The sequence below is a fragment of the Bradyrhizobium sp. UFLA05-112 genome, assembly GCF_053572325.1.
In genome coordinates, this window is sequence record NZ_JBANBK010000034.1 from 1 (window position 1) to 55,908 (window position 55,908).

Here is a 55,908-nt window from a genome sequence, read left to right on the forward strand (position 1 = left end):
CCCCGGAACCGCCGATCCTGTTGCGGGAGATCGTCGGCAGCGTCGCCGTGCTGACGCTGAACCGCCCCGCCGCGCGCAACAGCCTGTCGGAGGCGATGATCGGCCAGCTGCATGCGAGCTTCAACGCGATTGCCGAGGACAAGCGCATCCGCGCCGCCGTCATTGCGGCCAACGGCCCGGCCTTTTCCGCCGGCCACGACATGAAGGAATTGACCGCGCGCCGCAGCGATCCCGATCGCGGCCGCGCCTATTTCGCCGAGATGATGAACGCCTGCAGCGCGATGATGCAGGCGATCGTGCGCCTGCCCAAGCCCGTGGTCGCAGCCGTCCAGGGGATCGCGACGGCGGCCGGCTGCCAGCTCGTCGCGAGCTGCGATCTTGCGATCGCTTCGGACGCCGCAAGCTTTGCGACGCCCGGCGTCGACATCGGCCTGTTCTGCTCGACGCCGATGGTGGCGCTGTCGCGCAACGTGCCGCGCAAGCAGGCGATGGAAATGCTGCTCACCGGCGAGCCGATCCCCGCCACACGTGCCCGCGAGATCGGCCTCGTCAACCGTGTGGTCGCGGCCGGCACCGAACGCGATGCCGCGATTGCGCTGGCCGAACAGGTCGCGCTGAAATCTGCCTACACCGTCAAGCTCGGCAAGGAGGCGTTCTACCGCCAGGCCGAAATGAGCCTTGCGGATGCCTATCGCTATGCGGCGGAGGTGATGACCGAGAACATGATGGCGCGCGACGCCGAGGAAGGCATCGGCGCGTTCATCGAAAAGCGCGAGCCGAAATGGGAAGATAGGTAAGCAGCCAACTCCTCATCCTGAGGAGCCGCGGAACGCGGCATCTCGAAGGATGAAGGCCCCGCCGGTGGCCTCATGGTTCGAGACGCACGTTCCGCGCTCCTCGCCATGAGGGGCTAGAGAAAAGAGCAAAATGAATCACGACGCCTATCCCGACAATTACATCCGCGGCATCCTCAACAGCGTGAAGTCGATCGCGATGGTCGGCGCCTCGCCGGTCAATGTTCGGCCGAGTTATTTTGCGTTCAAATATCTGGCGCAGCGCGGTTACGACATGATCCCGGTCAATCCCGGTCATGTCGGCAAGGAGCTCATCGGAAAGCCCTTCGTCGCCTCGCTCGCCGATATCGGCCGTCCGGTCGACATGATCGACATCTTCCGCAACTCCAGCCACATCATGCCCGTGGTCGAGGAGGCGTTGAGGCTCGATCCGCTGCCGAAGGTGATCTGGATGCAGCTGGGGGCACGCGACGACGCGGCCGCGGAGAAGGCCGAGGCCGCTGGTATCAAGGTCGTGATGAACCGCTGTCCCAAGATCGAATATGGCCGGCTATCCTCGGAAATATCCTGGATGGGCGTCAATTCGCGCACGCTCAGCTCCAAACGTCCGCCCGCGCCGACGCAAGGCATGCAATTGTCGCTCAATCGCATGAGCGTCGGCGGCGGCAATACCGCAGCGGCCGATCGCGCGGCCAAGAACAAGACCGAGCAGAGCTGACGCACCCGAAAAAGGTTCAAGTTCTGAGCGCGACATAGCGAAGCACGTTTCGAGCTGACGCGGCTTGACGCCGGGCGCGGCCCCGATCAGCATGCCGCGCGTTTTCAGACGACCCAAGAACAGGACGCCACGAATGAGCGATCGCCTTCCGGGATTTTCGACCCTTGCCGTGCATGCCGGTGCACAGCCCGATCCGACGACCGGTGCGCGCGCAACGCCGATTTATCAGACGACCTCTTTCGTCTTCAACGACGCCGATCATGCCGCCTCGCTGTTTGGCCTCCAGTCGTTCGGCAACATCTATACCCGCATCGGCAATCCCACGAATGCGGTGCTGGAAGAGCGCGTCGCAGCGCTCGAAGGCGGCACCGCCGCGCTTGCGGTGGCCTCGGGCCATGCCGCGCAGGTCGTGGTGATGCAGCAATTGCTCCAGCCCGGCGACGAATTCATCGCCGCGCGAAAGCTCTATGGCGGCTCGATCAACCAGTTCACCCACTCGTTCAAGAGCTTTGGCTGGAACGTGGTGTGGGCCGATCCCGATGACATTGCGAGCTTCGAGCGCGCGGTGACGCCGCGCACCAAGGCGATCTTCGTCGAGTCCATCGCCAATCCCGGCGGCAGCATCACCGACATCGAGGCGATCTCCACGGTTGCCCGCAAGGCCGGCGTGCCGCTGATCGTCGACAATACGCTGGCGACACCCTATCTGATCAAGCCGATCGACCACGGCGCCGACATCGTCGTGCACTCGCTGACGAAATTTCTGGGCGGCCATGGCAACTCGATCGGCGGCGTCATCGTCGATGCCGGCACCTTCGACTGGTCGAAGGACGGCAAATATCCGATGCTGTCCGAGCCGCGCCCCGAATACCATGGCATCAAGCTGCACGAGACCTTTGGCAATTTCGCCTTCGCGATCGCCTGCCGCGTGCTCGGGCTGCGCGACCTCGGTCCTGCTCTGTCGCCCTTCAACGCCTTCCTCATCCTCACCGGCATCGAGACGCTGCCGCTGCGCATGCAGAAGCACTGCGACAATGCCAAGGCGATCGCCGAATTCCTGTCCGGCCACTCCGCCGTGGCGTCGGTGAGCTATGCGGGTCTGGCGAACGACAAGTACAATCAGCTCGCGCGCAAATACGCGCCGAAGGGTGCCGGCGCGGTATTCACCTTCAGCTTGAAGGGCGGTTATGACGCCGGCGTCAGCCTGGTGTCGAAGCTGACGCTGTTCTCGCATCTGGCCAATGTCGGCGACACCCGCTCGCTGGTGATCCACCCCGCCTCGACCACACACAGCCAGCTCGACGATGCCGCCAAAGTAAAGTCCGGCGCCGGCCCCGACGTGGTGCGCTTGTCGATCGGCATCGAGGACAAGGAGGACCTGATCGCGGACCTCGAACAGGCCCTGGGCGCGTAATTTGCTGTCATTCCGGGGCGCCTCGAAGAGGCGAACCCGGAATCTCGCGCCGCAGCTTCTGGATTCCGGGTTCGTCGCTCCGGGCCGCGCTTGCGGTCCCGTCGCGACGCCCCGGAATGACGGGGCTCTCGTTAACGCTCCTCGCGCAATTGGCTGACATACTGGGTCGCCCAGATTGATTCGGAGCCGACCATGCTGCGCTGGATAATGTGCCCTCTGGCCGTGATGCTGATGGTCACCAGCGCGCTCGCGGCCGATCAGGTCGTCGTGCACAAGAAGCGACACGTCGAGCGCTTGCCGCCGGGGCTGCCGCGTCCGCATTACAAATACCGCACCACGATCGCACCGGCGGAGCCGCCGAAGGTCTGGGTCGAGACCGATCCGGACGCGTTGATCTCGCCGGCCTACGGCGTCGGCAGCTACATCCGCAATCTGCCGGGCACCCCGCTCCTGCCGGGCGCGCATACGCTGCCGGGTTATTACGGCCGGCCCTGGGACTATGATTATCAGGGGGCGTATTACGGCGGCCCGCAGGTCGACTATTTCTGGCGCCTGCCCTACGCCTGCGGCGTCTACGGCTATTGCTGATCAGCCAGCCTGGCTCGCGCGGACGACGCGCGAATAGGTCTCCGCGGGCTTTCGCGCCGCGAGCCGCTCGGCCTGCATCACCGCCAGCGTCAGCACGAGGATCGCGACGGCCTGATGTGCGAGCGCAAGGCCGATCGGCACCTGGTTAAGCAGTGTCAGGATGCCGAGCATCGCTTGCAAGCTCACCGCCGCAAACAGCCACACGGCGCCGCCCGCAGCAGAACCTGCGCGCGAGCGCACGGCATCGAACGCGTGTAGTGCCGCCAGCGCGAACAGCGTATAGGCCGTCATGCGGTGCTCGAACTGCACGGTCAGCACGTTGTCGAACAGGTTGCGCCACCACGGCGTCTCGAACCACAGCCGTTCCGCCGACGGGATGAATGCGCCGTCGATCTCGGGCCAGGTATTGTAGGCGCGCCCTGCCCGCAGACCCGCCACCAGCGCGCCGAGATAAAGCTGCACGAAGGTCACGACGACGAGCACCGCGCTCGTGAACTTCAGTCGCGCTGAGGCAACGATCTCCTGCCGCGCGCCGAGCCGCCGCAAGGTCCAGATGATGCCGGCGAAGATCAGCAGCGCCAGAACCAGATGCGTCGCAAGCCGATACTGCGACACTTCGACACGTTCGGAGAGCCCGGAGGCCACCATCCACCAGCCGACCGCGCCTTGCAGCGCGCCGAGGCCGAACAGCAACCACAGCCGCCGCTTCAGTTCGCTCGATAGACCGCCGCGCCACAGGAAGAACAGGAACGGCAACAAATAGGCGACACCGATGAAGCGGCCGAGCAGCCGGTGGCTCCATTCCCACCAGAAGATGGTCTTGAACTCAGACAGGCTCATGCCGGCATTGAGCTCGCGATACTGCGGGATCTTCTTGTAGGCGTCGAAGGCCTCTGTCCACTGAGTCTCGGTGAGCGGCGGCAGCGCGCCCGTTACCGGCTTCCATTCGACGATCGAGAGCCCGGCCTCCGTCAGTCGCGTCGCGCCGCCGACCAGCACCATCAGCGCGATCAGCGCGGCCACGGCAATGAGCCACCAGCGCACGGCGCGATGCGGGTCGGACGAAGCTGATATCGTGGTCATTTCGGCCGGAAAACCAATGCTTGAACCAGGCTGCGCGCCCCTTATAGTCGCCCGCTCCCGCAGCGCAAGTTACGCGAAAGCCGCAATTTCCCCCATGAAAATCCGCACCCGCAAGTTCCTCGGTACAATCGCGCTCCTGGTGCTGGCGGCGACGTGGGCGCTGATCGGCATGGCGCTCGCGCAGATGCCGTGGATCGCGGAATCCGGCTGGCGGCAGGCGATCTATTACGTCGTGGTCGGCATGGGCTGGGTGCTGCCGGCTATGCCGGTCGTGAGCTGGATGCAGCGGCCCGACCCGGCCTAGCCTACGCAAACGCGCTTGCGCGTTTGTCGGCAGCAAGCTCGGGTGTCCGCTCATCCGGCCGGATCGAACTTAACTCAAGACGACGTACTGCCCGTCGGCTTCACCGGCGGAAACGTCACGCCGGAGACAAGCACGCGCAGCATCCGCAGCGAGCGGCGCCGGCCGTCCCACGAAATCCGCGGCAACGCGCGCAGATTGGTCCGCCCCTCGACGTCCACGATGCCAGGAATCGTCGACACCGCACTGGCAAAGCCCGCCTCCTCCGCCATCACCACGTGGCTGCGCCGAAACGAGATGCGGTCGCCGAACGGATAGGCAAAGTGTCCGATCTCGCGGTGGAACGCAGACTCCGCCACGGCCTTGCCCATCGCCATCTCACGCGCGGCGGCAATATCTTTCATGGTGGCGAGTGCGGCATAGTTCACCGTCGCGCTGCCGATCGTCACCAGCGGGTCGGCCGCAAGTTTAGAAAGATCCGACCAATCCATCGACGTCTCGCGCCGGATGGTGGCGAGATCGACCCGATAGCGCTTGCAGAGATCGTTGATCGCAGCCGACAGCTCCGCAGGCGGCAAGGTTCTGAGCCACTCTTCGAGCAGCGTGAACAGCTCCTGCTTCTCCGCGCGCTCCGTGACGACGAAACGCTGCTCCTTCTCGCCCATCATCAGGCTGATGCGGCTCTCGCGCGCGATCACCTGTTCGAGCGCGAGCCACCAGGCTTCGCCGACACCGTCGGGAAAGGCGGTCGGCACGTAGACCGTGAAGGGCACGCCGTGGTGCGACAGCACCGGATAGGCGAATGTGGCGAGATCCTTGTACGCACACTCGAAGGTCAGCGCCACGAAGCGCCGCCGCTCGGGCAGCGTCACCGCGCGCCGGCAGACCTCGTCCATGCTGACGATGTCGAACTTCCACCGCTTCAACGCGTAAAGCACGCGGTCGAGGAATTTTGGCGTGATCTCATTGGCAAGCAGCGGCTGGAACGGCGCGCGCCCGCGCGGCCTGACGCGCTGAAAGCGCAGGATCGCTCCGGCGCCGCCTGCGCTTCGTCCGCGCAGCCGGTGCTGGCCGGTGAACCAGGCCAGTTCCAGCCGCAGCCGTTCCATCCATCGATCGTCGGATGCCAAAATCCCACCCATTACGAACCGGCGAGCGGCCGGTTCCCCTTTCCATTGTCCTTACCCTTTGTTGACATTTCTTTGCAAAGGTCGGCCACAGGCCGAACCACGCTTGTTTTCCATTTTCTCGACAGGTTTTGCGAATGACCATGGCTGCGGCGATGCAAAGCCGGACGGCAGAAGCGCCAGCGCGGTCGGAAACGAGCCGTATCGCTGAGGTCGACATCGTCAGCGATCTCGCCATGGCCGAACCGGTCTGGCGTGCGCTGGAGAAGACCGGCCATTTCGGAACACCCTATCAGCGCTTCGACCTGCTCACCCCCTGGCAGCGTCTCGCCGGCGCGCACGAAGGCGCGACGCCGTTCGTCGTCATTGCGCGCGATGCCGAGCGTCGGCCGCTTGTCGTGCTGCCATTGTGCACGCGGCAAAACCATGGTGTCACCGTCGCCTGCTTCATGGGCGGCAAGCATACGACCTTCAACATGGGCTTGTGGGACGCCGATTTCGTCGGCCAGGCCAACACCGCCGATCTCGACGCGCTGTTCGCGGCCCTGCGCGCGCGCGGCGGCATCGACGTGCTCGCGTTATCGCAGCAGCCGATGCGCTGGCGCGACCAGCAAAACCCGTTCGCGCTTCTGCCGCGCCAAAACTCCATCAACGGCTGCCCACTGCTCGCGATGCCGCCGGGCTGCCCGCCGGCGTCACGCATCAGCAACTCCTTCCGCCGGCGTCTGAAGAGCAAGGAAAAGAAACTTCAGGCGCTCTCCGGCTACCGCTATCACGTCCCCACCACCGACGACGACATCACGCGCCTGCTCGACTGGTTCTTTCGCGTCAAGCCCGCGCGGATGGCGGAGCAGAAGCTGCCGAACGTGTTCGCCGAGCCTGGCGTCGAAGCTTTCATCCGAACGGCCTGCCTGACACCGCGCGGCGAGGCCCGCGTCATCGACATCCATGCGTTGGAATGCGACGAAGAAGTGATCGCGATCTTCGCCGGCGTCGCCGACGGCCGCCGCTTCTCGACGATGTTCAACACCTACACGACGTCGGACCATTCGCGCTTCAGCCCCGGCCTGATCCTGATGCGGAACATCATCGACCGCTACGCGGAAGCCGGCTATGACGCGCTCGATCTCGGCATCGGCTCGGACGACTACAAGCGCCTGTTCTGCAAGGGCGACGAAGAGATTTTTGACAGCTTCGTCCCGCTGACCTCGCGTGGCAGGCTGGCGGCGATGGCAATGTCCTCGCTGAGCCACGGCAAGCGCCTGGTGAAGCAGAACCAGATGCTGTTCGACCTGGCGCGAAAGCTGCGGCGGGCGTTTGGGTAAGGCCTACGGCTCCTCGCACCCGCGAGCTGCCTTGGCTCGGGTTGTGGCAGCCTCAAACACCGCAATAAGCCGATCTAGTTGCCATAGCTCGATGTCGTTGACATCAACCAGCTGCTGCGCACGTTCTCGCGCTTCCTGCTCGTTGGCACATTGCAAATTGGCCACGCTTATAACATGGCGGTGCTGATCCAGAAGGTAAGCTCGGTAGTGCGCCATCCCACACCCCCCAGGCCGAGAAATTACTCCACCGATGCGCGAGGTTATCGCAATCAGTCAGTCCCTCGCCAGCAACGCCGACGTTGGGTTTCCTAATGGCGCAAGTGCTAATTGTAGTCTTGTAACAAGGAACGGGCTGCCACATCCGATTTTTGGTAGCCGAGTGCTCCGCACATCGGTGCGCCCTTACCTAGGCCGCCACCACGCGCGGCACCTCCGCTGCATCCGACGGCTGCACCGGCTTCCTCAGCATCGTCACCTCGCTGAAGCCGACCGCCTTGAGCTGCTCGCACATCGAGGTGCGGGCCTCAGTGGGCATGACGGCGTCCGGCACCACGACGGCGCGGGCATTCGTCGTCAGCAGCTCGGCAGGCAGGTCGGAGGCGCTACCGGCGTCGAGCAGCACGTGGTCGTAGACACGGAGCAAGGCATCGATCGCCAGCGTCACGCGCGGCGATTGCAGAAGGCTGCGGTCGAAGCCAGGGCGACCTGCCGCCACCAGCTGCAGGCGCGAGAGCTTGTCCTTGGTGATGATCTGCGCGAACGAGGCCTCACCCTGCATCAACTCGGCAAGGCCCGGTGCTGCCGGGTCGGCCGAGATGGCCGAAATCGTCGGCGACGATGCGGCGAGGTCGACGACCACGACCCGCGCATCGCGCACCAGATGGCGCGCCAGCGTCAACGCGGTCAGCGTGATGCCCTCGCCCGCCGCGGTGCCGAGCACAGTCACCTTGCGCGCGGCGGCGCCGGCGCTGCGCAGGCCGTCGGCGAGCTGTTCGATCTCGGCGAACTCGGTGATGCCTGCATCGAAAGCCATCTCCGGCTGGAGCGGCGGCGGCTCGCTCACCACCGGCTGGGACTCGGGCTCGGGCTCGACGATTGGTTCACTGGGGGCAGTCGCGCGCGAGGCGGCTGAGGCAGGCGTGAATGCGGCAATTGCGCGCGGCGCGGTCATGCGCAGGAGCTCGCCGGTGACGACGACGCCGGTGCTAAGCAGCAACGTCGCCAGCGTGGCGATGAGCACGATCGGCAGCTTCTTCGGATAGGCGATCGTGTTCGAGACGATGGCACGCGAAATGATGCGACCTTCGGTCGGCGCGGTATCGATGGTCTCCCGGGCATTGGCCTCGCGATATTTGGCGAGATAGGTCTCGAGCAGGTCGCGTTGCGCCTTGGCCTCGCGCTCCAGCGCGCGAAGCTGGACGTCCTGGCCGTTGGTCGAGGTCGCCTGCTTCTTGAGCTGCTCGAGGCCTACGGTGAGGCTGTCGACGCGGCTGCCGGCGATCCGCGCGTCGTTCTCCAGCGAGCGGGAGATCTTGCCCGCCTCGTCACGGATCTGCGTGTCGAGGTCGCCGATCTGCGCCTTCAACTCCTTGATGCGCGGATGATTGCCGAGCAGCGTCGAGGACTGCTCGGCGAGCTGCGCCCGCAGCGTCACCCGCTGCTCGGACAACCGGCGCATCAGCTCGGAATTCAGCACCTCCGATGCCTCGATCGGCTTGCCGCTCTGGAGCATCTCGCGGATCAGCCGCGCCCTGGCTTCGGCATCGGCCCTCATCGCGCGCGCATTGTTGAGCTGGGTGTTGAGCTCGCCCATCTGCTGGTTCGACAGCGTGGTGTTGTTGGTGCCGACGAACAGCGACGATTTGGAGCGAAAATCCTCGGCCTTGGCCTCGGCTTCCGAAACCTTCCTGCGCAGGTTCTCGATCTCGCCCGACAGCCACGCGCTGGCGGACTTGGCCTGCTCCTGGCGCGCGCTCTGTTGCAGCACCAGATAGCCGTCGGCGATCGAATTGGCGACGCGCGCGGCGAGGTCCGGATCGGTCGACTGGAATTCGACGACGATCACGCGCGACTTGTCGACCGCATAGGCGGTCAGGCGGTCGTAATAGGCATCCAGCACCCGCTCTTCCGGCGTCATCGAGAACGGATCGCGGCCGATTCCGAACAATGCCGCCAGCGACTTCAGCGGCGAGATACCGCGCAGGACCGGGTCGAATTCGGGCAGCTCCGCGAGCTTGTTCTTCTTGATGATCTCGCGCGCCAGATCGCGCGACAGCACGAGCTGCACCTGGCTGGTGACGGCCTCGGCGTCGAGCGCCTGCCGCTCCTCGGTGCTGCGGTCGCTGGACGGACGCAGGAAGACGTTCTCGCGCCCGTCGATCAGGATGCGGGCTTCCGACTTGTAGCGCGGCGTCACCAGATTGACGCCGGCGAGCGCGAGCACCAGCGCCAGCACCGTCGGCACGATGATGAAGCCGCGCCTGCGCTTGAGCGCAGCGCCGAGCGCGTGCAGATCGATGTCGCCGGATTCGGCTTGCGCCTGCCGCGCGACACCGGCCGCGAGCATCGGCTCGGGCTTGTGCAAGGCCCGTTCGATCACGGCCTTGTCCTTGCCGTCACGCCAGAACGCAAAACGCATCGCACACTCCCGCAGGGCAACGCCGCCGCCCACCTCAACCGAGGCGATTACACTCCATTATGGTTGCCGCTGGGTTAATCGCGCCGCACGCGTGCAGGGCGCGATGCGCGAATACCGTTTGTTAACCATGAGGCCGCTTAATCGGGATCGATAATTCAGTGGATTGCTCCGTCATCGCTCGCGAGCGCTGGTTCAGATCATGCCCCCCTCTCTCGACCAGCCGCTTCGCATCCTGCACGCCGTGCGTGCCCCGGTCGGTGGCATCTTCCGTCATATCCTCGATCTCGCCAACGGCCAGGTCGATCGCGGACATCATGTCGGCATTCTCGCCGACGATCTCACCGGTGGGGAGCGCGCAGCGAACGCGCTGGCCGAGATCGCGCCACGCCTGAAGCTCGGCGTCTATCGACTCGCGATCCGCCGCGACCCATCGCCCGAAGACTTTCTCGTCTGGCTGCGCATGAGGCGCCTGATCGCCAAGCTCAAGCCGGATGTGATGCATGGCCATGGCGCCAAGGCCGGCGCCTTCGTGCGGCTCAGGCGGCGCTCGAACGACACCATCCGCATCTACACCCCGCACGGCGGCTCGCTGCACTATCCTCTGCACACCTTCAAGGGCGAGTTTTACGCGCGACTTGAACGGACCCTGACCAACAGCACCGACCTGTTCCTGTTCGAAAGCGCCTTTGCCCGCGACACCTATCAGCGCATCGTCGGCAAGCCCAAAGGCGTCGTGCGCTGCGTCTTCAACGGCGTAACGCCTGAAGAATTCGAGCCCGTCGTCATTGCCGACGATGCGACCGACCTCGCCTATGTCGGCGAGTTTCGGCACATCAAGGGCGCTGATCTCCTCGTTGACGCCGTGGCGCGTCTGCACGGTCAGGGTCGGAACGTCACGCTGACACTCGGCGGCGACGGCGAGGAGATGGCGGCGCTGAAGGCGCAGGTCGAAAGGCTCGGCCTGACCAATTCGATCCGCTTCATCGGCCACGTCAAGGCGCGCTACGGCTTCTCCAAGGGGAGGCTGCTGGTTGTTCCTTCGCGCGGCGATTCCATGCCCTATGTCGTGATCGAAGCCGGTGCGGCCGGCATCCCCATGATCGCCGCGAAGGTCGGCGGCATTCCCGAGATCTTTGACGCCGGGAGTTCCGCCCTCTTCGCTCCGAGCAATGCCGAGGCCATGGCGGAGGCCATTGGGGCTGCGCTGGACGATCCTCAAGCGACGAGCCAGCGCGCGGCGAGGTTGCGCGAGCGGATCTCGACGCACTTCTCCCAGCAGGCGATGGTGGACGGCGTGCTTGCCGGCTATCGCGACGCATTTACCGATCATTAACCGCTCTTAAGGCGGTTTTAGAATTTCTTCCGATTTGTCCGATAAGCGAGAGCGAGGGGGACTCCCGCGCTTCGCGCGCCTAAATGCGCGCCCGGCGGGGTGTCAGGAATGGACGTGGACGACTGTGGAACCACTCAACGCACGCTCGATGCTCGACGCCGCCACCAGCGCGGCCGCACCCGCTGACAGGCCCTTTGTGATGTGTATAAGAGACAGGCTATGTCGCGCCGCAGACCGGCTTCCGCTGGGAATATCTCGCCGCGATCTGCGCCGCCGCACTGGCAGCCGTGATCTGCTTCCAGGCCGCCGATATGTATCAGGTGCAGCTCTTCCGCGGTCAGCTCCGCCAGATGACGCGGATGATTTCGTCCTGGTCGTTCGTGTTCCTGCTGTTCATAGGCATGTCGTTCTTCGCCAGGGTCGGCAGTGAAGTCTCGCGGCTGTGGCTCGCCGCCTTCTTCTTCCTTGGCCTCGCCGCGCTCGTCGCCGAGCGCCTGGCGCTGCGAACGCTGGTGCGTACCTGGGCGCGCGAGGGCCGGCTCGACCGCCGCACCATCATCGTCGGCTCCGACAGCAACGGCGAAGAGCTTGTCGAGGCGCTGAAGGCGCAGGAGGACTCCGATATCCACGTGCTTGGCGTGTTCGACGATCGCAACGACAGTCGCGCGCTCGACACCTGCGCCGGCGCGGCGAAGCTCGGCAAGGTCGACGACATCGTCGAGTTCGCTCGCCGCACCCGCGTCGATCTCGTGCTGTTCGCGCTGCCGATCTCGGCGGAGACGCGCATCCTCGAGATGCTGAAGAAGCTCTGGGTGCTGCCGGTCGACATCCGCCTCTCCGCGCACACCAACAAGCTGCGTTTCCGTCCCCGCTCCTATTCCTATCTCGGCGAGGTGCCGACCCTCGACGTGTTCGAGGCGCCGATCACCGACTGGGACCTGGTGATGAAATGGCTGTTCGACCGCATCGTCGGCGGCCTCGCGTTGCTCGCGGCCCTTCCCGTGATGGCGCTGGTGGCGCTGGCGGTGAAGCTCGACAGCCCCGGCCCCGTGCTATTCCGCCAAAAACGCTTCGGCTTCAACAACGAGCGCATCGACGTCTACAAATTCCGTTCGATGTATCACCATCAGGCTGACCCGACAGCCTCGAAGGTCGTCACGAAGAACGATCCGCGCGTCACCCGCGTCGGCCGCTTCATCCGCAAGACCAGCCTCGACGAATTGCCGCAACTCTTCAACGTGATCTTCTCCGGCAATCTCTCCCTCGTCGGCCCGCGCCCGCACGCCGTCCAGGGCAAGCTCCAGAGCCGCCTGTTCGACGAGGCCGTCGACGGCTATTTCGCCCGTCACCGCGTCAAGCCGGGCATCACCGGCTGGGCCCAGATCAACGGCTGGCGCGGCGAGATCGACAACGAAGAGAAGATCCAGAAGCGCGTCGAGTTCGACCTCTACTACATCGAGAACTGGTCGGTGCTGTTCGACCTCTACATCCTCCTGAAGACGCCGATCTCGCTGCTGACCAAGAACGAGAACGCGTATTGATGGTGGATCGCCCAAGCCAAGCTGTCATCGCCCGGCTTGACCGGACGATCCAGTAATCACCGGCAGCGGACGTCACCACTGACGGCGCGGAGTACTGGATGCCCCGCCTTCGCGGGGCATGACTGCGGAAGTTGTGTCGAGAAACTGCGTAACTGCGTGAGCGTATGATGGCGTATGCGGCGACAGCCGGGGGAATGAACGTAGCGCGACCTGCTGCGCCCGGCGTGCTGGCCTTGCAGCGCGCGATGGTGTGGCTGGCCGGCGCCTCCGGCGCGGTCGTCTTCATCGAGCCCAGCCCCTACGAGATCGTGACGCTGCTTGCGACCGTCACCTTCTTCGCCACCGGCCTGCGGCTTCGCCTCGTCTTCATGCCGCTCGTGCTGCTGCTGATCCTGCTCAATGTCGGCTACACCGTGAGCGCCATTCCGCTGCTCGGCCAGTCCGAGGTGGCAAGCTGGATCGCGACCTCCTGGTACATGGCGGTGACGGTGGTGTTCTTCGCCATGGTCACATCGGAGGATACGGCGGCGCGGCTCGACATGCTGCGGCGCGGCCTCGTGGTCGGCGCGATGGTCGCCTCCACCTCGGCAATCGCTGGCTACTTCAATCTCGTTCCCGGCGGCCACGACCTCCTGACGCTCTACGAGCGCGCGCGCGGCACATTCAAGGACCCGAACGTACTCGGCGCGTTCCTGATCCTGCCGGCGCTGTTTTCGTTGCAAAGCGTGGTCTCGGACAGGCTGGCCAAGGCGTTCCGCAACGCGATCGCCTTCGCCATCATGGCGCTCGCGATCCTGCTCGCCTTCTCCCGTGCCGCCTGGGGCGGCCTGATCCTGACCTCCGGCTTCATGCTGGCGCTCATGGTGCTGACCAGCCCGAGCAATGCGCAGCGCTCGCGCATCATCGTCATGGCGCTGGTTGCGGCCGCGCTGGGGCTGGCGCTGGTCGCCATCCTGCTCTCATTCGACTCCATCGCCGAGATGTTCAAGCAGCGCGCGAGCTTCGACCAGAGCTATGACGAAGGCCGCTTCGGCCGCTTCGGTCGCCACATCCTCGGCGCGGAGATGGCGCTCGACCTGCCGTTCGGCATCGGTCCCCTGCAATTCCACCGCTACTTCCCGGAAGATACCCACAACTCCTATCTCAACGCCTTCATGTCGGGAGGCTGGCTCTCCGGCATCTGCTATCCCGCGTTGGTCTTCACCACCGTGATCACAGGCTTTCGCCACGTCTTCGTACGCGTGCCCTGGCAGCGCGCTTATCTAGCGATCTTCTCTGCCTTCGTCGGCACCGTCGGCGAAAGCTTTATCATCGACACCGACCACTGGCGGCATTTCTGGATGATGCTGGGGGCGATGTGGGGCACGATCGCGGCCGCGCAGGCCTATAAGGCGATGCACTCGGACGTTGGCAAGGCTTCGCTGGAGTCCTAGCAAGCGTTTCGCAAAACGCGGCACACGGCCAGCGGGACGCCGCGCCTTGTCTTTTCCTCGTCCTGCTGCGCTGCGTCCAACCATCTCGAATATGTCCAATCCGTGATGCTCAGGCGCAGACATCTCGATTGACAAGCGGAGACCCGACAATTCTAATCGATTGACCTTTCGCGAGAGCCGTTTGCTCGGACGAAATGGGGCTCGAATGCAGGTCGCGACGCAAAGAAGCGCGGTTGCACAATGATGAAAAAGACGAACCAAGTCGTTCGCGAGGAAATCGTCTGCGAAATGGGAGGGGCGCCGCAGTGACAGGCGATGGCCCTCGGCGCAGTGATGACGAGCCGCCCGAGGGCACTCAGTCCAAGGTGCTTCGGATCGATCGTCTGTGCAAGCGCTTCGGCGGTACCCAGGCCCTCAACGAGGTGAGCATGGCCGTGGGCCGCGGCGAGGTCGTCGCTCTTCTTGGCGAGAACGGCGCGGGCAAGTCGACCCTGATCAAAATCCTGGCGGGCGTGTACTCCGCCGACAGCGGAACCATCTCCTATGCAGGCCAGGATATGACGTCCTCGGTCAGGCGCCTGCCCCTATCGTTCATCCATCAGGATCTCGGACTGATCGACTGGATGACGGTTGCCGAAAACATCTGCCTGACCCTCGGCTATCCCCGCCGTTTCGGCGTCATCGACTGGACCAAGGCGCGCAAGCGGGCCGAGCTTGCCCTTGCAAGACTCGGCGCCGACATCGATCCGGACCTCCGTATCCAAAGCCTGACACGAACGGAGAAATCGCTGGTCGCGATCGCCCGTGCGCTCGCGACTGACGCGGAAATCCTGGTGCTTGATGAGCCGACCGCAAGTCTTCCTGCGGACGAGGTATTGCGCCTGTTCACGGCACTCCGCCGCCTGCGCGATCACGGTGTAGGCATGATCTACGTCTCGCATCGGCTCGACGAGGTGTTCGAAGTCGCCGACCGGATGGTCGTATTGCGCGACGGCCGGATGGCCGGCGAGCGCATGATCACGCAGACATCGCCGGATGAAACCATCCTGCTCATTGTCGGACGCGAGCCATCTCAGGTCTTCCGACGGCCCGCCGAGCGCGAAGGCGCAGCTCGCCTCGGGCTCGACCATGCATCGATGACGTCCGTCGGGCCGATCGACTGCCGCATCCACGCCGGCGAAATCGTTGGTCTCGTCGGCTTGCGTGGCGCAGGCCAGGAGGCCCTCGGCCGCGCGCTGTTCGGCATGGAAGCGGTTACCAGCGGACGAATCCTGATCGACGGTGTGCCCGTCGAGATCAATTCTCCGCGGAGTGCGATGGATCTGGGAATCAGCCTCGTCTGCGCGGACCGCGTCGGAGAATCCATCGTCCCGGGCCTGTCGGTGCGGGAGAACTTCTTCCTCAATCCCCTCGCAGCAGGACACGCGGCTTCAACCTGGCTTGCGCCGGCGAAGGAGCGAGCAACGGCCAGGCGGCTCGGCGTGACTGTTGATCTTCGGCCCAATGATCCGAACCTGGCGATCGAGCTATTGTCCGGCGGAAACCAGCAGAAGGTTGCGATCGGGCGCTGGCTCAATCTGAAATCCAAGGTCTATGTCTTCGAGGACCCGACGGCCGGCGTGGACGTCGGCTCGAAAGCAGAGATTTACAAGCTGTTCGATGTGGCGCTTTCCGAAGGCGCCGCCATACTGATCGTGTCGACCGACTTCGAGGAGATCGCGAAGGTCTGCCATCGCGCGCTGGTGTTCAGCCGCGGCCACGTCGTTCGCGAGCTTCATTCCGACGATCTGTCCATCAGCAATCTGTTGTCCGCCGCTTCCGCCAGCGTCGCGGGCAGCTCCGTCGCAGCGTAAGGGGCGGCTCACTGTCCGAGGCCTAAGATGCAATCCATCAAGTCGAATGCCCTGGAGCCTACGCGACCCGAACTCGCAGCGCTGACCAACGGGCAGGCGATCTTGCGATTGCTCCCGGTGTACGGCTTGCCGTTGCTGACGTTGCTCCTGATCATCTTCTTCTCGATCGCGCTGCCGGATACTTTTCCGACCTGGCTCAACGCACGCTCGATCCTTGCGGACAAATCCATCGTCGCGCTGCTGGCGCTCGCTGCGACCCTGCCGATGATGGCCGGCCGCATCGATCTCACGGTCGGCTTCGGCATCGTGATGTGGCACATCCTGGCGATCAGCTTCCAAGTGAAATACGGCATCTCGTGGCCGATCGCGATCCTGCTGGTCGTGGCTTGCGCGGGCTTCGTCGGTCTCGTCAATGGCGTGCTGGTCGAAGTCGCCCAGGTCGATGCCTTCGTCGCGACGCTGGGCACCGGCACGATCCTCTATGCGCTTGCGCTCTGGCACACCGAAGGCCGCCAGATTATCGGCAATCTGCCGCCCGATTTCGTTGCGATTAATTGGGCGTCGGTATTCGGCATACCGATCCCCGCCTTCTACGTGATCGGGCTTGCAATTGTCTTGTGGATCGTCAGCGAGCGCCTGCCGATCGGCCGTTTCATCTACGCGATTGGTGCCAACGAGAAGGCAGCCGCGCTCAACGGCATTCCGGTGCGGGCCTATGTGATCGGCGTGTTCGTGGCTTCCGGCGTCATCACCGGGCTCGCAGGTTGCGTGCTCGGGGCAAAGCTGCGCATCGGCCAGGCGAATGTGGGGCTCGATTTCCTTCTCCCTGCCCTCGTCGGCGCCTTCCTGGGATCGACGACGATCAAGCCCGGCCGCGTCAATGTTTGGGGGAGTGTGTTCGGCATCCTCATTCTCGCCGTCGGCATTTCCGGCATCCAATTGTTCGGCGGCGCCTTCTTCATCGAGCCCCTGTTCAACGGCACGACGCTGGTCGTCGCGATCGCGCTTGCAGCGTTCGCGCAGCGCCGTCGTGCGGTCGCCAAGCCGCCGCCACGCGATCCAAAGGCAATGCCGACCCAATCAAAATCCGCAGAGACGGCCAGGGCCACCTGACGCCGCTGCGTACGCCGCCGGCAAAGCCGGCCTGGCGGCCGCTTCTGGCTGCCAGTTCAATCCGGGGAGAGAAGCAATGATAGCGAGCAAAGTCGTACTGAAAGGGCTTTTGACGTCGGCGAGCGTGCTACTGCTCGGCACGGCCTGGGCGCGCGCCGATGACGACGCGGCCTATATCGAAAAGGCAAAGACCTTTCTTCAAGACGTGGCAGCACCCGTGACCAAATGGGACGGGCCGACCATGGGTCCGAAAGCACAGGGCAAGAAGCTGATCGTCATCGTCTCGACCGATCAGCGCAATGGCGGTGCGCAAGGCGCGGGCGACGGCGCGGCGGAGGCTGCAAAAGCGTTGGGATGGGACGTGCGCCAGCTCGACGGTCAGGGCACCGTGCCCGGACACGCAACCGCGCTGACGCAGGCGATCGCGATGAGGCCCAACGGCATCCTCAACGTCGGCATCGATAGCAAGGAGCAGCAACCTCTGCTCGAGCAGGCTGCTGCCGCCGGTATCAAGATCATCGGCTGGCATGCCGGCCCGACGCCGGGACCGGTCGAGGGTATTCCCGCCGTCTTCACCAACGTGACGACTGATCCGACCGAGGTCGCGAAATCCGCAGGGCTCCAGGCTGTCGTGAAGTCAGATGGCCACGCCGGCGTCATCCTGTTCACGGACTCGATCTATGCCATCGCAACCGCCAAGACCAACGCGGAGCGGGCTGCCGTGGAAGGCTGCAAGGGCTGCAAGGTGCTTGAAGTCGTCGATACGCCGATTGCCGATCTCTCCAACCGGATGGGCCAGCTCACAACGTCGCTGCTTTCCAAATACGGCAAGCAGTGGACCTACTCGATCGCAGTCAACGACCTCTATTACGACTTCTCGGCGCCAGCACTGCGAGCGGCGGGCGTGGATCCTGCCGAAGGATTCCCGCAGCAGATATCAGCGGGAGACGGTTCAGTTCCTGCGTTCAAGCGCATCCGGGAAAAACAATATCAGAACGCAACCGTGGCCGAGCCATTGAATCTTCAGGGCTGGATCATGGTCGATGAGATCAACCGCGCCTTCGCCGGCGAGAAGCCGAGCGGATTCGTTCCCCACGTCCATCTCTTCACCGCCGACAATGTCGAGAAGGACGGCGGCAAGGACAACAAGTTCGATCCCGGCAACGGCTATCGCGACGAATACAAGAAGATCTGGGCCGTGAAGTAGCAGCACCGGAAGCGAGCAACCACAGAGGCGGTCGCACTCGTCGCTGCGGCCGCCTCCCTCCCGAACCCTCGGACGACTTTCCTCCCCTATTGGAATTTGCAGAGGCAGCCGATGAGCAACGATCTTCCCAAACCCGACTACGCCACCGCCAACCTGAAGCTTGTCGGCTACAGCGACCAGGGCGGACGCTGCGACGGCGTGCAGATCATGGTCCACAAGGGCTTTGCCTATGTCGGCCACATCTTCTCCAAGGGCTTTTCCGTCATCGACGTGCGCGATCCCAAGAGCCCAAAGACCGTCAAATACGTCGCCGCTCCGCACAACACCTGGACGCTGCATCTCCAGGCCGCCGAGGACAAGCTCCTCGTGATCCACAACAAGGACATGTTCGCGCAAGCCGAGCTTGCCGACGAAAAGAACTACTACAAGGGCTCCGTCGACCATCACGCCGACGAGAAGCAGGACGAGCGCGACTGGTCGGCCGGCATGGCCGTCTACGATCTCTCCGCGCCTGGCGATCCCAAGCAGATCGGTTTCATGCCGGTCGACGGCACCGGCCTGCATCGCATCTATTGGACCGGCGGCCGGTGGGCCTATGCCTCCGCGCTGCTGGATGGCTTCACCGATTACATCATGATCGTGATCGATCTGGCCGATCCGACGAAACCGCAACTTGTCGGAAAATACTGGTTGCCGGGGATGAACAAGGCTGCCGGCGAGGTGCCGAACTGGCCGACCAAGAACGGCCGTTTCGGCCTGCACCATCCGATCGTCCGTGATGATGTCGCCTATTGCAGCTGGCGCGACGCCTGCCTCGCCGTCGTGGACGTCAAGGACAAGTCCAATCCGAAACTCATCACCCACAAGGTATGGGCCCCACCGTTCGGCGGCGGAACGCACAATGCGCTTCCCCTGCCCAACCGTAACCTGCTCGTCGTCGTCGACGAGACGGTGCTCGACAATCAGGAAGACGGCTTCAAGCCGATCTGGATCTTCGACAACCAGGTGAAGTCCAATCCGATCAGCATCTCGACATTCCCGGCGCCGTCGAACAAGGACTATCTGAAGGTCGGCGGCCATTTCGGCCCGCACAACGTGCACGAAAACCGGCCCGACGCATTCTACAGCGAGGAGGTCATCTTCGCGACCTATCAGAATGCGGGCCTGCGCGTGTACGACATCAAGGATCAGTTTCGCCCGAAGGAGATCGGCGCGTTCGTTCCGCCGCCGCCTGCGAAGTGGATGGACCCACGGCCTAACCGTCCCGTCGTGCTGCACTCGGCCGACGTCTTCGTCGACAAGAACGCGCTCTGTTACGTCACCGATTTCAGTGCCGGCCTCTATGTCGTGGAATACAAGGGCTAGCCGTGTGAACCCGATGGGGAGAGGTGAACCGAAATCCTCGGTTCATGCCGCGATGCTGATTGATCAGCGAGGCGCCTTCGGCGTCTTGAGACTGGCGCGCTTCTCCGGCGGCGTGGCGAGCACGCCGTTCAGCGCCTCCGTCGCCTCGAGCACGCCCTTGTAGGCGTCGGTCGCAAAGCGCAGCAACAGCTTCAGCTCCTCGTCGGAATAGCGGCTCCAGACCTTGTGCATCGCCTGCTGCATTGGCACGTAGAGCTTACCGATCTCGGCCGTGGCCTCCGGCACGATGGTGATGAACACCTTGCGACGGTCGTCCTCGTCGCGCTCGCGGCGCACATAGCCCGCCTTCTCCAGCCGGTCGACGACGCCGGTGATGGCCCCCGTCGTCAGCCCTGTGACCTCGGCAAGCCGCCCCGCGGTCGCGCGTTCCTCCAGTTGCAGAAAGTCCATGCATTCGAGGTCGGAGCCGGAAATTCCAGCAACGTTCGCAACGGCCTGGCCGTACAGCACGCCCTGCGCCGAGGAGCGGCGCATCGCCTCCTCGAGTTCCTGCACCAAACCCGCGCGCGCTTTCCCTCTTGACAAGGCCAGCCTCATATCTTAGCAGATATATATCTTAGCCACTAAGATAATCAGTGGCCGTGATTTTTACTAGCACCGCAGCAGTCCCAGGAGCAAGCCATGTCGTCACGCCCCCGCAAGGCCCTCATCATCGGCGCCGGCATCGCCGGGCCCGTCGCCGGAATCCTGCTCCGCCGCGCCGGCATCGAGGCGCAGATCTTCGAGGCCTGGCCCTATTCCAAGGGGATCGGCGGCGGCTTGCAGCTCGCGCCGAACGGCATGCAGGTGATGGACGAGATCGGGCTCGCGCGCGAAGTGACCAGCCGCGGCTCGATCGCTGAAGCCTTCGACTTCTATTCGCAAAGCGGCCAGAAGCTCGGCTCGATCAACCGCGACATGGAGCGGCGCTTCGGCCAGCCCGCGGTGAATATCTGTCGCGCCACGCTGAACGAGATCCTGATCGACAAGGCCTGGTGCTCCTGCGTCTCGCTCTATTTCGAGAAGCGCCTGATCAAGATCGAGGACCGCGGCGACCAGCCGATCATCGCCTATTTCGCCGACGGCACCACCGCGGAAGGCGACTTCCTGATCGGCGCCGACGGCGTGCATTCGGTGGCGCGCCGCCAGGTCGTGCCGGACGGGCCAAAACCCTTCAACACCGGCCTGATCGGCTTTGGCGGCTTCGTGCCGCGCGCCGTGCTCGCGGGCCATCCGATCGGCCAATGCGTCGAGACCACGTTCGGCCAGAGCGGCTTCTTCGGCTACGGCTTTTGTAGCCCGGATCCAAATGACGGCGTGATGTGGTGGAGCACGCAGCCCGCCCACGGCATGGATGCGGCGATGTTCCGAGCGCAGGATCAGGCGACGCTCAAGCAGCACTTACGCGACTTCCACCGCGGCTGGCACGATCCGATCCCCGCGATCATCGAGGCAGCTGAAAACATCGTGGTCACCGATACGCTTGACGTCGCGACGCTTCCGACCTGGTCGCGCAAGCGCTCGCTGCTGATCGGCGACGCGGCGCACGCGACGAGCCCGCATGCCGGCCAGGGCGCCTCGCTCGCGCTGGAAGACGCGCTTCGCCTCGGCCGCCTAATGGCGGAGGGCCAGGAGTTCAGCGCTACCTTCCAGAATTTCGAAGCCGAGCGTCGCCCTCGCGCGGAAAAGATCGTTGCGATCGCCCGCCGCAACGGCAACAGCAAGCGCGAATTCTCAGCCACCGGCGCCTTCATCCGCGATCAGATGCTGAAATGGCTCTTGCCGCTGAGCTCGAAGGGGATGGATTTCATGTATGCATACGATGCGCGGGCGGCGTAGCGAGCGCTGCCGATGCGCACGCCGTCGTAGGGTGAGCAAAGGCGCAAAGCGCCGTGCCCACCACTTGAACTCGCCGCGCCGGAAGTGGTGGGCACGCTTCGCTTTGCCCACCCTACAATATGCGGCTACTTCTCCACCCTGAACGTCAGACCCGCGTGCTCTTCAAGCCGCTTGATCAGCTTGTGCTGCATCGCTGCGCCCGGCGTCCAGAAACCAGCCGGCACATCCGGCGTGTCACGCAGCATGCAGACCGCGCATTCGGAGATCATCTTCGAGGTCGAGCCGTAACCGGGATCGCGGTCGCCGGTGACGCCGGCGCGGACCTGGCGGCCGTCGGGCGCGATCGCAACATAAAGCAGATTGAAGAGACCGTTCTCCCGCTCCTCCTTCGACGGCCCCTCGCCCGGCTTCGGCGCATTCGGGCCGGTCTTCTCGGCATTGGCAGCCATCACACGCTTCGCATTGGCCTCGCCTTTCTCGCCGGGACCGGTCAGCACCATCTCGTCGTAGACGAACTCGCGGCCGTAGGGGAAGCCCATCAGCATGTTGGAGCGATGGACATTACGCGTGTTGATCAGCGCCATCATGAACGGCGCGGTCCAGGATTGCAGGTCCTCCTCATAGGCCGCCCTGTTGCCCTTCGGCTGCTTCGGTCCGGTGAAGCCGGGCGTCAGCGCGAAGTGATCGTTGAGAATGGCGACAAGGCTGAGGTCCTTGGCGACCGCATCGAAGGTCGCCTTCGCACTTGCCGCGGTGCCGCCCGATAGCGTGCCACGCATATCGCGCACACGCCCCTTCACGCGCGCAGCCGGCGCACCGAGCACACGCTTGGCCTCTTCCTGCACGAAGAACGTACCGAGCTCGAACGGGACGGAATCATAGCCGCACGAGAACACGATGCGCGCGCCGCTCGTCTTGGCTGCCGCCTCATACTTGTCGATCATCTGCCGCATCCAGACCGGCTCGCCGCAGAGATCGAAATAGTCCGTGCCCGCCGCCACGCAAGCGGCGAGCAGCTCTTCACCGTAGAACTGATACGGACCAACGGTCGTGATCACCGACTTCGTCTGCGCGACCATCGCCTTCAGCGACGCCGGATCAGCCGCATCCGCTACGATCAGCGGCGTGTCACTGGGCGCGCCGATTGCCTCGCGCACGGATTTCAGCTTGTCGAGGCTGCGGCCGGCCATCGCCCATTTCAGCGCCTTGTCGTCCTTGTATTGCGCGGCCAGATATTCGGCGACGAGCTGGCCGGTGAACCCGGTCGCGCCATAGACGACGATGTCGAATTTCGCAGAGCTCATGATCGGCAGCCTTTACTTCTTTCCGTAACTCACGCCCATGCCGGCGCGGACGTCGCTTTGAATTCCATAGGGCGGGATCGGATAGCGCAGGCCGTTTTTCGCCAGCGCCTTCATGCCCGTGATCGCCTTGGCAAGATGTGCTGGGCTCATCGCCATCAGCATCTCGTCGTCCGGCACGCCGCCATAGCGCCGTTCGGCATAGCATGGCAAGGACAGGCTGGGCTCGCCGGTTTTTAGCGCCCGCCCCCAGGAGTCCGCGCAGGCGGTCTCGCCGACCACGCCCCATTCGAACTTCCTGTAGCCGGTATATTGCAGCCCGTTGATCAGGATGATCATCTGCCCCGGCGTCGCATAGACTAGACAAATGTCGGGCGGATCGAGCCGGCCGCTCGCCAGCGGGCTCACCGCGAGCGCCCGGTATTGTCCGAACGGTACCACGTCGAGCGCCTCCTGGCGCTTGCGCGCGTCCTCGGCCGTGCCATGCCACACGCCAACGTAATTCTCGCCCGCAAGCCATTGCTCGTCCTGTGGCGAGAGGCCAATCACGGCGCGACACTGCGCGCCAACGAGATCATCCGCGGTGATGCCGACGGTCCAGCCGAGACGTGAAGCCATGCTCACGATCTGGTCGGTGGTGTGAACCGCATTCGGCCGGCGGATCTTCGGGATCGCCTCCATGTCCTCGGCGCGTGCAAACAGCTTCATGCCGATCACCGTCGTCTTCAGTCGGAGCAGCGTGTTGAGGTCGGCCACGATGCCGGCGAGATCGATCGGTTCGGCGTTCGCTGGCTGCATGGCGTCCTCCCGGCGGCGCGATGATTTTCGTATCCCCGTTTCTAGTCCCTGGCTGGCCCCGGAAGCAACTCGCCGGTTCGGCCCATCAGGCGGTAGGCCACGAGCCCGATCCACTCGCGCACCGCGATATCGGTTTGTAGAAGCCCGTCGCGGCCCATATCGTTGAAGGTGAGGAGATCCTCGCGCCCACCCATTCGCCAATCTACGGGATAGGCCTCGACGTCGAAACCGGCCTTGCGGAAGATCCCGACCGAGCGCGGCATGTGGAATGCCGAGGTCACCAGCAGCCAGCGCTCGCCGAGTTTCGGCGAGACCAATTGCTTTGTGAACGTCGCGTTCTCGTAGGTATTGCGCGAGTTGCGCTCCACGATCAGGCGTTCCTTAGGGATGCCTACACTCTCTAGGATCGGCGCCGAGTAGTCGGCCTCCCTCGCCTCGTTCGAGATCAGGTTGGCACTGCCTCCGGTGAAGACGATGCGCGCATTCGGATAGCGTCGTGCGAGCGCAGCGGGCGCCAACATGCGATCGGCGGCACGGGCGACGACTGGCGTTTGATGCGCCGCCGACAAGTCGGTGTCGACGGAGCCGCCGAGCACGATGATGCCGTCGGGCGCGCCGCGCGAGGCATCCCACGGCGGAAAGCGCGACTCCAGGGGATAGAGCAGGAGCTTGCCGAGCGGCGAGAATGCGGTGAGCGCCAGCAGGACCAGCACGGCCACCGCAAGCCTGCGGCCTGTTCGCGCGAAGCGCGTCGCCATCAGGACGAGCGAGAGGATGCCGAGTTCGACCAGGAAGTTGATCGGTAAGAGCGCGACGCCGAGCGTCTTGGACAGGACGAAAAACAGGGGAGCCTCGCTTTGGGATCATCGAGCCTATCGATGGGCGGACCTTGACGGGCCGATCCTTCTTCAGAAATGTTCTTGAAAGAGGACCGATTGCCGGGTCAAGCCCGATCATGACGAGTCCCAACGAAAACAACCGGACACGCCCTATGACCCACCATCACCTGCAGTCCAGCCCCGAAACCTGCCATTGGGGCTTCTTCGAGGCGAAGCTGAAGCCGGTCCTCACGATCGAGAGCGGCGACGAGGTGACGGTCGACACCATCAGCGGCGGGCCGGACGTGCTGCCCGACCGTAACCAGTTTCATATTCCACCGGAGCTGTTCGAGGTTCATGCGAAGAGCGAGCGCATGCTGCCCGGCCACATTCTCACCGGCCCGATCGCGGTGAATGGTGCCGAGCCCGGCGACGTGCTCGAGGTCCATATTCTCGACGTCACGCCGCGGCAGGATTGGGGCTACAATCTGATCAGGCCGCTCTCGGGCACCCTGCCCGACGATTTCCACGAGACGCGCATTCTCAACATCCCGCTTGATCTGACGCGGATGGTCGGCCGCATGCCCTGGGGCCTCGACCTGCCGCTCAAACCGTTCTTCGGCGTGATGGGCGTCGCGCCGCCGCCCGCCTGGGGCCGCATCTCCTCCCTGGTTCCGCGCGCGATAGGCGGCAATCTCGACAACAAGGAGCTTGGTGCGGGCGCCACGCTCTATCTGCCGGTGTTCGTGCCGGGCGCACTGTTCTCCTGCGGCGACGGCCATGGCGTGCAGGGCGACGGCGAGGTCTGCGTCACTGCGATCGAGACCGCGCTGCAAGGCCGCTTCCGCCTCACGCTGCGCAAGGACATGAAGCTCGCCTACCCACGCGCAGAGACGGTCTCGCACTACATGACCATGGCGATGGACCCGGACCTCGACCAATGCGTGGTGCGCGCGCTGCGCGACATGATCGCGCTCCTGGGCGAGAAACGAAACCTGTCGCGCGAGGACGCCTATACGCTGTGCAGCCTTGCCGCGGATCTGCGGGTGACGCAGACCGTCAACGGCTCAAAAGGCATCCATTGCATGATCGAGAAATCGCTCGTGCACGGCTAGCTCGCCCCGCCGCCCCTCCCCCACAATCCAACAGCCGCCGCCGGTGAAAATCGCGCGGCGCGCCGGCACGCGGAATTTCTCCAGCGATTCCAATGGTCTCGGACACCGGTTCGATCCGGATTTGACTCCTCCCCGTTTCTAAATAGAGTCTTAAACGTTACTTTTCTGTACCCGCGTAAGAGGCTAGCGTTTGTGTCATGGCCACCGAAAAAGCCGAGACTGACCGCATTCCCGTAACCTTGGCGCTCTCGACCATCACGTATCTCGAAAAACTGGTGAGACAGGGCACCCACGGCACCAGCGTTCCCGGCGTCGCACGGACCTTGATCGAAGAAGGCATCCGTCTCGCCATCAAAGACGGACTCTTGTCGATTCGCGACAATGGCAGGACGTGAGGCTCAAGGAGCGCGCAACGCGGACGGTTTTGGACGGGGTGGTCGATTTGCAACCTGGGACCGTCACAACATGCCTGCTGTTTCACCGACCTCGCCAACGTCCGCTGCAACCTGGACCGTTGAGCGCATCGAACTTCTGAAAAGCCATTTTCACGCCGGCCTATCCTGCCGCGAGATCGCCGCTGATATCGGCGTCAGCCGCAACGCCGTTATCGGCAAGCTCAGCCGCCTCAACCTGACGCGCGGTCCGAGGCGGGAGGAGCGGAGCGCGGAGAAGAGTACCGCGCGGGCCCTGCGGACCCTCCGCAGGCTGCAATATGAAATGCTCGCCACGATCCATGACGAGGCCGAAACGCCGCTAGCGCTCGCGCCGATCGATGAGACCAACCGCTGCTCGCTGCTCGAATTGACCCAGAACCGCTGCCGCTGGCCGATCTCGACACCCGGCGCGGATGACTTCTGCTTCTGCGGCAACGCCTCGCCCGACGGCCAGTCATATTGCACGGGCCACGCGCGCCTCGCCTACCGGCCAAACTCGCGCGGGCGCCTCGTGCGTAGCTGACTGCTGCTCGCAGCCACCACAAAGTAAAAACCTCCGGCAGGGCACTGCCGGAGGTTTTGGAGGCCTAGCATGAAGCCAGGAGCCGTCAGTTCAACTTGTCGGCTGGAGGAATATAGCTGAGTAAATCAGCTAAGTAAATAAATTTGAGAGCGAACGAATTGCATGGCACGCCTTCGTTTCACGTAAGGCCTGCTCTGCCAGAGCCGGGCGGCGATAAAGCAGCCAACAAAATCTGCGAAGAAAAACGGCCAAGAAAAACGGCCAAGAAAAAACCCCGGCGGTTGCCCGCCGGGGTTCTCTGATCGGTCGAGAGATCGATCTTAGAAGTTGCGCTGGGCGCGCAGGAGCATGCTGACCGAGTTCTGGTCCTTCAGCTCATACACGGCGGCCGGCTTGGCAGCGGAAGTGATGCCCGGGCTGTTGATCGCGCCGGTATACTTCTGGTCCAGATGCGTCCAGTTCACGTCCGCGGTGAACGCCAGGTTCTTGACCGGGGTCCACACGGTGTTGACACCGATGACCGCGAAGTTGAAGTCCGGATTACAGGTCGAACCGGCCACGGCGATCGCAGCGAAGTTGGTGCAGATCAGGGCCTTGCCCGTAGTGCCGTACTTCAGCTGAGCATAGCCACCGTAGATGGCGCTCGCCCAGTTCGGGCTCCAGTTGTGGGTGTAGCCACCGCGGAAGCCCCAGGTCTTGACGGTGTCGATGCCGGTGCCGGTGCCGAAGACGCCGTCAGCAATGCCAGCGAAACCAGTGCTCTGGTAGGCGCCAGTCAAGCCGGTGCCGCTGAAGATGAAGAAGCTCTGCGGGAACAGGCTCTGGAAGTTGTAGCGGCTCGCACCATCCGTGTAGACGGCCTGCAGGTTGATGTTGTCGCCAGGTCCCGTCGGGATGTTCTTGATCGACAACGAACCCTGAACCGCCCAGCCCCACTTGTCAGCCGGGTGACCGGAGACTTCCGTGGTGCCGTAGTAAGCGGAATGGATGTCATGCGCGGCAACCGAGATCTGGGCCAGACCCCAGGCCTGGTCGACGCGAACAGCACCGACGATGTCGGGAGAACGCGTGCCACCCCAATCGTTGGCACCGTAGACGCCCGTCACGAACTGAGCGGCCGTACCCGAGGACACGTTCCAGAGGTTCGACTGGCCGTTTGTCGCCGTCGTCATATCCTGCAAGGCCACCGAACCGGTGATGCCCTGGCCGAAGTCAGCCGTATAGGCAACCTGGTTGATGCCGTTGACGTTGTTCGAACCGCCCGGAATGGTGTCGGGACCGCCGGCCGGATAGCTCTGCCACGGAGCGTCGAAGATCGAGACCGTGCGGCCGAAGGTGAAGCCGGCGAACTGGATGAACGCATGGTAAAGGCCAAGCTGGGCGCTACCGTCCGAGGCCCCTTGCGCCGACGGGTTGCTGCCGGTCAAGGTGTTGCTCGTCCAGGTGAACACCATGTCCGCGTAGGTGCGCACAACGCCGTACTCGGTCGCCGTGCGGGTGTCGACGGTGAAGTCCATACGAGCGCGGCTGTACCAGTAGTTGGTCAGACGGTTGTTCGAACCCTGGTTCGCGCCCTGCTGGAAGGAATAGTCGCCCGCGCCAACCGTCGCGTCGGCACGCAGGTAGCCGCCGAACTTGATGCAGGTGTCAGTGCCCGGCATGTAGTAGAATCCGGCACCGTACAGGGAGCAGATCTTCACGTATTCGACCGCCTTGGCCTTCACGGGGAGATCGGCTGCCTGTGCTCCGCCCACGGCGATCAGACCCGCCGCTGAGCCGAGCAAAAGGCTCTTCACCAATTTCATATTCAACCTCCAAGTTGCTCATTCATGGCGAGGCGGGCCATCAGCCCCCAGATCCCCGCCTTTTGAAAACCGCTCGGCCGCTTTTCGCCTTCGGAGGCGCGCGCCTTCGCGCGGGCAACCTGTGCGAACCACCTGCAACGGGACGGCCGAAGAATCCCCTTGAACCGTCGGGCGCGAATATGCATGCGTCACTTTGCTAATCAAAATAGTTTATTAGATCAGCTATATGATTGCGGCCGCGCTGTGACCCGGGCGCAACACCGACCGGCCGCAGCCAAGGCTGACCAGGTCATCTGTGTAATATGCGTGACATAATTACCTTGCTCTGGCACGTTGCCTCAGAGCAAACTTGCATCGACAATGGGTGCCGATAGCGTCGGTGACAAGGATCAAACGAGGAGGGAAGCCGTGTCCGCGACGAGGAAGGACGGAGCGCGTCATCGCTCCGTCGGACATCTGGACATCATCAAGTGCTTCACCTGGGAGATCTCCTCGATCAACAACTATCTCGAGGAGCTTCGACAGTTCTGGGCCCGCACGCTCGGCATCTCCGGGCCACAATGGATGATCCTGATGGCGATCTCCGACCTCGACAAGGACGACGGCGTTCCCGTCAACGTCGTGTCCAAGCTACTCCACGTCGATCCGTCCTTCATCACCACCCAGTCGAAGCTTTTGGAGAAGAAGGGCCTGCTGCGCCGCAAGCCCTCGCCGACCGACGCGCGAGTGGTTCGGCTGTCGCTCACCGACAAGACGCAGAAGCATCTCGCAAGCCTCACCGAGCAGTACAAGGCGATTCGGGAATATGTGTTCGAGGAGTTCGACCAGGACGAGTTGACCGCGTTCACCGAGAAGCTCGCCTCCGTCAAGAACCGCCTCGAGAAGGCCTGCGTAAGGGTCGCGCTGGATTTCTGAGATTCTTTAAGCCGGCAACTGACCAAGCCGCGACGCCAGCCAGTCGAAGATGTACTCGTTGGCAAGGGTCGGGTTGTCGGCATGCGACTGCGCCGCGGCGGTCTCCTCGGCGGTGAACACCCGAAGCGTCACATCCGACCGCGTGGAGCGCACCTGCTGCACCATCTGCCGCGCGCGGTCCGGCTTCAGCCAGCCGTCGTCACCGAGCGTGATCAGCACCGGACAATCGATGTCGCGGGCGATCAGGGTGGCCTCGGGTCCGGGGACGAGGCTGGCATCGCGCAGCATGATGCGGTTGGCGAGAAAGGCGCGCTCGTGCAGATCCCACAGACCGCCGTCACACACCGCCGCCGCGAGCCGCGGCTCGTGCACGATCGCGCGGGCCACGAATGAGGAGCCCCAGCCGTCCGCGAGGATGGCGACGCGGCCGAAGTCGACGTCGGCACGCGACGACAGATAGTCCATGATCGCGGTGATCGAGGTCTCGAGATCGCGCCGGCGCAGGATCCTGTCGAGGTCATCGTCGCTGCGCTCGCCCAGAAGATCGATCGCCAGCATCGACAGGCCGCGCTCGCGCGCGAACGGCGCGAGCTTGATCAAGAACTCCTCCTTGCGATGCCCGGGCTCGCCAATGCAGACCACCGTCGCCCGCGGCCAGCCCGTCGGCTGCGCCGGCAGGAAGTAGCCCTGCAGCGAATGACCGTTCAGCCACGGCATCGTGACGACCTCGCCTGCGGGACTGCTCACCTTGAGGAAGCTGCGCGCGCAACCCTGCATCGCCAAAACCGCCTCAGTGCGCCGCGGGTCCGCAGGCTCGAGCGGAAGTGCTGCGGCATTGTAGTAGCTGATGGCGCGAAGCCAGTTGCGCTGGGCGGTGGCGATATGGCCGCCGGCGAACGCCGCGTCGCCGCGCTCGCGATTGGTCTGCGCAAGCGCCAGCCATTCGCGATGCCAGGAGAGCTCGTCGCCGCGCCTGATCCGTCGCGCGATCAGGAGGCACTCGGCGATCGTCGCCCCGCCCTCCTGGGCGGCCGCGAGCAATCGCATGAATTCGGCGGAGAGGTCTTCCCGCTCCGGCCAGAAAGCCCAATCGTCGGGAAGGCAGGCGGGGATCATGCGAAACGAAGCTTCATTTGCTATCTTCAACAATTGACCGAATAACTTATTTTGGTCCAGCTACCAAGGTACCGGCGGCCGAAACGAGCCCGCAACGGCCCGCCTGGCGATCAAGATCGCTTGAGTGACTTCGTGATATCGCGTGGGCGACATCCCGTTGCTTCGCGATCGCGACCGCCGCAGCAAAATTTCTGCGTCAACTCGCTGCGACGGCTGCTCTTTGGCCCGCAACCGAGTCGCAATGCTCCCGAGACCGAGCGACCCGCAGCGAAGCGCAATCCGGGATCATCGCCTCAGCGCGCGCACAACTTCGGATGCGCTTCGCCTGACGAGGTTGTTGAAGCCTTCGCCCCACTCTCGCTGTCATCGCCCGCGAAAAGCGGGCGATCCAGTATTCCAGAGACAGTGACGTATATGGAGAGGCCGCGGCGTACTGGGTGCCCGCTTTCGCCTTTCGCGGGGCATGACGGCTACAACGTGGACACACGACACTCCTGCAAAAATGGCATGGCTTCGCAGGGACGACATCGAATTGGCAATACCGCCCCTCGCCTCACCCCAGCCGCCAACCGACCTCCCGGGCAAAGCCCTCGTAGAAGGCGCGCTCATAGGCCTCTTCGGGCGTGGCGCGCACGCGCTGATCGAGGCGCACGGCGTCCTCGCCGACCAGGATGCGCCACCGCTCGGCCTTGACGCCGTCGAGGATGATCTTCGCGGCCTGCGCGGCCGTGGTCGGTGCATCCTCGCGAAAGCTGCGAGCACGCTCGGCGAACGCCGCCTGGACGTCCTCGTCCGACATCTTGTCGGCATCCGGCACGCCGGCCGCGACCATGCGCTTTCGGGTCAGCGCGACCTCGTCGGCATTGAGGCGCTCTGAGCCGTCGCCGCTCTGCACCTTGCGCGAGTTGGAGACGATCGATGTGCCGATGTGACCGGGCATCACCACCGAGCATTTGACGTGCGGCGCGTGCAGGCGGAGATCGTTGATCAGCGCCTCCGTAAACCCCTTCACCGCGAATTTGGCCGAGCTGTAGGCGGTGTGCGCCTGCCCCATGCCGATCGAGGCCCAGAAGCCGTTGACGCTCGCGGTGTTGATGATGTGCGCCTCGTCGGCCGCAACCAGCATCGGCAGGAAGGTGCGCACGCCGAGATAGACGCCGCCCCAGCAGATGTTGAAGGTGCGCTCCCACTGCTCGCGCGTGTTGGTGAACAGGCTGCCACCGCCGCCGATGCCGGCATTGTTGAACAACAGATGGATCCTGTCGGTCTTCTGCTGCTCGGCAAGCTCGTCACGAAAGCGCTTGAGATGATCCTCGATCGCGACGTCGGCGACATGGGTTGTGACGCGCAGGCCCTGCGGCAGCTTCTCGACCTCGCACAGCCGCCTGGTCTCGGCCATCGCGGCTTCCGAGACATCGCACATCGCGACGTTGCAGCCCTCGGCGACGAGCTGGCGCGCGAGCTCGCGCCCCATCCCCGTTCCCCCGCCGGTGATGACGGCGATCTTTCCGGAAAAGTCCTTCATGGGCTCGGCCCCTCGCTATTGGTCTGGTTGTTGGTCTTGTTGGCCTTCGCGGGCAATGCATGGGCCGCTGCAAAGTGTAGCAGCGCCGCGCCTGCGGTAAAGCAGGCCGGCGCTGCGGCACGACGACGGCAAAAGTCGGCGGACGAATTATTCCGCCGCATGGACATCGCATGGCGCATTGCAGGCGGGAAGATTGTCGGCGGTGATCGCATTCCACAGCGTGAGCAGCTTCTCCCGCAGCTCGAGCGCACGACCACGATTGCGGCCTTCACCGCGTTCAAACCTACCGGCTGCAACCACAGCGATGAAGCGGGCGAGCGGCGACGCCGCCTTTACGATGGTTCATAGCAGCCGGTTCCCCGTATTTGTCCGGCTTCGGATTGAGGGGATTTTTTTTACAATCCGAATCATCAAATGGGGCGAAAAGCTGAGGTGAGTCTTCAAGCCATCGTGTCGCGATCGACACAGGGCGTGGCACTCCACTTGCATCTCCTCATGGCGAGTAACAACCAAAGAGGTGAAATGCATGTTTATTACCGTCGTGGCCGTGCTCTGCCGGCTTGGCGCAGCAGCCTCAGGCGGTTGCGTCGAGGAAATCGTCACCGACAGCAACATGACGCCCGAAATCTCGCTCATGCAGTGTGCGGTCGGCGCGCAGGCCGAACTCGCAAAATGGATGGGTGAGCACCCGATTTATCACGTCAACTGGCGCATCGAACGCTACAAGTGTGTGCCAGGTCACTACGAGATCAAGGGCCACGCCTAAGGCCCTACCCCGAAAGGGGAGGAAACGCCCGGAGGACCGGTTTCTGCCGACCTCTTGCAAAACGTGCTGAAAACAGTCGGAGCGAGAGGATCTAAACCTCGGCCCCAGCCTTCCGAAGCGGAGGCAAGCATTTGATTATTGTAGATTTCCTAAGAAACAGCCGGATTGGCGTCTCCCGGAATGGCCTGCAATACAAAGCCTAGCGACTTGGCACGGCGTCGAAGGTTAGCAAGGACGCGGCTGCGGTATTGTTGCTCATAGTGGTCGGCGCCTGGATCCCTGTAGCTCATGCCGTGCCGAAGAGTGTTGTAAAATAGAACTGCTATCTTCCGAGCGGTCGCTGTCACCGCTTTTGACTTACCCACACGTGAGGATAGCCGGCGATAGAATGCGCCGAGCGCCGTATCGCTACGTCCGACGGTCGTTGCTGCCAACCGCAACAGTGCGGCTGCCCGACTGGAGGATCTCCGTGTCCGCGACGAAAGCACCTTGCCGCCGGAGATTTTGTTGCCGGGTGCAAGGCAGAGCCAGGAAGTGAAGTGCTTAGCACTCGGCCAGGCCCTCAGATCGGTGCCACACTCGCCGACAAGCTTCAATGCCAGCGATGGTCCCAACCCATGGATCTCGGTCAGATCGACGCCGAGCACTCGGTAGAGTGCGGTTCTGACGTCGAAGGTGGGCGTGTTGACTTGCTTAGTCTTGATGCGTGGCTTGGATAGCTTCCCGGCCGGCTTTGCGCCCTTACTGTTCAGTGTAGCGATCAGGACCTCGAGCTTGCGATCGCAGTCGAGTATCTTCGCTTGGTAGACGTCGTAAAGTTCCAGCGATTGGGTCAACGCGAAGACATGTTCGTGTCGATTGTTGCCTACCAGTGCTGCGCGGATCGTCTCGATGGATGAATGGCACCGCACGTCCCGATAGGTTGCCAAGACGTCAGGATTCCGCTCACCTGCGGCAATGGCTCGGATGATCCGCATGCCGGTTACGCCCGTGATATCCGTGACCACATGATGGAGCTGCAGATTCATCTCCATTAGAGCCTTCTGCATATGCTGTATATGGGCGGCGGCATATTCGACCAGTCGCTCCCGTTGACGCAGATACGCGCGCAGGGTTGCGATCTCAGCATCAGGTCGGAAGCTGCCGCGTAACAGGCCATAGGAATGAAGCTCGCGCAGCCACGCAGCGTCGCTGACGTCGGTCTTGCGTCCAGGAACGTTCTTGGCGTAGCGCGCATTGACCAAAATCACATCAAACCCGCGCTGCTCCAGAATCTCGTAGACGGGGATCCAATAGATCCCGGTAGATTCCATCGCGACACTCGTCACGCCGCAGGCTTTGAACCAATCTGCCAGATCATGCAGGTTTTGGGTGAATGTGCCAAAAGCACGCACAGGTGGGTCGTTAGAAGCGGCGGGGTTAACCGCAGCCATATGCATCCTTGATCCGATGTCGATGGCGGCGGCCCCGACGTTGATCAGCTTCAGTTCCGGTCGGGCTCCGGTCGTCCTCTTGGGCATGGCAATCCTCCAATCAATGATGAGTAGGAGGGTCTGGGCTATGCCAATCGTCATCTTCCTAATCGGGGTCGCTGTCGAAGCAGCGTCACCACTCTCAAGTCCGCATGCACCCATGGACCATGTTTTTTGACGGGGATTGAGCCTCCAATAATCAAACGGCCGCTACCCTCCCAGCCGCAGAGGATACACAAGGCTGTTTCTAAGCCGCACAGGCGCGCCGCTGTGCTAGACGGTTTTTGAAAATTGAACTATCATCCGGCGATTGAGATCAGACACGTTCGTCCGCCCGAAAATGACCGCGATGCTGTGGCCAAGCTGCCACTCGCACTGTGTTCCGACAGGAAGCGTCGGATACCGAACCGTTTGTAGGCTCGCGTCGCGAATACGATACTTGCACCGAGGCTGAGATCAGCCGCTTGATATTGGACTCGGTGGCCGCCCGATATTTTGCGGGTGGACGTTTCCTTTTCTTTTCCTGACGCTGCGATTTGGGTTCTGCCATGAACCGCAATCAATACTTCGAAAGGCCACGCTGCACCCCGTGCGACCAGCCGCGCACATTCGTCCGAAGCGAACCGGCCGCCGGGCGGTACGAAATTCGATCGTATGAATGTCCGGCCTGCAAGAGCGTGCTGCGGATCGTCGAGCGCACCGAGCCGAGCATGTTTCCGCACTGATCAGGAACCTCGTCGGTGCAAGCGACTTGGTTAGACGCTTTCCGAATGGGCTTACCGATGGCGATCGAGGCTTTCAGATCCACAACGCCGCTGTTTCTTCCCGAGCGATTTTTCGTCGGACGGCTCGAAGGCTGGGCCGTATTGGAGAGCCTGGTTGGCGGATTACTGAAGCGCGCAACGATAGAAGGCCACGGCGAACTGGATGCGGACACTGATACTGTGGTGTTCATCGAGACCTATACGTTCGATGATGGACACACGGACACGCTGCATTGGACGATACGAAAAGGCGACGGAGGCAAGTACACCGGGTTGGAAAATCGCCTTGAAGGCGAGGCCATAGGCGAGCAAGCCGGCTGCGCATTCCATTGGAAGTACACCCGCGACACGCCGCAAGCCGGCGGCAAATCCTTCAAGCTGAATTTCGACGATTGGTTCTACGCGATCGACGAGCGAGCCTGCATCGTGCGAGGTAGCGCCGGGCGAGCCGGCATCCCGTTCGCGACGGGGCATGTCACCTATCGGAAGGTCTGACGGTTCGGGCGGCGACCAGCCTCGCGCAAAATGGCCCGAGCGCACGACGCAGACGCCGCACGATTGGCAGCCGGATTGCGATCGGGTGAGGAGCGGAGGCAGTGGTTTGGTTAGACGCGCGCCTTCGTGTCACGCCTCACGATTTTCACGAGGGTTTCATCAATTCGGCTTTGCCACCGTGGCCCTCCGCGCTTGAAGTGCTCAACGACTTCAGGACTCAATCGGAGAGAAACGGCTTTCTTTGTCGGCGCCTTGTTGGGGCCGCGCCCCTTGCGCATGCCCGGGAAAACTTCGTCGAACGGGCGGGCCTTTGCGAAGTCGTCCTTCGTCCATTCCGGATTGTCACTCACTGCGCGCATATCGCTCGCTGTGTAGCGCTTCTTTGACGTCTTTTTCTTAGCGGCGGTTTTCTTCATATGCCTTCCTCTCATCCTTGCTTGCAGGGCGCATGCTGATGATGCTGATGGCCTCCTTGCCGTAAACGGCAAAGACGACACAAATCACTCCGCGAATATTCACGCCGATTGCACGATAGCGCTTTCCTCGCGCCGGCAACACGAATGCCCGATCGAAGAATCTCTCATTGAGATCGGCGAAATTCATCCCGTGCTTGTCAAGATTCGCGAGGCGCTTCGGTTCGTCCCATATGATTTTCACCGGATTATTTTGTAGATACAAAATGGTTTTGGGTCAAGGTAGTGAGATGGTTCGGCTTCAGAAGCTATCCACGCCGCGTGCGCCAATGTCCCTTATGCGCCGCGAACCAGATAGAAGCTCGACGCCGGAGCCTGTTCGGCTTGCCCGACGTGAGGACGACGACCATGGGTCAGATCGTGCGCGCCAGCGCCGGGTCCCGGGTCTTACAGGGGGCCCCGCGCCAGGATGGCGTCAGTCCGCCGATTTACCTCGACGTCTCAATGATTTCGCAAAATCCGCTGCGCCTGGCGCCACCCGTCGGCGGCTACTATGCATGGGGTTGTTTTCGCCGTTTTGCCGGGACGACCGCCAACGGGGCGATCCGCTGGCGCCGACCGCCCGAAACCTGATCTGACATTGTTGAGAATTTTGGTCGGAGCGAGAGGATTTGAACCTCCGACCCCTAGTCTCCCAGACTAGTGCGCTAACCGGGCTGCGCCACGCTCCGAATGCCGTTCCCATAGCTAGGATCGCGGCTTTGCGCAAGGCGCCTGAACCGCCCGGAAAACCGGGAACATCCCCTTGAAGTCGCAGGATGCCCCTGCTCAGCCGACCTTGAGCGCCTCGTCGAGCAGTTCGCGGCAGGCGACGAGGTCCTGGAGCACCCGCTCCAGCCGCTCCCGGTCGGCCGGGCTCGGGCCAGCGCGTTCGCTTGCGCCCTTGCGGAAGGTGGTGAGGATTTCCTCGTCGTCGATCTCGGCGAAGCGGAAATCGATGCCTTCCTCCTCCTCGCCCTGGTAGTCGTCATCGTCGGTATCGGCGACGCCGCGGATCTCGGGCTCCTCCTCGGGCTCCATCAGGCTCTGGCCGATCGCGTCCTCGATCGCGCCGAACGAGACCGCGGCCGACGAATCGGCGAGCCCCTGGACCGACTTGATGCCGTGCTCCTTGAGGATCCGCTGCACGCCGCGGATGGTATAGCCCTCGCCATAGAGCAGCCGGCGGATGCCCTTGAGCAGGTCGACGTCGTCGGGGCGGTAGTAGCGGCGGCCGCCGCTGCGCTTCATCGGCTTGATCTGGGAGAAGCGGGTCTCCCAGAACCGCAGGACGTGCTGCGGGATGTCGAGGTCCTGCGCTACTTCGCTGATGGTGCGGAACGCATCCGGCGCCTTGTCCAAATGCGGCTCTCCTATGGGAGGCGATTATGCCTCGGCTTGAGTCTTGCTGCCGTCGCCATTGGCCTTGTGTTGCGAATTGATCCGCTGCTTCAGGATGGCGGACGGCTTGAACACCATCACCCGGCGCGGCGAAATCGGCACCTCGGTACCGGTCTTCGGATTGCGGCCGATACGCTGGCCCTTCTTACGCACCATGAAGGAACCGAACGAGGACAGCTTCACCGTCTCGCCCCGCTCGAGGCAATCGGTGATCTCCTTCAACACGAGTTCCACGAAGGCAGACGATTCCGTCCGCGACAGGCCGACCTTTTGGTAGACGGCCTCGCAGAGATCAACACGCGTTACGGTTTTACTAGTCTCGGTCATCGCCCTGCCCCACATCACGGCGAACAATTGTCGTCTAAAATTATGAGGTTACGAGACGACGGTCAACCCGCTCATCCCTGCTTTGAGTCGCCAAAGTGGCCCGCAATCTCGGCAAAATTTTATCGAACGCGCTCTACTACCAGCGGACGAGTGCGGAACCCCAGGTGAAACCGCCGCCCATGGCTTCGAACAGCAGCAGGTCGCCCTTCTTCACCCGACCGTCCTTCACTGCGACCGAGAGCGCCAGCGGAATGGAGGCCGCCGAGGTGTTGCCGTGCTTGTCGACGGTCAGCACCACCTTCTGCGGCGCAATATGCAGCTTGTGGGCGGACGCATCGATGATTCGCTTGTTGGCCTGGTGCGGGATGAACCAGTTGATGTCCTCGGCGGTCATGCCGGTGGCGTTGAAGGCATCGACGATCACGTCGGTGATCATGCCGACGGCGTGCTTGAACACCTCCTTGCCTTCCATGCGCAAATGGCCGACCGTCCTGGTCGAGCCGGGGCCCCCATCGACGAACAGCTTGGCCTTGTGGCGACCGTCCGAACGCAGATGCGTGGTCAGCACGCCGCTGTCGGAGGTCTTGCCGGCCTGCGTCTGCGCTTCCAGCACGATCGCGCCCGCGCCGTCGCCGAACAGCACGCAGGTGCCGCGGTCGTTCCAGTCGAGGATACGCGAGAAGGTTTCCGCGCCGATCACCAGCGCGCGCTTGTAGGCGCCCGTGCGCAGGAAGTTGTCGGCAGTGGCGAGCGCGAACACGAAGCCGGAGCAGACCGCCTGCAGGTCGAACGCCGCGCCATGGTTGATGCCGAGTCCGTGCTGAACGGCGACTGCGGTCGCCGGAAACGTGTTGTCGGGCGTTGAGGTCGCGAGCACGATCAGGTCGATCGCCTGCGGGTCGAGCCGGGCATGCGCGAGCGCGGCGCGCGCCGCCCTGATCGCAAGGTGCGAGGTAAACTCGTCGTCGGCCGCGATGTGACGCTCACGAATGCCCGTTCGTTGCACGATCCACTCGTCCGACGTGTCGATGCGGGCTGCCAACTCGGCATTGGTCACGACACGCTCCGGCAAATAGCTGCCGCAGCCGAGCACGACCGATCGAATTTGAGTCACGAAACAGCCTCCTGCGCGGTCGGCACGGAACTAAACGCGCCACCGTCGCGGTTGAGCATCTGATTGATCTTGGTCAGGAGATCGTAGTGGACCATCTCATAGCCAACATCGATCGCATAGGCAAAGCCTTCGGCGCTGATTCCGCCATGGCTCTTGACCACGAGTCCCCTCAATCCGAGGAACACACCGCCATTGGACTTGTTCGGGTCCATCTTGTCGCGCAGGGCCTGGAAAGCGCCGCGCGCGAAGAGGTAGCCGAGCTTGGACATCCAGCTCCGCTGCATCTCATTGCGGAGCAGTTCCGCCATCTGCCGCGCGGTTCCCTCGGCTGCCTTTAGCGCGATGTTACCGCTGAAGCCCTCGGTGACGATCACGTCGGCCAGCCCCTTGCCGATGCCGTCGCCCTCGACGAAGCCGAGATAGTCGAGCTCCGGCAGATTCATCGCGCGCAGTGTTTCGCCGGCCTCGCGGATCTCCTCGTGGCCCTTGATCTCCTCGGTTCCGATATTGAGCAGACCAACCGAGGGGCGCGGCTTGTCGAACAGCACGCTCGCCATCGCTGCGCCCATGACGGCCAGCGACACCAGGTGGTGCGCATCGCCGCCAATGGTGGCGCCGAGGTCGAGCACGACAGACTCGCCACGCTTGGTCGGCCACATCCCGGCGATGGCCGGGCGGTCGATGCCGGGCAGCGTGCGCAGGTGGAAGCGCGACATCGCCATCAGTGCACCGGTATTGCCGGCGGAGACCGCAACATCCGCCTCGCCTTTCTTGACCGCATCGATGGCGAGCCACATCGAGGAGGTCTTGCGGCCGCGCCGCAGCGCCTGGCTCGGCTTGTCCTCCATGCTGACGGCGACGTCGGTATGGATCACCTTCGCGGCGGCCTTCAGCGAGGCGTGCTTCTGAAGCTCCGGCTCGATCTTGGCGCGGTCGCCGACCAGCAGGAATTCGATATCCGAATGCCGGGCAAGCGAGATGGCCGCGCCGGGAATGACGACGGGCGCGCCGACATCGCCTCCCATGGCGTCAAGCGCGATTCGAACCTTGCTTGGCATGAACGTCCCGGAAACCTGATCTCGTGCGGTCTAAGAACTCGAGGGGCCGCGAAATGGGTTCGCCATCATCAACAGCGATCGGCCAGGCGCCACACCGCACCCGGACCGGGCCGCGACAATAGCGTTTTGTCACCCCGAAACAACCTCTTGCCCCCAGTCTTTTGGATTCCGGACGATCACGAATCGGGCCCATCCCGGCGAGAAAAACATCGTGAAATCAAACGGATGAAACAATCTTTGGACCTGACGAGGCAAACCATTCATGCACAACGCAAAGCAAGCCCGCCACAGACCCACTGGGATTTGCCCTCATTTGCGTTTGGGCTTGTCCTGAAGCGCCTTCAACACGGCAAAGGGGTGATCCCCGGGATCGGGCGCCGTCACCTGCGCCTCGAACACCACCCCCGGCTTGCGCGGATAGGGGTCGATGCCCAAAAACAGGGCGTCCGTCGCCAGCCACCCGAGGTCGATGACGCCGGCAATGATCGCCTCCGGCGGCTCGGGGACGGCCTCCGCGTCGTCGCTGTCCTGCCCCTCCTCGATGAGATCGGCCAGTCGCCGTGCCTCCGCCTCGGGGGCGAACACCAGGTCGATCTCCTCGTCGATCTCGCTCTCGATCGGGTCGAGAGTCACCACGCAGGTCTGGCCGATTCGCGCCCGAACCTTGCCGGTGACATGAACCCGCCCGCCGCTCTTCGGGGATACGTCGAAAGAGGCCTGGGCGGAGAGGATCTCTCGAACACCCGCGACCTCGGCCATGGCCTCGCGCTCGCGGCTCGATGCCTCGATGTCCCGATGCAGGCCGGTGTCCGGGATCTGCGCCACGATCACTGGCGCGCGCCACGGATCGGTCTCGGGTCCGGCGTTGGGTCTGGTCATGGCGCCACATGCTCCCCTGGTGGCGGTGGAAACGCAAATGAACCGCGCAGCAGCGCGCCCTGGTCGGCCCTGGCGAGATCGGCCTCGGTGGCCTTGGCATAGGCCGCAAGCCGCCGCGCCTGCGCGCTGTCCGTCCCATTCAAGATATTCTTGCAGAACGCCGACGCCAGCGCCTCGTCGCCCTCGTCCATGGCCTGGTCATAGGCCCGGGCCCGGCCATAAAAGGCCTCGCCAAAGGCCCGCATCCGCTTGGGGACGGTCTGATCCCCGACGCCCATCTCCCGCAGATTGTCGTCCATGTCCTCGCAGAAGCGGTCGAACAGCGCCTGCGAGAGCTCGGTGCCGTCGGAAGCCGCCCGCAGCCGGCGCAGCAGGAGCCACAAATGCAAGAGAAGCAGGTCGAATCGGCCGTTAACTGTGTCCGGGACGGCCAAGTCCCGGTAAAACATGGGTTCTCGTGCCTGCGTCACGATCATGCCATAGATGGCCTCAATGGTGCCGCGCGGGGCTAGCCGGGGTTTCCTGAAGTGTTTGAACGGCCAGAGCATTGTGGGTTCCGCATGCGTGTGCGCGCGGGTTGCGCTCGCCGCGTCTGCCCGGTACTTCAGCGCCTCGCGCGACGCAAGGGGACGGGATAGTTCCGAGAATGACCAATTCGAGCCAGACCAGCCACCGCAGCGCCAAGGTGCGCGGCCGTTACGCGCGCTGGCGCGCCGTCGCCGCCGCGGCGCTCGTCAGCGTGGCGCTTGCCGCCTGCACCGGCGAACAATTCCAGAAGGGTTACATCCTGCCGCCCGGTGCGCTCGAGCAGATTCCGCTGGGGGCGAGCCAGGACCAGGTGCTGATCGTGATGGGCACGCCCTCCACCGTCGCAACGCTCGACGGCGAGGTGTTCTATTACATCTCCCAGCGCTCCCAGCGTCCGGTCGCCTTCATGAACCAGAGTGTGGTCGACCAGCGCGTGATCGCGATCTACTTCGACAAGAATCGGCGCGTCCGCCGGCTCGCGAATTACGGCCTGCAGGACGGCAAGATCTTCGACTTCATCAGCCGCACCACGCCGACCTCGGGCCAGGAGCTCAGCTACCTCGCGCCGCTGTTCAAGCTGCTCAGCTTCAACTGAGGCCAGGCTGCGGCGTCGTGCCGCCCCGCGCTGCTTGCGGTTGCACGGCGCCTTCCCTACGCTCCCTGCAAAACAAGAGGCAGGGAGTGGATTCGTGACAAGGACATCGTTTTCCCGCCGGCGCGTGCTGACCGGCGCGGCAGCCCTGTCGACGGCGGCGATTCTGCCGCGCACGAGCCTGGCAGACTGGAAGCCCACCGAGAACATCCGCATCATCGTGCCGGCCGCCGCCGGCGGCTCGACCGACGTCATGGGACGACTGCTCGCGGCGCATCTGCAAACCGTCTGGGGCCAGTCGGCGGTCGTGGAGAACCGCTCAGGCGGCGGCGGCACCATCGGCACCGCGGAAGCCGCGCGCGCCAAAGCGGATGGCCACACCATCCTGATCGGCAACCCCGGCCCCAACGCGATCGCCTACAGCATCTTCAAGAACCTCAGCTACAATGCGGAGCAGCTCCAGGCGGTCTCCAACATGATCAGGATCCCGAACATCGTCTCGGCGCATCCGAAGACAGGCATCAAGTCGATCGGAGAGCTGATCGCTTTCCTCAAGGCCAATCCGGACAAGTTCAGCTATGCCTCCTCCGGCGTCGGCCAGAGCCCTCACCTCACCGGCGCCTGGTTCCTCCAGCTCACCGGGCTGAAGATGACGCACATCCCGTTCCGCGGTGCCGGCCCCGCGCTCCAGGCGGCGCTTGCCGGCGACATCCAGGTCCTGTTCGACAACCTCTATCCGAGCCTGCCGCAGGTGCAGAACGGCACGCTGAACGGGCTCTGCGTCACCACGCCGGAGCGCAGCGAACTCGCACCCAACCTTCCGACCATGCGCGAGAGCGCGCCGGAGCTTGCCAATTTCGACGTGTCATCCTGGTTCGGCGTGTTCCTGCCAAAGAACGTGCCCGCCCCAGTGCTCGAGGCGCTGAATCTGCAGGTCAAGGCGATGCTCGCGCGCGAGGACATCAGGAAGAACATCGCCGCGATGGGCGCACGCGCCGACTACGGCACGCCGCAGCAGTTTTCCGACTTCGTCGACGCCGAGACGAAGAAGTTCGCGAGCATCATCCAGAAGGAAGGCCTTCAGATGGATGTGCAGTAGGTGGTGTCAGTCATTCCGGGGCGGTCCGCAGGACCGAACCCGGAATCTCGAGATTCCGGTTCGATGCTTCGCATCGCCCCGGAATGACAACGGGAAAAAAACAAAAACCCCGCGGCCTGCGCCGCGGGGGTTTTGTTTTGCGCTGTCCCTGCTGCTCAGTGCGCGAGGATCGCCAGCAACAGCAGCGCCACGATGTTGGTGATCTTGATCATCGGGTTCACCGCGGGGCCGGCCGTGTCCTTGTAGGGATCGCCGACGGTGTCGCCGGTCACGGCGGACTTGTGGGCATCGGAGCCCTTGCCGCCGAAATGACCGTCCTCGATGTACTTCTTGGCGTTGTCCCAGGCGCCACCGCCCGAGGTCATGGAGATCGCGACGAAGAGACCCGTGACGATCACGCCGAGCAGCATGGCGCCGACGGCCGAGAATGCCGCCGACTTGCCGGCCGCGCCGCCGCCCGCGATCGCGTAGATCACGAAGTAGACGACGATCGGCGAGAGCACCGGCAAGAGCGAGGGGATGATCATCTCCTTGATCGCCGCCTTCGTCAAAAGATCGACCGCCTTGCCGTAGTCGGGCTTGTCGGTGCCCTGCATGATTCCCGGCTTCTCGCGGAACTGACGTCGGACCTCCTCGACGATCGCGCCGGCCGCACGGCCGACCGCAGTCATACCCATCGCGCCGAACAGATACGGCAGCAGACCACCGAACAGTAGGCCCACCACGACGTAGGGGTTGTTGAGCGAGAAGTCCGGATTGACCCCTGCGAAGTAGGTATGCTTCGCGGAGTCCGCAACGAAGAACTTGAGGTCCTGGTTGTAGGCCGCGAACAGCACCAGCGCACCGAGACCGGCGGAGCCGATCGCGTAGCCCTTGGTCACTGCCTTGGTGGTGTTGCCGACCGCGTCGAGCGCGTCGGTCGACTTGCGTACTTCCTTGGGCAGGCCCGCCATCTCGGCGATGCCGCCGGCGTTGTCGGTCACCGGGCCGAAGGCGTCGAGCGCGACGACCATGCCGGCGAGCGCCAGCATGGTGGCGGTCGCGATCGCGATGCCGAACAGGCCGGCAAGGCTGTAGGTGACGAGGATGCCGGCGATGATGACGATCGCGGGCAGCGCTGTCGCCTCCATCGAAACCGCAAGGCCCTGGATGACGTTGGTGCCGTGGCCGGTCACCGAGGCCTGGGCGATCGACTTCACCGGACGATAGTCGGTGCCGGTGTAGTACTCGGTGATCCAGATGATCAGCGCGGTCACGACGAGGCCGACCACGCCGCACTCGAACAGCGCCGCACCGGTGTAGTCGACACCCTCGAGCTTGCCGAAGCCGATCAGGTAGTAGATCACGCCGGCGATGCCGATCAGCGACAGGACGCCGGTTGCGATCAGGCCCTTGTAGAGCGCGCCCATGATCGACTGGCTCGGCCCGAGCTTCACGAAGAATGTGCCGATGATCGAGGTGATGATGCAGATGCCGCCGATCGCGAGCGGCAGCGTCATCATGCTGGCGAGGATCGGCGTCTTGGCGAAGAAGATCGCTGCCAGAACCATGGTGGCGACCGCGGTCACCGCGTAGGTCTCAAACAGGTCGGCGGCCATGCCGGCGCAGTCGCCGACGTTGTCACCGACGTTGTCGGCGATCGTCGCCGGATTGCGCGGATCGTCCTCGGGGATGCCGGCCTCGACCTTGCCGACGAGGTCGCCGCCGACGTCCGCACCCTTGGTGAAGATGCCGCCGCCGAGACGGGCGAAGATCGAGATCAGCGAGGCGCCGAAGCCGAGCGCCACCATGGCGTCGACGACGGTGCGGCTGTCAGGTGCAAGCTTCAGCGAATAGGTCAGGAAGCCGAAATAGAGGGTCACGCCGAGGAGCGCGAGGCCCGCGACCAGAAGGCCGGTAATGGCGCCAGCCTTGAAGGCGAGTTCGAGACCGCCGGCGAGCGACGTCGTCGCAGCCTGCGCGGTGCGCACGTTGGCGCGAACCGAGACGTTCATGCCGATGAAGCCAGCGGCTCCCGACAGGATGGCGCCGATGGCAAAGCCGACGGCGACGTAGATACCCAGGAAATAGGCGAGCAGCACGAAGATGACAATGCCGACGATGCCGATCGTCGTGTACTGGCGTCGCAGGTAGGCCTGAGCGCCCTCGCGGACCGCTGCGGCGATTTCCTGCATGCGCGGCGACCCCGCATCCGCGCCCAACACCGAAGACGTAGCCCAGATCGCGTAGACGACAGAGAGCACTCCGCAGAGCACTATCAACCATAATGCTGTCATGTGAATTTTGCCTCAGATCCTTGATGTACCCCCAGCGCCGATTCTTTCCCGTTGTGACGGAGTGGCGCCTTAACGCGGGACCGCTCCTCCCCAAAAGGAGCAGCCCCGATGGGCGGGGACCTTGCCAAATCCGCCATGCCCGTGCAACGCCGCAGGCGCGAAAATCGTCGATCTCGACAGGTCCTTAGGTCGTAGGCGTCCGTTTCGCGGAAATTGCTAGAAGTGGCTGTAGGACAGCCGCTTGAGGACCAGTTCCCGGCCCGCGCCATCCAGGAAGCGCGGGGCCTCATTTCCCGGCACTATCGTTCCGATGGCGGTCACGGCCACGCCCAGCGCCCGCCCGGCCACAATCAGGTCGGCGCAGCGCGACTCAGGAACAGTGCACAGAAGCTCATAGTCATCGCCACCGGACAGCAGCGCCTCGATCCCGACGGCGGTGCGCGCAACGAGGCCGGCGGCCGGCGCCGACAGGGGCACGCTGGCCGTATCGATCGTGGCTGATACGCCTGAGGCTGCGCAGAGCTTGGCGAGATCGCCGGCAAGCCCGTCAGAGACATCCATCGCAGCGCTCGCACAGTCGCGCACGGCCTGCGCCAGCGCGTTGCGCGGTTGCGGGATTCGGTAGCGCGCGACCACGACGTCCCGTGCGGCCGGATCGGATGCCAGCGCCTTCGCGGCAGCATCGCCCTTGAGCACCGCGAGACCGAGTGCGGCATCGCCGATCGTGCCGGTCACCATGATGCGGTCACCGGCTTTGGCCCCGGTGCGGCCGACCATCCGCCCCAGGGGCACGCGGCCGAAGGCCGTGATCGAGATCATCTGCGGTCCGGGCGTGGAGACCGTGTCGCCGCCAAGCAGCGGGCACGTGAAGTTCTTGGCATCCTCGCCGAGCGCATCGGCAAACGGCTTCAGCCAGGCATCGTCCTTGCTGCGGAGCGCCAGCGTCAGCACGAAGCCTGCCGGCGTGGCGCCCTTCGCCGCAAGATCGGACAGGTTCACCCGCAACGCCTTGCGGGCGATGGTATCGGGCGGGTCGCTAGCGAGATAATGCACGCCTTCGACCACGGCGTCCGTGGTGACGACGATGTCCTCGCCGGAGGATTTCAGGATGGCGGCATCATCGACCAGCCCGAATGCGCCGGGGTCAGTCGCCAGCGGCTTGAAATAGCGCGCGATAAGCGAGTCTTCGCCGGAGATATTTGTAGCGTTTGCCATCGGCCTATCCACACGCACCACTGTCATCGCCCGGCTTGACCGGGCGATCCAGTAGGCCGAGACGCCCGAGATCAATTACCGCTGCCGCGGCGTACTGGATCACCCGCTTTCGCGGGTGATGACAGCGGAATGTGTAACGACTACCGCCCGAACTCGTCGCCGCGGAAGTGGCGGCCAATCTGGTCGAGCACCGCGTTGACCATGCCGGTCTCCTCGCGATCGACGAAAGCATTGGCGACGTCGACATATTCGGAGACCACGACGCGGCCCGGCACGTCCTTGCGATGCTCCAACTCGTAGGCCCCTGCCCGCAGCACTGCGCGCAGGATCGCCTCGATACGCTTCAGGGGCCAGCCCTTCGACAGCGCCTCGTCGATCAGGGGATCGAGCTTCTTCTGGTCGCGCACGACGCCCGAGACGACGTCACGAAAGAAGGCAGCTTCCGCCGGCAGATACTTATCGCCTTCGACCTCGTTGCCGAGCCAATGGCTCTCGAACTCGGCAAAGATGTCATTGATGCCGGCGCCCGCAATGTCCATCTGGTAGAGCGCCTGCACGGCGGCGAGCCGAGCGGCGCCGCGTCGGTTCGCCTTTTTCTCCACCCCGCCGGGCTGTTTCTTGCTGGTGTCCGCCATGGCTCAGGCCCGCGCCAGGCGGCGCTTGATGCGCAGCATGGCAAGCGCCGCGCGCGCGGCATCGCCACCCTTGTTGAGCTCGCTGGCGCGAGCCCGGGCCCAGGCCTGCTCCTCGGTGTTGACGGTGAGGATGCCATTGCCGAGCGGCAGCTTGCGCGCCACGGCAAGATCCATCAGCGCGCGCGAGGATTCCTGCGAGACGATCTCGAAATGGATGGTGTCGCCGCGGATCACGCAACCGAGCGCGATCACGGCGTCATAGGGTTTCCCGTTGCTCGCAGCAGCGTCGACCGCGATGGCCACGGCCGCGGGGATTTCCAGCGCGCCGGGAACCGTGATCACGTCATGGGTGAGACCGGCCGCCATCAGCTCGGCGACCACGCCTTCCAGAAGCGCATCCTGGAGGTCGTCATAGAAGCGCGCTTCGACAATCAGCGCACGCGCGCCGGAAATGTCGGTCTGGTCCTTCAGGGGTGCGCGCCGCGCGTCTGCCATCGTTCAATCCGTTCTACTGAGGTCGGCGCGTTATGTAGTCGCCGCAAGCGGTTAAGCCAAGTTCAAAAGACGCTATCGCCGCGAATGGCGGCGGCGCCGTCACTTCATTTCGGTCAGCCGCGCCGCATAGCGGGCCATCAGATCGACCTCGATATTGACCTCGTCCCCGGTGCGCCATGCACCAATGGTTGTGATGCTGAGGGTGTGCGGGATGATCAGGACCGAAAAGGTCACGTCCTTGACCGTATTGATGGTCAAGGACACGCCGTCCAGCGTGATCGAGCCCTTGGTCGCGATGAAACGCGCGAGCTCCCGCGTGGTCTTGAGCTCGAACCGCGCCATATCGGGCAAATCCTCGCGACTGACGAGGGTCGCGATCCCGTCGGCGTGGCCTGCGACGATGTGACCGCCGAGTTCGTCGCCGATCTTGAGCGCGCGCTCGAGATTGAGCTTCGTACCCGTCTTCCAGTGCTTTGCCGTCGTCAGCGCCAGCGTCTCGGCAGCCGCGTCAACGTCAAACCAGGTTTTGCCACCTTCGACGCCGGAAGCCACCACCGTCAAGCAGACGCCGTTGCAGGCGATCGAGGCGCCATCGGCGATGGTCGCACGATCGTAGCGGCAGGCGATGCGCAAGCGATGCAACTGGCCCTGCGCCGTCGGCGTCAGGCTGACGATCTCGCCGATATCAGTGACAATGCCGGTGAACATTAAGCGCGCTCGTAGATGGTGAGAGTATCCCTGTCGAATGTTTCGCTAGCATGAACCCTGAAGGCGGGCGACTGCGTGATTTTCGACAGGGGCAATGCATCGAGCGCATCGACGCCATGGGCGCCGATCGCTTCCGTCCCACGGAACAGCCAGATTTCATCCACCAGATCGGCCGCGACGAAGGACGAGGCCACGTGGCTGCCGCCCTCGACCATCAGCCGTGTGATGCCTTTCTCGGCCAGTGCCTGCAGTATCGCAGGAAGATCGAGCCCCGGCGTGCTGCCGGGCGGCATGCGCATGACCTGGGCGCCGGCCGCGCCGAGCCGCGTGGCTGAGGCAGCTTCCGCCAGCTCCGAGCCGATCACCCACAGCGGCGCCTCGCGTGCGGAATGGACGAGTTGGCTCGACGCCGGAATGCGAAAATTCCGGTCGAGCACGATGCGCACCGGAGAACGTGCTTCCATGCCCGGCAGGCGGCACGTCAGGAGTGGATCGTCCGCAAGCACCGTGCCGATGCCAACCAGGATGGCATCACTCTGCGCACGCAGGAGGTGCACGCGGTTGCGCGCAGCCTCCCCCGTGATCGCGACCGGCTTGCCGCCGGCGGCCCCGATCTTGTCGTCGGGCGAGACCGCAAGCTTCAGGATTACATGCGGGCGCTTGTCGCGGATGCGGCGGAAATGGCCGGCATGGTCGTAGGCCGCTTCCACAGCACAGAGCCCGACATCGACGGCTATGCCAGCGGCGCGCAAGCGCGCGTGGCCTTGTCCTGCGACCTCCGGATTGGGATCCTCGATCGCCGCCACCACGCGCTTGACGCCAGCCGCAATCACGGCGTCCGCGCAAGGCGGCGACTTGCCGAAATGCGAACAGGGTTCGAGCGTGACGTAGAGTGTGGCGCCGCGGGCCGCCTCGCCCGTGCGCCGCAGCGCCTCGCGCTCGGCATGCGGACGGCCGCCCGGTTGCGTCCAGCCGCGACCGACGATCACGCCGTCCTTGACGATGACGGCGCCGACGGCAGGGTTCGGCGAGGTGCGCCCCTGCCCGCGCCGGCCGAGCGCCAGCGCAAGCTGCATGAAGCGACGATCGGCGTCTTTGGACTCACGGGCCTTCTGCGCGAGCTGATCCTCCAGGATGCGGAAGATCATTTGCGTATCGCGGCGAGCCGCGCTTCCTCCTCACCGGAAAGCTCGCCGAGCACGTCGGCAAAATCCTTGGCCTCGCGGAAATTGCGGTAGACGGAGGCGAAGCGCACATAGGCGACGTCGTCGAGCGTGCGCAGATGCTCCATCACCGTCTCGCCGATCACCTCCGAGGAGATCTCGGCTTCGCCGGCAGTCTCGAGCTCGCGCACGATGGCAGAAACCATCTTCTCCACCCGCTCGGGCTCGACCGGCCGCTTGCGCAAGGAGATCTGCACCGAGCGCATCAGCTTGTCGCGATCGAACGGCACGCGGCGGCTGTTGCGCTTGATCACGGTGAGCTCGCGAAGTTGCACGCGCTCAAAGGTGGTGAAGCGGAAATTGCAGGCGACGCAGATGCGGCGCCTGCGGATCACGGACGAATCCTCGGTCGGACGCGAGTCCTTCACCTGCGTATCGAGACTGTTGCAGTTGGGACAGCGCATCCGCTTGTTATCCGGCTTTACTGGTAGATCGGGAAACGATCGGTGAGCGCCTTGACCCGTTCCTTGATCGCGGCTTCCACCAGCGGCGCCTTGCCGTCGGACGACTGCGCGATGGCGTTCAGAACTTCAGCGATCAAGCCACCGACCTGCTTGAACTCGGCAACGCCGAAGCCGCGGGTGGTCGCCGCCGGCGTGCCGAGACGCAGGCCCGAGGTGACGAACGGCGTCTCGGGATCGAAGGGGATGCCGTTCTTGTTGCAGGTGATGGCCGCGCGGACCAGCGCCTTCTCCGAGACGTTGCCCTTCAGGCCTTTCGGCCTGAGGTCAACCAGCATCAGATGGTTGTCGGTACCGCCGGACACGATATCGAGCCCGTGGCCGCGCAGCGTTTCCGCGAGAGCCTTGGCGTTCTCGACGATGTTTTTGGCGTAGACCTTGAAGTCCGGCCGCAGCGCCTCGCCGAATGCGACCGCCTTCGCTGCGATCACATGCATCAGCGGCCCACCCTGGAGGCCCGGGAAGATCGCCGAGTTGAGCTTCTTGGTCAGCGTCTCGTCATTCCACAGGATCAGGCCGCCGCGCGGACCGCGCAGCGACTTGTGGGTCGTGGTGGTGGTGACGTGGGCATGAGGCACTGGCGAAGCATGCACGCCACCGGCCACGAGGCCCGCGAAATGCGCCATGTCGACCAGGAGGTACGCGCCGACGCTGTCGGCGATCTCACGAAAACGCTTGAAGTCCCAGGCGCGCGAATAGGCCGAGCCGCCGGCGATGATCAGCTTCGGCTTGACCGTTTCGGCCTGCTTGGCGACCGCATCCATATCGATGATCTGGTCCTCGCGCCGCACCGTGTAGTGCGAGGCCTTGAACCACTTGCCGCTCATGTTGACGGGCGAACCGTGAGTGAGATGGCCGCCGGCGGCCAGATCAAGGCCCATGAAGGTGTCGCCAGGCTGCATCAGCGCCAGGAACACGGCCTGATTCATCTGGCTGCCCGAGTTCGGCTGCACGTTGGCAAAGTTGGCGCCGAACAGCCGCTTGGCGCGATCGATCGCAAGATTCTCGGCAACGTCGACCCATTCACAACCGCCGTAGTATCGCGCGCCGGGGTAACCTTCCGCATATTTGTTGGTCATCACCGAACCCTGCGCTTCCAGCACGGCCCGGCTGACGATGTTCTCGGAGGCGATCAGCTCGACCTCGTGGCGCTGACGGCCCAGCTCGCCCTTGATGGCGGCGGCGATTTCCGGGTCGGCCTGCTCAACGGAGGCCGTGAAAAACGAATCGGGCGCGGAGGCGGTTTTTGCGGAAGTCATCGGCGAATATCTCCAACGCCGCAGCCTTTTTGGCGGGCTACGGTCGGTCTTGTGTGGCGGTTGGAAGCACGCGCGATCTACCACATCGGCTCGCCCCGGCCAAGCTTTTGCGGGTCGGGGACGACAATTATGCCAGATATGGTGGGGATCGGGGGATCTGGAGGCCCGAAAGACGAATTCGCCTGCGCTGGGATGCTGGCCAATCGTTAACGGCCGGCCGCTGTCACGCCCGCCGACCGGCGCCCAGACGGCGCCGGCAACCGCTTCCTCCGGCTTTGAGATGGACTTGGCCGCCTCTCCTCACAAACCGGTATAACCAGCCTTCACCGGGTCGATGCTGCCGTCGAGCTCACGAAGATAGGTCAGACCGCAGACCGTCAACCGATGCGTGTCCTTCTCGCCCGCCTCAACCAGCGTATTGAGGTAGTTCGTCACCTTGGCCCTCGCCTCCTCACTCGCCGCAGCGGTGCGGTTGGCCAAGAGGTCATAGGTCTTCATGATGCGGTCGATGGCGGCTTCCATGGCATCCTCTGCTTGGTCCGAATTTTGGGGAACGCTGTCAGGCAAACGCGCCAGCCTCGAAGGCAGCTTCGAATTTGGCGATCGCCTTGTTGGCGAGCCTGATCTTGTTGAATTCGCCGTGCTGGAACAGTTGCACGATGATCTTCAACAGCCGCTCATCGGTGACGAGCGTATCGGGGAGTGCACCGGCTCTGCGCAGATAATTCGCGGCGATGGCATAAGCCTCGCTCACGATCTCCACGTTCATCGTCTGTAGTCCGCGCTCGACCAGCATCGCACGCCTCCGATCCGGAGGGGATAAGCCGCGAGCTGACGGCTGGTTCCGCAAACGAGTTACTTTTTTCGCAGGTGCAAAAACACAAAACGCGCCGGTCCGGGCAAAGCCGGGCCGGCGCGATTGGGGAAGTTCAGGCACGTTCGGAAAGGCACGCCGGTCTTGTTTGGGGCCGGCTTAGCCTTGATCCTTCCGAAAAAATCAGAGCCGATATAGGATCTGGTCGGTCCAGAACCGCTCGAGGCGATGCAGCGACTTGTTCAGCGTGGAGAACTCCTCGCCCGAGATGCCGCCGACCTGCTCCACCGTCTTGACGTGCTTCTGGTAGAGAGCGTCGACGATGCGGCGAACTTCCTGGCCCTGCGGGGTCAGACGGATGCGCACCGAGCGGCGATCAACGCGCGAGCGCTGATGATCGAGGAAGCCGAGTTCGACGAGCTTCTTCAGATTGTAGGAGACGTTGGAGCCGAGATAGTAGCCGCGCGTACGCAGCTCGCCTGCGGTCAGCTCCTTGTCGCCGATGTTGTAGAGCAAGAGCGCCTGCACCGAGTTGATGTCGGCGCGGCCGCGACGATCGAATTCATCCTTGATGACGTCGAGCAAGCGGCGATGCAGCCGCTCCACCAGAGTCAAAGCTTCCAGATAGAGCGACTGCACCGAGCCCTGCTGGCCGGCGACGCGCTCTGCGGTATCTGCCGCAGTTGCGACGGCTTTCATCATGACACTTCCCCTGTTGTCGTTTTTGTCGACACTTATTCGACGAAACTTTTGTCTCGCCTGATAGCTGCAACTTAAGGGGAGGCGTTTGAAGATCAGCTTAAATAAGAGAATAAAGAGATCATGAATTTAAGACAGTGAATCGCGGATTAAGCCTGTGCAACAAGGACTTTTCGCAACCCTCTGTTGACGGTGGCAAGGTCCTGTTCACCCTCCGTCCGCACCACTTGTCGCATTCCAGAACAGCCCTGCCCTGTTTCGAAACGGGCGCGTAAGAGCTGTGGCGGATCACGCGGGATCTTCGAAAACTTGCCTCAAATTCGAGGCAACGATCGATCAACCAAGAGCAATATTCTCGTGCGCCGGACAAGCGCAGCGAAGCGGAGCGCAGAGCCGGGACCGAGATGCCGCGTAGCAGATCGTGGGCCGCCGGCTCAGCAGCGCATCACTGCATGCTGCGCTGCGTCCGGGGTACGAGGGCTTGTGTATCGACGTCTATGGCGGGCGCTCGCGCGCGGCCATCCAGGCGAGCGCGAGATAAGCGGCGAGCATGAAGGCTTCGACCGCGACCACAATGAGACTGCCGCCATAGATGCCGGGGAACATCAATTCGATCACCGCCATCGACACCACAGTCGTGAGCCACACGACAGCGCCCCAGGGCGTGGCGAGCCACAGGCCGACGGCAGCGACGAGCTCGATCACGGCGAAGTAGACGGTCGCGGCTTGCCAGGCCATCGACTGGTTCTCGAACGCATCGTCCTCACCGCCAACGAAGCCAGTCACCTGCGCCCAGTGATAGAGACCCTTCAGGATCGAGAGCAGCGCCATCACGCGCAGGAACAGCACGAGCCGCCGCGTCCAGACGTTCTCGTCGGACTCTGGCCGCTCGGACGACAGAGCAGCTACCGACATTGCGCCGTCTCTTGCGCTGTCGCGGGCGGCATCGCGGGTTGAGATCTCGGACATGGCTCCCCTTCTGGCCGCTTCGCCCGGCAAAATCAATCGGTCTGCTACCGGGTTGCGGAAGGTCAAGCCGCGGTGACGGGAACCATGCGAGCTGGTATAAGAATAATTCTAGTTCGGCATGATCCGGAAAAGTGTGCAGCGGTTTTCCGAAAAGACCATGCCCAAACAACAACTAAGCGCGATGATAAATCATCGCGCTGGAGAGACCTACGATGGCGATCAAGTACGGACGTCCGATCGAATTACGCGAGGTGGCGCGCGGAAGCGCGGCGGCCGCCTCTGCCAAAGATCTAGGCCTGGATCTGATCGTCCGCCCGCGCCGCAACCGCAAGGCAGAATGGGCGCGGCGCCTGGTGCGCGAGAACGTGCTGACCACCGACGATCTGATCTGGCCGCTGTTCCTGATCGATGGCAGCAACAAGCGCGAGGCAGTCAACTCGATGCCGGGCGTCGAGCGGCTCAGCGTCGACCAGGCGGTGCGTGAGGCCGAGCGCGCGATGAAGCTGACGATCCCCTGCCTCGCGCTGTTTCCCTACACGGAAGCCTCGCTGCGCGACGAGCACGGATCGGAAGCTACCAATCCGGACAACCTCGTCTGCCAGGCCGTGCGCGCGATCAAGAAGGAATTCCCTGACATCGGCATCCTCTGCGACGTCGCGCTCGATCCCTTCACCAGCCATGGCCATGACGGCCTGATCGCCGACGGCCGGATCCTGAACGACGAAACGGTGGCCGTGCTCGTGCATCAGGCGCTGGTGCAGGCGGAGGCTGGCTGCGATATCATCGCTCCGTCAGACATGATGGATGGTCGCGTCGGCGCGATCCGCGAGGAGCTCGACCGTGCCGGCCTGCTCGACGTGCAGATCATGGCCTATGCGGCGAAATACGCCTCCGCCTTCTACGGCCCGTTCCGCGACGCCATCGGCTCGGCCAAGACGCTTGTAGGCGACAAGCGCACCTATCAGATGGACAGCGCCAACACCGATGAAGCACTGCGCGAGGTCGAGCTCGACATCGCCGAAGGCGCCGACATGGTGATGGTGAAGCCTGGCATGCCCTATCTCGACGTCGTGCGGCGGGTGAAGGACACTTTTGCAATGCCGACCTTCGCCTACCAGGTCTCCGGCGAATACGCGATGATCGCGGCAGCCGCCGGCAACGGCTGGCTCGACGGCGAGCGCGCGATGATGGAGAGCCTCCTCGCCTTCAAGCGTGCCGGCGCCGACGGCGTGCTGACGTATTTCGCGCCGAAGGCGGCGGAGAAGATCAGAGCGCAGAGTTAATACAACTCCCGTCATTCTGGGGCGGTCCCGCAGGACCGAACCCGGAATGACAGTGCCCACGTTCACCGCCCCCGAATCGCCGGAATATTTCCGCTTGTTGGTCACCGCGGCCTTGGCAGGGGGATGGCCTGATCCCATGTGCTGCCACGGGTGTTTCCGATCGGAAGGACGGATTATGTCGTATTCGGACGCGGGCAATTCGGGCCCCAACTCGAGTCCCTGGCGCAATGGTGGCGGGGTTCCGCCGCATGCCTACGATCCCTACCTCCAGCCGGAGCTGTTCCGCGGCGTGTCGACCCGACGGGTCTTCGCATTCCTGATCGACCTCATCGTGATTTCGGTCCCGGTCATCCTTGGCTATGTCTTCATCGCCGTGTTCGGCGTGGTCACGCTCGGCCTCGGCTGGGCGCTGTTCTGGCTCGCCTGGCCGGCCTCGGTGATCTGGGCCGTGGTTTATTACGGCGCCTGCATCGGCGGTCCGCATTCCGCTACGGTCGGCATGCGGGTGATGGACCTGGAGTTGCGCACCTGGTACGGCGCGCCCGGCTATTTCGTACTCGGCGCCATGCACGCGGTGCTGTTCTGGGTGTCGATCTCGTTCCTGACGCCGCTCGTGGTCCTGGTCGGCCTGTTCAACGGCCGCCGGCGCTTGTTGCACGACATCGTGCTGGGAACTGTCGTCATCAATAACTCCGTCCGCTCGCCCGTTCCGCAGACCGCCAGAACCTACTAGAGCGCCTCTTAAACCACCTTGTAAGCTGACCGATTGACCATGGGCCTCCGTAGCGCGATGCTGATACCCGTTTCGGAGGCCCACGACGTCCCTTGACCCAGCACTCGCGCGACACCCCCCAATTCTACCT

The 55,908-nt window shown here is 63.7% G+C and carries 57 protein-coding genes, 1 tRNA gene and 1 pseudogene (1 of these 59 only partly in view); 27 read left to right on the forward strand and 32 right to left on the reverse strand.

Annotation, left to right across the window (positions count from 1 at the left end; genetic code table 11):
* The 4 genes from SO180_RS20445 to SO180_RS20460 form a co-directional block, all read left to right on the forward strand.
* Positions 1 to 797: enoyl-CoA hydratase (locus SO180_RS20445; protein ID WP_449380640.1), on the forward strand; the 797-nt coding region annotated here is incomplete at its 5' end.
* Positions 798 to 927: 130 nt separating this feature from the next.
* A complete protein-coding gene (locus tag SO180_RS20450) occupies positions 928 to 1,512 on the forward strand; it encodes a CoA-binding protein (RefSeq protein ID WP_449380641.1) in 585 nt (194 codons plus the stop codon).
* A gap of 133 nt (positions 1,513 to 1,645) precedes the next feature.
* Positions 1,646 to 2,926, forward strand: coding sequence for an O-acetylhomoserine aminocarboxypropyltransferase (locus SO180_RS20455; protein ID WP_449380642.1), 1,281 nt, complete (start codon positions 1,646 to 1,648; stop codon positions 2,924 to 2,926).
* A 192-nt stretch (positions 2,927 to 3,118) separates the two neighbouring features.
* Positions 3,119 to 3,514, forward strand: coding sequence for a hypothetical protein (locus tag SO180_RS20460; RefSeq protein WP_449380643.1), 396 nt, complete (start codon positions 3,119 to 3,121; stop codon positions 3,512 to 3,514).
* Here the strand turns inward: SO180_RS20460 and SO180_RS20465 are convergent, their stop codons facing one another.
* Positions 3,515 to 4,597, reverse strand: a complete 1,083-nt coding sequence (locus SO180_RS20465; RefSeq protein WP_449380644.1) for a COX15/CtaA family protein — start codon at positions 4,595 to 4,597, stop codon at positions 3,515 to 3,517.
* 94 nt (positions 4,598 to 4,691) lie between these two features.
* Between SO180_RS20465 and SO180_RS20470 the strand changes: the two genes are divergently transcribed.
* Positions 4,692 to 4,901 (forward strand): DUF2842 domain-containing protein, encoded by a 210-nt coding sequence (locus SO180_RS20470; RefSeq protein ID WP_449380645.1) that lies wholly within the window; start codon positions 4,692 to 4,694, stop codon positions 4,899 to 4,901.
* 74 nt (positions 4,902 to 4,975) lie between these two features.
* Here the strand turns inward: SO180_RS20470 and SO180_RS20475 are convergent, their stop codons facing one another.
* A complete protein-coding gene (locus SO180_RS20475; RefSeq protein WP_449380646.1) occupies positions 4,976 to 6,028 on the reverse strand; it encodes a polysaccharide deacetylase family protein in 1,053 nt (350 codons plus the stop codon).
* A 134-nt stretch (positions 6,029 to 6,162) separates the two neighbouring features.
* Here SO180_RS20475 and SO180_RS20480 point away from each other — a divergent pair, with 134 nt between their 5' ends.
* Positions 6,163 to 7,350, forward strand: coding sequence for a GNAT family N-acetyltransferase (locus tag SO180_RS20480; protein WP_449380647.1), 1,188 nt, complete (start codon positions 6,163 to 6,165; stop codon positions 7,348 to 7,350).
* Between the two features lie 406 nt (positions 7,351 to 7,756).
* Here the strand turns inward: SO180_RS20480 and SO180_RS20485 are convergent, their stop codons facing one another.
* Positions 7,757 to 9,988: a GumC family protein gene (locus tag SO180_RS20485; protein ID WP_449380648.1), complete on the reverse strand. Its 2,232-nt coding sequence runs from the start codon at positions 9,986 to 9,988 to the stop codon at positions 7,757 to 7,759.
* A 199-nt stretch (positions 9,989 to 10,187) separates the two neighbouring features.
* Between SO180_RS20485 and SO180_RS20490 the strand changes: the two genes are divergently transcribed.
* The 7 genes and pseudogenes from SO180_RS20490 (at position 10,188) to SO180_RS20520 (ending at position 19,833) form a co-directional block, all read left to right on the forward strand.
* The gene (locus SO180_RS20490) at positions 10,188 to 11,321 is read left to right on the forward strand and encodes a glycosyltransferase family 4 protein (RefSeq protein WP_449380649.1); all 1,134 of its coding nucleotides are present in this window, start codon (positions 10,188 to 10,190) and stop codon (positions 11,319 to 11,321) included.
* Between the two features lie 124 nt (positions 11,322 to 11,445).
* A pseudogene (locus SO180_RS20495) lies at positions 11,446 to 12,862 on the forward strand (undecaprenyl-phosphate glucose phosphotransferase).
* Between the two features lie 167 nt (positions 12,863 to 13,029).
* Entirely contained in the window at positions 13,030 to 14,295 is a 1,266-nt protein-coding gene (locus SO180_RS20500; protein WP_449380650.1) for an O-antigen ligase family protein, read from the forward strand.
* Between the two features lie 305 nt (positions 14,296 to 14,600).
* Entirely contained in the window at positions 14,601 to 16,148 is a 1,548-nt protein-coding gene (locus tag SO180_RS20505; protein ID WP_449380651.1) for a sugar ABC transporter ATP-binding protein, read from the forward strand.
* A gap of 27 nt (positions 16,149 to 16,175) precedes the next feature.
* Positions 16,176 to 17,261 carry an ABC transporter permease gene (locus SO180_RS20510; RefSeq protein WP_449380652.1) on the forward strand — a complete coding sequence of 362 codons (1,086 nt, stop codon included), beginning with the start codon at positions 16,176 to 16,178 and terminating at the stop codon, positions 17,259 to 17,261.
* 76 nt (positions 17,262 to 17,337) lie between these two features.
* Positions 17,338 to 18,468: a substrate-binding domain-containing protein gene (locus SO180_RS20515; protein WP_449380653.1), complete on the forward strand. Its 1,131-nt coding sequence runs from the start codon at positions 17,338 to 17,340 to the stop codon at positions 18,466 to 18,468.
* A 111-nt stretch (positions 18,469 to 18,579) separates the two neighbouring features.
* The gene (locus SO180_RS20520) at positions 18,580 to 19,833 is read left to right on the forward strand and encodes an LVIVD repeat-containing protein (protein ID WP_449380654.1); all 1,254 of its coding nucleotides are present in this window, start codon (positions 18,580 to 18,582) and stop codon (positions 19,831 to 19,833) included.
* 63 nt (positions 19,834 to 19,896) lie between these two features.
* On the opposite strand, the gene SO180_RS20525 is transcribed toward SO180_RS20520, so the two are convergent.
* Complete coding sequence (locus SO180_RS20525; RefSeq protein ID WP_449380709.1) at positions 19,897 to 20,367, reverse strand: MarR family winged helix-turn-helix transcriptional regulator; 471 nt, start codon at positions 20,365 to 20,367, stop codon at positions 19,897 to 19,899.
* Between the two features lie 147 nt (positions 20,368 to 20,514).
* Between SO180_RS20525 and SO180_RS20530 the strand changes: the two genes are divergently transcribed.
* The gene (locus tag SO180_RS20530; RefSeq protein WP_449380655.1) at positions 20,515 to 21,711 is read left to right on the forward strand and encodes an FAD-dependent monooxygenase; all 1,197 of its coding nucleotides are present in this window, start codon (positions 20,515 to 20,517) and stop codon (positions 21,709 to 21,711) included.
* 125 nt (positions 21,712 to 21,836) lie between these two features.
* On the opposite strand, the gene SO180_RS20535 is transcribed toward SO180_RS20530, so the two are convergent.
* From SO180_RS20535 to SO180_RS20545, 3 genes are read right to left on the reverse strand one after another with little or no spacing between them, the layout of a single operon-like run.
* Entirely contained in the window at positions 21,837 to 23,015 is a 1,179-nt protein-coding gene (locus SO180_RS20535; protein WP_449380656.1) for a saccharopine dehydrogenase family protein, read from the reverse strand.
* 12 nt (positions 23,016 to 23,027) lie between these two features.
* Positions 23,028 to 23,810 (reverse strand): DUF169 domain-containing protein, encoded by a 783-nt coding sequence (locus tag SO180_RS20540; protein ID WP_449380657.1) that lies wholly within the window; start codon positions 23,808 to 23,810, stop codon positions 23,028 to 23,030.
* Between the two features lie 41 nt (positions 23,811 to 23,851).
* Positions 23,852 to 24,655, reverse strand: a complete 804-nt coding sequence (locus tag SO180_RS20545; RefSeq protein ID WP_449380710.1) for a YdcF family protein — start codon at positions 24,653 to 24,655, stop codon at positions 23,852 to 23,854.
* Between the two features lie 146 nt (positions 24,656 to 24,801).
* Here SO180_RS20545 and SO180_RS20550 point away from each other — a divergent pair, with 146 nt between their 5' ends.
* The 3 genes from SO180_RS20550 (at position 24,802) to SO180_RS20560 (ending at position 26,700) form a co-directional block, all read left to right on the forward strand.
* On the forward strand, positions 24,802 to 25,743 hold the full coding sequence (locus SO180_RS20550; RefSeq protein WP_449380658.1) for an acetamidase/formamidase family protein: 942 nt from the start codon (positions 24,802 to 24,804) through the stop codon (positions 25,741 to 25,743).
* 197 nt (positions 25,744 to 25,940) lie between these two features.
* Entirely contained in the window at positions 25,941 to 26,138 is a 198-nt protein-coding gene (locus tag SO180_RS20555; protein WP_007603456.1) for a hypothetical protein, read from the forward strand.
* A 70-nt stretch (positions 26,139 to 26,208) separates the two neighbouring features.
* Positions 26,209 to 26,700, forward strand: coding sequence for a GcrA family cell cycle regulator (locus tag SO180_RS20560; RefSeq protein WP_449380659.1), 492 nt, complete (start codon positions 26,209 to 26,211; stop codon positions 26,698 to 26,700).
* A gap of 320 nt (positions 26,701 to 27,020) precedes the next feature.
* Here the strand turns inward: SO180_RS20560 and SO180_RS20565 are convergent, their stop codons facing one another.
* Positions 27,021 to 28,505, reverse strand: a complete 1,485-nt coding sequence (locus SO180_RS20565) for a porin (protein WP_449380660.1) — start codon at positions 28,503 to 28,505, stop codon at positions 27,021 to 27,023.
* Between the two features lie 408 nt (positions 28,506 to 28,913).
* Between SO180_RS20565 and SO180_RS20570 the strand changes: the two genes are divergently transcribed.
* Entirely contained in the window at positions 28,914 to 29,420 is a 507-nt protein-coding gene (locus SO180_RS20570; RefSeq protein ID WP_449380661.1) for a MarR family winged helix-turn-helix transcriptional regulator, read from the forward strand.
* A gap of 6 nt (positions 29,421 to 29,426) precedes the next feature.
* Here SO180_RS20570 and SO180_RS20575 read toward each other — a convergent pair whose 3' ends face one another.
* Both SO180_RS20575 and SO180_RS20580 read right to left on the reverse strand, forming a co-directional pair.
* The gene (locus tag SO180_RS20575; protein WP_449380662.1) at positions 29,427 to 30,536 is read right to left on the reverse strand and encodes an alpha/beta hydrolase family protein; all 1,110 of its coding nucleotides are present in this window, start codon (positions 30,534 to 30,536) and stop codon (positions 29,427 to 29,429) included.
* A 553-nt stretch (positions 30,537 to 31,089) separates the two neighbouring features.
* A complete protein-coding gene (locus SO180_RS20580) occupies positions 31,090 to 32,061 on the reverse strand; it encodes an SDR family NAD(P)-dependent oxidoreductase (RefSeq protein ID WP_449380663.1) in 972 nt (323 codons plus the stop codon).
* A 36-nt stretch (positions 32,062 to 32,097) separates the two neighbouring features.
* Between SO180_RS20580 and SO180_RS20585 the strand changes: the two genes are divergently transcribed.
* Together SO180_RS20585 and SO180_RS20590 are read left to right on the forward strand one after the other, a co-directional pair.
* The gene (locus SO180_RS20585; protein WP_449380664.1) at positions 32,098 to 32,409 is read left to right on the forward strand and encodes a hypothetical protein; all 312 of its coding nucleotides are present in this window, start codon (positions 32,098 to 32,100) and stop codon (positions 32,407 to 32,409) included.
* A 178-nt stretch (positions 32,410 to 32,587) separates the two neighbouring features.
* Positions 32,588 to 32,827 carry a hypothetical protein gene (locus SO180_RS20590; protein WP_449380665.1) on the forward strand — a complete coding sequence of 80 codons (240 nt, stop codon included), beginning with the start codon at positions 32,588 to 32,590 and terminating at the stop codon, positions 32,825 to 32,827.
* 149 nt (positions 32,828 to 32,976) lie between these two features.
* Here the strand turns inward: SO180_RS20590 and SO180_RS20595 are convergent, their stop codons facing one another.
* Entirely contained in the window at positions 32,977 to 34,347 is a 1,371-nt protein-coding gene (locus SO180_RS20595; protein ID WP_449380666.1) for an IS110 family RNA-guided transposase, read from the reverse strand.
* 734 nt (positions 34,348 to 35,081) lie between these two features.
* On the opposite strand from SO180_RS20595, the gene SO180_RS20600 reads away from it, so the two are divergent.
* The gene (locus SO180_RS20600) at positions 35,082 to 35,558 is read left to right on the forward strand and encodes a DUF3833 family protein (RefSeq protein ID WP_449380667.1); all 477 of its coding nucleotides are present in this window, start codon (positions 35,082 to 35,084) and stop codon (positions 35,556 to 35,558) included.
* Between the two features lie 110 nt (positions 35,559 to 35,668).
* Here SO180_RS20600 and SO180_RS20605 read toward each other — a convergent pair whose 3' ends face one another.
* Together SO180_RS20605 and SO180_RS20610 are read right to left on the reverse strand one after the other, a co-directional pair.
* Positions 35,669 to 35,974 carry a BrnA antitoxin family protein gene (locus SO180_RS20605; RefSeq protein ID WP_449380668.1) on the reverse strand — a complete coding sequence of 102 codons (306 nt, stop codon included), beginning with the start codon at positions 35,972 to 35,974 and terminating at the stop codon, positions 35,669 to 35,671.
* On the reverse strand, positions 35,955 to 36,215 hold the full coding sequence (locus SO180_RS20610) for a BrnT family toxin (protein WP_449380669.1): 261 nt from the start codon (positions 36,213 to 36,215) through the stop codon (positions 35,955 to 35,957). Before SO180_RS20610 ends, SO180_RS20605 begins: the two co-directional genes overlap by 20 nt.
* A 164-nt stretch (positions 36,216 to 36,379) precedes the next feature.
* On the opposite strand from SO180_RS20610, the gene SO180_RS20615 reads away from it, so the two are divergent.
* The gene (locus SO180_RS20615) at positions 36,380 to 36,604 is read left to right on the forward strand and encodes a hypothetical protein (RefSeq protein ID WP_449380670.1); all 225 of its coding nucleotides are present in this window, start codon (positions 36,380 to 36,382) and stop codon (positions 36,602 to 36,604) included.
* A gap of 20 nt (positions 36,605 to 36,624) precedes the next feature.
* Here SO180_RS20615 and SO180_RS20620 read toward each other — a convergent pair.
* The 7 genes from SO180_RS20620 to SO180_RS20650 form a co-directional block, all read right to left on the reverse strand.
* Positions 36,625 to 36,702: transfer RNA gene (locus SO180_RS20620), tRNA-Pro, on the reverse strand.
* A gap of 97 nt (positions 36,703 to 36,799) precedes the next feature.
* Positions 36,800 to 37,372 (reverse strand): MerR family transcriptional regulator, encoded by a 573-nt coding sequence (locus SO180_RS20625; protein ID WP_449380671.1) that lies wholly within the window; start codon positions 37,370 to 37,372, stop codon positions 36,800 to 36,802.
* 24 nt (positions 37,373 to 37,396) lie between these two features.
* On the reverse strand, positions 37,397 to 37,738 hold the full coding sequence (locus SO180_RS20630) for an integration host factor subunit alpha (protein ID WP_254095658.1): 342 nt from the start codon (positions 37,736 to 37,738) through the stop codon (positions 37,397 to 37,399).
* A 136-nt stretch (positions 37,739 to 37,874) separates the two neighbouring features.
* On the reverse strand, positions 37,875 to 38,852 hold the full coding sequence (locus tag SO180_RS20635; RefSeq protein ID WP_449380672.1) for a beta-ketoacyl-ACP synthase III: 978 nt from the start codon (positions 38,850 to 38,852) through the stop codon (positions 37,875 to 37,877).
* Entirely contained in the window at positions 38,849 to 39,910 is a 1,062-nt protein-coding gene (plsX, locus tag SO180_RS20640) for a phosphate acyltransferase PlsX (protein ID WP_449380673.1), read from the reverse strand. Before plsX ends, SO180_RS20635 begins: the two co-directional genes overlap by 4 nt.
* A gap of 309 nt (positions 39,911 to 40,219) precedes the next feature.
* Positions 40,220 to 40,789: a YceD family protein gene (locus SO180_RS20645; RefSeq protein WP_449380674.1), complete on the reverse strand. Its 570-nt coding sequence runs from the start codon at positions 40,787 to 40,789 to the stop codon at positions 40,220 to 40,222.
* Positions 40,786 to 41,337 carry a ubiquinol-cytochrome C chaperone family protein gene (locus SO180_RS20650; protein WP_449380675.1) on the reverse strand — a complete coding sequence of 184 codons (552 nt, stop codon included), beginning with the start codon at positions 41,335 to 41,337 and terminating at the stop codon, positions 40,786 to 40,788. The genes SO180_RS20645 and SO180_RS20650 overlap by 4 nt, the downstream gene beginning before the upstream one ends.
* Before the next feature lie 98 nt (positions 41,338 to 41,435).
* Between SO180_RS20650 and SO180_RS20655 the strand changes: the two genes are divergently transcribed.
* Positions 41,436 to 41,912, forward strand: coding sequence for an outer membrane protein assembly factor BamE (locus SO180_RS20655; RefSeq protein WP_449380676.1), 477 nt, complete (start codon positions 41,436 to 41,438; stop codon positions 41,910 to 41,912).
* Between the two features lie 94 nt (positions 41,913 to 42,006).
* Positions 42,007 to 43,008, forward strand: coding sequence for a Bug family tripartite tricarboxylate transporter substrate binding protein (locus SO180_RS20660; RefSeq protein ID WP_449380677.1), 1,002 nt, complete (start codon positions 42,007 to 42,009; stop codon positions 43,006 to 43,008).
* Positions 43,009 to 43,163: 155 nt separating this feature from the next.
* Here the strand turns inward: SO180_RS20660 and SO180_RS20665 are convergent, their stop codons facing one another.
* The 12 genes from SO180_RS20665 to SO180_RS20720 form a co-directional block, all read right to left on the reverse strand.
* Positions 43,164 to 45,284, reverse strand: a complete 2,121-nt coding sequence (locus tag SO180_RS20665; RefSeq protein WP_449380678.1) for a sodium-translocating pyrophosphatase — start codon at positions 45,282 to 45,284, stop codon at positions 43,164 to 43,166.
* Between the two features lie 216 nt (positions 45,285 to 45,500).
* The gene (gene thiL / locus SO180_RS20670; protein ID WP_449380679.1) at positions 45,501 to 46,499 is read right to left on the reverse strand and encodes a thiamine-phosphate kinase; all 999 of its coding nucleotides are present in this window, start codon (positions 46,497 to 46,499) and stop codon (positions 45,501 to 45,503) included.
* 140 nt (positions 46,500 to 46,639) lie between these two features.
* Positions 46,640 to 47,134, reverse strand: coding sequence for a transcription antitermination factor NusB (gene nusB / locus SO180_RS20675; protein WP_284263106.1), 495 nt, complete (start codon positions 47,132 to 47,134; stop codon positions 46,640 to 46,642).
* Positions 47,135 to 47,137: 3 nt separating this feature from the next.
* A complete protein-coding gene (gene ribH / locus SO180_RS20680; RefSeq protein WP_449380680.1) occupies positions 47,138 to 47,629 on the reverse strand; it encodes a 6,7-dimethyl-8-ribityllumazine synthase in 492 nt (163 codons plus the stop codon).
* 99 nt (positions 47,630 to 47,728) lie between these two features.
* Positions 47,729 to 48,337: a riboflavin synthase gene (locus SO180_RS20685; RefSeq protein ID WP_449380681.1), complete on the reverse strand. Its 609-nt coding sequence runs from the start codon at positions 48,335 to 48,337 to the stop codon at positions 47,729 to 47,731.
* Positions 48,337 to 49,485, reverse strand: a complete 1,149-nt coding sequence (ribD, locus tag SO180_RS20690; protein ID WP_449380682.1) for a bifunctional diaminohydroxyphosphoribosylaminopyrimidine deaminase/5-amino-6-(5-phosphoribosylamino)uracil reductase RibD — start codon at positions 49,483 to 49,485, stop codon at positions 48,337 to 48,339. Before ribD ends, SO180_RS20685 begins: the two co-directional genes overlap by 1 nt.
* Positions 49,482 to 49,964, reverse strand: coding sequence for a transcriptional regulator NrdR (nrdR, locus tag SO180_RS20695; protein ID WP_449380683.1), 483 nt, complete (start codon positions 49,962 to 49,964; stop codon positions 49,482 to 49,484). The genes ribD and nrdR overlap by 4 nt, the downstream gene beginning before the upstream one ends.
* Before the next feature lie 17 nt (positions 49,965 to 49,981).
* Positions 49,982 to 51,280 (reverse strand): serine hydroxymethyltransferase, encoded by a 1,299-nt coding sequence (gene glyA, locus SO180_RS20700; protein WP_449380684.1) that lies wholly within the window; start codon positions 51,278 to 51,280, stop codon positions 49,982 to 49,984.
* A 300-nt stretch (positions 51,281 to 51,580) separates the two neighbouring features.
* Positions 51,581 to 51,802: a hypothetical protein gene (locus SO180_RS20705; protein WP_449380685.1), complete on the reverse strand. Its 222-nt coding sequence runs from the start codon at positions 51,800 to 51,802 to the stop codon at positions 51,581 to 51,583.
* A 37-nt stretch (positions 51,803 to 51,839) separates the two neighbouring features.
* Positions 51,840 to 52,076, reverse strand: coding sequence for a hypothetical protein (locus SO180_RS20710; RefSeq protein WP_449380686.1), 237 nt, complete (start codon positions 52,074 to 52,076; stop codon positions 51,840 to 51,842).
* Between the two features lie 201 nt (positions 52,077 to 52,277).
* Positions 52,278 to 52,796 carry a transcriptional regulator LdtR gene (ldtR, locus tag SO180_RS20715; RefSeq protein WP_027522899.1) on the reverse strand — a complete coding sequence of 173 codons (519 nt, stop codon included), beginning with the start codon at positions 52,794 to 52,796 and terminating at the stop codon, positions 52,278 to 52,280.
* Between the two features lie 492 nt (positions 52,797 to 53,288).
* Entirely contained in the window at positions 53,289 to 53,762 is a 474-nt protein-coding gene (locus tag SO180_RS20720) for a DUF6163 family protein (RefSeq protein ID WP_449380687.1), read from the reverse strand.
* Between the two features lie 212 nt (positions 53,763 to 53,974).
* Between SO180_RS20720 and hemB the strand changes: the two genes are divergently transcribed.
* The 3 genes from hemB to SO180_RS20735 form a co-directional block, all read left to right on the forward strand.
* The gene (hemB, locus tag SO180_RS20725) at positions 53,975 to 55,045 is read left to right on the forward strand and encodes a porphobilinogen synthase (protein WP_449380688.1); all 1,071 of its coding nucleotides are present in this window, start codon (positions 53,975 to 53,977) and stop codon (positions 55,043 to 55,045) included.
* Between the two features lie 175 nt (positions 55,046 to 55,220).
* Positions 55,221 to 55,778 carry an RDD family protein gene (locus SO180_RS20730; RefSeq protein WP_449380689.1) on the forward strand — a complete coding sequence of 186 codons (558 nt, stop codon included), beginning with the start codon at positions 55,221 to 55,223 and terminating at the stop codon, positions 55,776 to 55,778.
* Positions 55,779 to 55,870: 92 nt separating this feature from the next.
* Positions 55,871 to 55,908, forward strand: the start of a protein-coding gene (locus SO180_RS20735) for an arginyltransferase (RefSeq protein WP_449380690.1). The gene runs 739 nt beyond the window's last position; 38 of the gene's 777 nt are visible here — the first part of the coding sequence; it begins with the start codon at positions 55,871 to 55,873; the stop codon falls past the right edge of the window.

Bases quoted from the DNA above. Each gene is read 5' to 3' on its own strand.
- SO180_RS20615 (WP_449380670.1), top strand. From the start codon at position 36,380: ATGGGTCAGATCGTGCGCGCCAGCGCCGGGTCCCGGGTCTTACAGGGG.
- SO180_RS20605 (WP_449380668.1), bottom strand. From the start codon at position 35,974: ATGAAGAAAACCGCCGCTAAGAAAAAGACGTCAAAGAAGCGCTACACA.
- SO180_RS20520 (WP_449380654.1), top strand. From the start codon at position 18,580: ATGAGCAACGATCTTCCCAAACCCGACTACGCCACCGCCAACCTGAAG.
- SO180_RS20565 (WP_449380660.1), bottom strand. From the start codon at position 28,505: ATGAAATTGGTGAAGAGCCTTTTGCTCGGCTCAGCGGCGGGTCTGATC.
- SO180_RS20535 (WP_449380656.1), bottom strand. From the start codon at position 23,015: ATGAGCTCTGCGAAATTCGACATCGTCGTCTATGGCGCGACCGGGTTC.
- SO180_RS20665 (WP_449380678.1), bottom strand. From the start codon at position 45,284: ATGACAGCATTATGGTTGATAGTGCTCTGCGGAGTGCTCTCTGTCGTC.
- SO180_RS20720 (WP_449380687.1), bottom strand. From the start codon at position 53,762: ATGTCCGAGATCTCAACCCGCGATGCCGCCCGCGACAGCGCAAGAGAC.
- SO180_RS20655 (WP_449380676.1), top strand. From the start codon at position 41,436: ATGACCAATTCGAGCCAGACCAGCCACCGCAGCGCCAAGGTGCGCGGC.
- SO180_RS20595 (WP_449380666.1), bottom strand. From the start codon at position 34,347: ATGCCCAAGAGGACGACCGGAGCCCGACCGGAACTGAAGCTGATCAAC.
- ldtR (WP_027522899.1), bottom strand. From the start codon at position 52,796: ATGATGAAAGCCGTCGCAACTGCGGCAGATACCGCAGAGCGCGTCGCC.
- SO180_RS20470 (WP_449380645.1), top strand. From the start codon at position 4,692: ATGAAAATCCGCACCCGCAAGTTCCTCGGTACAATCGCGCTCCTGGTG.
- plsX (WP_449380673.1), bottom strand. From the start codon at position 39,910: ATGCCAAGCAAGGTTCGAATCGCGCTTGACGCCATGGGAGGCGATGTC.
- SO180_RS20465 (WP_449380644.1), bottom strand. From the start codon at position 4,597: ATGACCACGATATCAGCTTCGTCCGACCCGCATCGCGCCGTGCGCTGG.
- thiL (WP_449380679.1), bottom strand. From the start codon at position 46,499: ATGGCAAACGCTACAAATATCTCCGGCGAAGACTCGCTTATCGCGCGC.
- SO180_RS20530 (WP_449380655.1), top strand. From the start codon at position 20,515: ATGTCGTCACGCCCCCGCAAGGCCCTCATCATCGGCGCCGGCATCGCC.
- nrdR (WP_449380683.1), bottom strand. From the start codon at position 49,964: ATGCGCTGTCCCAACTGCAACAGTCTCGATACGCAGGTGAAGGACTCG.
- SO180_RS20580 (WP_449380663.1), bottom strand. From the start codon at position 32,061: ATGAAGGACTTTTCCGGAAAGATCGCCGTCATCACCGGCGGGGGAACG.
- SO180_RS20460 (WP_449380643.1), top strand. From the start codon at position 3,119: ATGCTGCGCTGGATAATGTGCCCTCTGGCCGTGATGCTGATGGTCACC.
- SO180_RS20500 (WP_449380650.1), top strand. From the start codon at position 13,030: ATGGCGTATGCGGCGACAGCCGGGGGAATGAACGTAGCGCGACCTGCT.
- SO180_RS20560 (WP_449380659.1), top strand. From the start codon at position 26,209: ATGCCTGCTGTTTCACCGACCTCGCCAACGTCCGCTGCAACCTGGACC.
- SO180_RS20730 (WP_449380689.1), top strand. From the start codon at position 55,221: ATGTCGTATTCGGACGCGGGCAATTCGGGCCCCAACTCGAGTCCCTGG.
- glyA (WP_449380684.1), bottom strand. From the start codon at position 51,280: ATGACTTCCGCAAAAACCGCCTCCGCGCCCGATTCGTTTTTCACGGCC.
- SO180_RS20550 (WP_449380658.1), top strand. From the start codon at position 24,802: ATGACCCACCATCACCTGCAGTCCAGCCCCGAAACCTGCCATTGGGGC.
- SO180_RS20480 (WP_449380647.1), top strand. From the start codon at position 6,163: ATGACCATGGCTGCGGCGATGCAAAGCCGGACGGCAGAAGCGCCAGCG.
- ribH (WP_449380680.1), bottom strand. From the start codon at position 47,629: ATGGCAGACGCGCGGCGCGCACCCCTGAAGGACCAGACCGACATTTCC.
- SO180_RS20650 (WP_449380675.1), bottom strand. From the start codon at position 41,337: ATGCTCTGGCCGTTCAAACACTTCAGGAAACCCCGGCTAGCCCCGCGC.
- SO180_RS20490 (WP_449380649.1), top strand. From the start codon at position 10,188: ATGCCCCCCTCTCTCGACCAGCCGCTTCGCATCCTGCACGCCGTGCGT.
- nusB (WP_284263106.1), bottom strand. From the start codon at position 47,134: ATGGCGGACACCAGCAAGAAACAGCCCGGCGGGGTGGAGAAAAAGGCG.
- SO180_RS20540 (WP_449380657.1), bottom strand. From the start codon at position 23,810: ATGCAGCCAGCGAACGCCGAACCGATCGATCTCGCCGGCATCGTGGCC.
- SO180_RS20630 (WP_254095658.1), bottom strand. From the start codon at position 37,738: ATGACCGAGACTAGTAAAACCGTAACGCGTGTTGATCTCTGCGAGGCC.
- SO180_RS20705 (WP_449380685.1), bottom strand. From the start codon at position 51,802: ATGGAAGCCGCCATCGACCGCATCATGAAGACCTATGACCTCTTGGCC.
- hemB (WP_449380688.1), top strand. From the start codon at position 53,975: ATGGCGATCAAGTACGGACGTCCGATCGAATTACGCGAGGTGGCGCGC.
- SO180_RS20510 (WP_449380652.1), top strand. From the start codon at position 16,176: ATGCAATCCATCAAGTCGAATGCCCTGGAGCCTACGCGACCCGAACTC.
- SO180_RS20645 (WP_449380674.1), bottom strand. From the start codon at position 40,789: ATGACCAGACCCAACGCCGGACCCGAGACCGATCCGTGGCGCGCGCCA.
- SO180_RS20450 (WP_449380641.1), top strand. From the start codon at position 928: ATGAATCACGACGCCTATCCCGACAATTACATCCGCGGCATCCTCAAC.
- SO180_RS20710 (WP_449380686.1), bottom strand. From the start codon at position 52,076: ATGCTGGTCGAGCGCGGACTACAGACGATGAACGTGGAGATCGTGAGC.
- SO180_RS20555 (WP_007603456.1), top strand. From the start codon at position 25,941: ATGGCCACCGAAAAAGCCGAGACTGACCGCATTCCCGTAACCTTGGCG.
- SO180_RS20685 (WP_449380681.1), bottom strand. From the start codon at position 48,337: ATGTTCACCGGCATTGTCACTGATATCGGCGAGATCGTCAGCCTGACG.
- ribD (WP_449380682.1), bottom strand. From the start codon at position 49,485: ATGATCTTCCGCATCCTGGAGGATCAGCTCGCGCAGAAGGCCCGTGAG.
- SO180_RS20590 (WP_449380665.1), top strand. From the start codon at position 32,588: ATGTTTATTACCGTCGTGGCCGTGCTCTGCCGGCTTGGCGCAGCAGCC.
- SO180_RS20515 (WP_449380653.1), top strand. From the start codon at position 17,338: ATGATAGCGAGCAAAGTCGTACTGAAAGGGCTTTTGACGTCGGCGAGC.
- SO180_RS20455 (WP_449380642.1), top strand. From the start codon at position 1,646: ATGAGCGATCGCCTTCCGGGATTTTCGACCCTTGCCGTGCATGCCGGT.
- SO180_RS20485 (WP_449380648.1), bottom strand. From the start codon at position 9,988: ATGCGTTTTGCGTTCTGGCGTGACGGCAAGGACAAGGCCGTGATCGAA.
- SO180_RS20600 (WP_449380667.1), top strand. From the start codon at position 35,082: ATGGCGATCGAGGCTTTCAGATCCACAACGCCGCTGTTTCTTCCCGAG.
- SO180_RS20575 (WP_449380662.1), bottom strand. From the start codon at position 30,536: ATGATCCCCGCCTGCCTTCCCGACGATTGGGCTTTCTGGCCGGAGCGG.
- SO180_RS20525 (WP_449380709.1), bottom strand. From the start codon at position 20,367: ATGCGCCGCTCCTCGGCGCAGGGCGTGCTGTACGGCCAGGCCGTTGCG.